51 protein-coding genes and 3 riboswitches (1 of these 54 only partly in view) are annotated in these 57,671 nt (G+C 42.4%); of the genes, 39 read left to right on the forward strand and 12 right to left on the reverse strand.

Annotation, left to right across the window (positions count from 1 at the left end):
• The 7 genes from HNR53_RS16610 to HNR53_RS23685 all read left to right on the forward strand — a co-directional run.
• On the forward strand, positions 1-587 hold the 3' portion of the coding sequence (locus tag HNR53_RS16610; protein WP_184528043.1) for a cyclodeaminase/cyclohydrolase family protein. Its footprint begins 4 nt before the window's first position; only the last 587 of its 591 coding nucleotides appear in the window; its start codon lies beyond the left edge, outside the window; it ends in the stop codon at positions 585-587.
• A 361-nt stretch (positions 588-948) separates the two neighbouring features.
• Positions 949-1,051: riboswitch (glycine riboswitch) on the forward strand.
• 3 nt (positions 1,052-1,054) lie between these two features.
• Positions 1,055-1,132, forward strand: a riboswitch (glycine riboswitch).
• A gap of 1,099 nt (positions 1,133-2,231) precedes the next feature.
• Complete coding sequence (locus HNR53_RS16615; RefSeq protein WP_184528045.1) at positions 2,232-3,620, forward strand: amino acid permease; 1,389 nt, start codon at positions 2,232-2,234, stop codon at positions 3,618-3,620.
• A gap of 169 nt (positions 3,621-3,789) precedes the next feature.
• Positions 3,790-3,892, forward strand: a riboswitch (glycine riboswitch).
• 204 nt (positions 3,893-4,096) lie between these two features.
• Positions 4,097-5,365 carry a serine hydroxymethyltransferase gene (gene glyA / locus HNR53_RS16620; RefSeq protein ID WP_184528047.1) on the forward strand — a complete coding sequence of 423 codons (1,269 nt, stop codon included), beginning with the start codon at positions 4,097-4,099 and terminating at the stop codon, positions 5,363-5,365.
• A 548-nt stretch (positions 5,366-5,913) separates the two neighbouring features.
• Positions 5,914-7,476: an L-serine ammonia-lyase, iron-sulfur-dependent, subunit alpha gene (gene sdaAA, locus HNR53_RS23485; protein WP_184528049.1), complete on the forward strand. Its 1,563-nt coding sequence runs from the start codon at positions 5,914-5,916 to the stop codon at positions 7,474-7,476.
• A gap of 151 nt (positions 7,477-7,627) precedes the next feature.
• Positions 7,628-8,437, forward strand: a complete 810-nt coding sequence (locus HNR53_RS16630; protein ID WP_184528051.1) for a YitT family protein — start codon at positions 7,628-7,630, stop codon at positions 8,435-8,437.
• 250 nt (positions 8,438-8,687) lie between these two features.
• Positions 8,688-9,335, forward strand: a complete 648-nt coding sequence (locus tag HNR53_RS16635; protein ID WP_184528053.1) for a YdcF family protein — start codon at positions 8,688-8,690, stop codon at positions 9,333-9,335.
• Positions 9,336-9,796: 461 nt separating this feature from the next.
• The gene (locus HNR53_RS23685) at positions 9,797-9,895 is read left to right on the forward strand and encodes an S-layer homology domain-containing protein (protein ID WP_377802199.1); all 99 of its coding nucleotides are present in this window, start codon (positions 9,797-9,799) and stop codon (positions 9,893-9,895) included.
• Between the two features lie 851 nt (positions 9,896-10,746).
• Here the strand turns inward: HNR53_RS23685 and HNR53_RS16640 are convergent.
• The 3 genes from HNR53_RS16640 to HNR53_RS16650 form a co-directional block, all read right to left on the reverse strand.
• Complete coding sequence (locus HNR53_RS16640) at positions 10,747-11,073, reverse strand: hypothetical protein (protein ID WP_184528055.1); 327 nt, start codon at positions 11,071-11,073, stop codon at positions 10,747-10,749.
• A gap of 144 nt (positions 11,074-11,217) precedes the next feature.
• A complete protein-coding gene (locus tag HNR53_RS16645) occupies positions 11,218-11,658 on the reverse strand; it encodes a YaiI/YqxD family protein (protein ID WP_184528057.1) in 441 nt (146 codons plus the stop codon).
• 135 nt (positions 11,659-11,793) lie between these two features.
• Positions 11,794-12,273: a coiled-coil domain-containing protein gene (locus tag HNR53_RS16650; protein ID WP_184528059.1), complete on the reverse strand. Its 480-nt coding sequence runs from the start codon at positions 12,271-12,273 to the stop codon at positions 11,794-11,796.
• A gap of 354 nt (positions 12,274-12,627) precedes the next feature.
• Between HNR53_RS16650 and HNR53_RS16655 the strand changes: the two genes are divergently transcribed.
• Positions 12,628-13,635, forward strand: coding sequence for a DUF3231 family protein (locus HNR53_RS16655; RefSeq protein ID WP_246439629.1), 1,008 nt, complete (start codon positions 12,628-12,630; stop codon positions 13,633-13,635).
• A gap of 74 nt (positions 13,636-13,709) precedes the next feature.
• Here the strand turns inward: HNR53_RS16655 and HNR53_RS16660 are convergent, their stop codons facing one another.
• Positions 13,710-14,024: a hypothetical protein gene (locus HNR53_RS16660; protein ID WP_221452365.1), complete on the reverse strand. Its 315-nt coding sequence runs from the start codon at positions 14,022-14,024 to the stop codon at positions 13,710-13,712.
• A gap of 287 nt (positions 14,025-14,311) precedes the next feature.
• Here HNR53_RS16660 and HNR53_RS16665 point away from each other — a divergent pair, with 287 nt between their 5' ends.
• The 3 genes from HNR53_RS16665 (at position 14,312) to HNR53_RS16675 (ending at position 18,075) form a co-directional block, all read left to right on the forward strand.
• Positions 14,312-16,645: a xanthine dehydrogenase family protein molybdopterin-binding subunit gene (locus HNR53_RS16665; protein ID WP_184528061.1), complete on the forward strand. Its 2,334-nt coding sequence runs from the start codon at positions 14,312-14,314 to the stop codon at positions 16,643-16,645.
• Positions 16,645-17,478 carry an FAD binding domain-containing protein gene (locus HNR53_RS16670; RefSeq protein ID WP_184528063.1) on the forward strand — a complete coding sequence of 278 codons (834 nt, stop codon included), beginning with the start codon at positions 16,645-16,647 and terminating at the stop codon, positions 17,476-17,478. Before HNR53_RS16665 ends, HNR53_RS16670 begins: the two co-directional genes overlap by 1 nt.
• Positions 17,479-17,634: 156 nt before the next feature.
• On the forward strand, positions 17,635-18,075 hold the full coding sequence (locus tag HNR53_RS16675; protein ID WP_184528065.1) for a (2Fe-2S)-binding protein: 441 nt from the start codon (positions 17,635-17,637) through the stop codon (positions 18,073-18,075).
• A gap of 260 nt (positions 18,076-18,335) precedes the next feature.
• On the opposite strand, the gene HNR53_RS16680 is transcribed toward HNR53_RS16675, so the two are convergent.
• Positions 18,336-18,785, reverse strand: a complete 450-nt coding sequence (locus tag HNR53_RS16680; RefSeq protein WP_184528067.1) for a hypothetical protein — start codon at positions 18,783-18,785, stop codon at positions 18,336-18,338.
• A 106-nt stretch (positions 18,786-18,891) separates the two neighbouring features.
• Here HNR53_RS16680 and HNR53_RS16685 point away from each other — a divergent pair, with 106 nt between their 5' ends.
• The 6 genes from HNR53_RS16685 (at position 18,892) to HNR53_RS16710 (ending at position 23,202) form a co-directional block, all read left to right on the forward strand.
• Positions 18,892-19,509 (forward strand): NTP transferase domain-containing protein, encoded by a 618-nt coding sequence (locus tag HNR53_RS16685; protein WP_184528069.1) that lies wholly within the window; start codon positions 18,892-18,894, stop codon positions 19,507-19,509.
• Entirely contained in the window at positions 19,502-20,575 is a 1,074-nt protein-coding gene (locus tag HNR53_RS16690; protein WP_184528071.1) for an XdhC family protein, read from the forward strand. The genes HNR53_RS16685 and HNR53_RS16690 overlap by 8 nt, the downstream gene beginning before the upstream one ends.
• A gap of 173 nt (positions 20,576-20,748) precedes the next feature.
• The gene (locus HNR53_RS16695) at positions 20,749-21,027 is read left to right on the forward strand and encodes a spore germination protein (RefSeq protein ID WP_184528073.1); all 279 of its coding nucleotides are present in this window, start codon (positions 20,749-20,751) and stop codon (positions 21,025-21,027) included.
• 14 nt (positions 21,028-21,041) lie between these two features.
• A complete protein-coding gene (locus HNR53_RS16700; RefSeq protein ID WP_184528075.1) occupies positions 21,042-21,284 on the forward strand; it encodes a spore germination protein in 243 nt (80 codons plus the stop codon).
• 12 nt (positions 21,285-21,296) lie between these two features.
• The gene (locus tag HNR53_RS16705) at positions 21,297-21,713 is read left to right on the forward strand and encodes an Hsp20/alpha crystallin family protein (RefSeq protein WP_184528077.1); all 417 of its coding nucleotides are present in this window, start codon (positions 21,297-21,299) and stop codon (positions 21,711-21,713) included.
• Between the two features lie 217 nt (positions 21,714-21,930).
• Positions 21,931-23,202, forward strand: coding sequence for a M20 family metallopeptidase (locus HNR53_RS16710; protein ID WP_184528079.1), 1,272 nt, complete (start codon positions 21,931-21,933; stop codon positions 23,200-23,202).
• 38 nt (positions 23,203-23,240) lie between these two features.
• Here HNR53_RS16710 and HNR53_RS16715 read toward each other — a convergent pair whose 3' ends face one another.
• Complete coding sequence (locus HNR53_RS16715; protein ID WP_184528081.1) at positions 23,241-24,050, reverse strand: IclR family transcriptional regulator; 810 nt, start codon at positions 24,048-24,050, stop codon at positions 23,241-23,243.
• A 337-nt stretch (positions 24,051-24,387) separates the two neighbouring features.
• Here HNR53_RS16715 and HNR53_RS16720 point away from each other — a divergent pair, with 337 nt between their 5' ends.
• The 9 genes from HNR53_RS16720 (at position 24,388) to HNR53_RS16760 (ending at position 35,452) form a co-directional block, all read left to right on the forward strand.
• Positions 24,388-25,581, forward strand: a complete 1,194-nt coding sequence (locus HNR53_RS16720; RefSeq protein ID WP_184528083.1) for an acetyl-CoA C-acyltransferase — start codon at positions 24,388-24,390, stop codon at positions 25,579-25,581.
• A 175-nt stretch (positions 25,582-25,756) separates the two neighbouring features.
• Positions 25,757-26,944, forward strand: a complete 1,188-nt coding sequence (locus tag HNR53_RS16725) for a CaiB/BaiF CoA transferase family protein (protein WP_184528085.1) — start codon at positions 25,757-25,759, stop codon at positions 26,942-26,944.
• The gene (locus HNR53_RS16730) at positions 26,945-27,808 is read left to right on the forward strand and encodes a 3-hydroxyacyl-CoA dehydrogenase (RefSeq protein WP_184528087.1); all 864 of its coding nucleotides are present in this window, start codon (positions 26,945-26,947) and stop codon (positions 27,806-27,808) included.
• Between the two features lie 17 nt (positions 27,809-27,825).
• On the forward strand, positions 27,826-28,974 hold the full coding sequence (locus HNR53_RS16735) for an acyl-CoA dehydrogenase family protein (RefSeq protein WP_184528089.1): 1,149 nt from the start codon (positions 27,826-27,828) through the stop codon (positions 28,972-28,974).
• A 94-nt stretch (positions 28,975-29,068) separates the two neighbouring features.
• Positions 29,069-29,833, forward strand: coding sequence for an electron transfer flavoprotein subunit beta/FixA family protein (locus tag HNR53_RS16740; protein WP_184528091.1), 765 nt, complete (start codon positions 29,069-29,071; stop codon positions 29,831-29,833).
• Positions 29,834-29,858: 25 nt separating this feature from the next.
• Positions 29,859-30,830 (forward strand): electron transfer flavoprotein subunit alpha/FixB family protein, encoded by a 972-nt coding sequence (locus HNR53_RS16745; RefSeq protein ID WP_184528093.1) that lies wholly within the window; start codon positions 29,859-29,861, stop codon positions 30,828-30,830.
• A 177-nt stretch (positions 30,831-31,007) separates the two neighbouring features.
• Positions 31,008-33,074 carry a (Fe-S)-binding protein gene (locus HNR53_RS16750; RefSeq protein ID WP_184528095.1) on the forward strand — a complete coding sequence of 689 codons (2,067 nt, stop codon included), beginning with the start codon at positions 31,008-31,010 and terminating at the stop codon, positions 33,072-33,074.
• A gap of 55 nt (positions 33,075-33,129) precedes the next feature.
• The gene (locus HNR53_RS16755; protein WP_184528096.1) at positions 33,130-33,906 is read left to right on the forward strand and encodes an enoyl-CoA hydratase/isomerase family protein; all 777 of its coding nucleotides are present in this window, start codon (positions 33,130-33,132) and stop codon (positions 33,904-33,906) included.
• Between the two features lie 280 nt (positions 33,907-34,186).
• Positions 34,187-35,452 carry an MFS transporter gene (locus tag HNR53_RS16760; RefSeq protein WP_184528098.1) on the forward strand — a complete coding sequence of 422 codons (1,266 nt, stop codon included), beginning with the start codon at positions 34,187-34,189 and terminating at the stop codon, positions 35,450-35,452.
• A gap of 204 nt (positions 35,453-35,656) precedes the next feature.
• Here the strand turns inward: HNR53_RS16760 and HNR53_RS16765 are convergent, their stop codons facing one another.
• Together HNR53_RS16765 and HNR53_RS16770 are read right to left on the reverse strand one after the other, a co-directional pair.
• Entirely contained in the window at positions 35,657-36,061 is a 405-nt protein-coding gene (locus HNR53_RS16765; protein ID WP_184528100.1) for a carboxymuconolactone decarboxylase family protein, read from the reverse strand.
• A gap of 122 nt (positions 36,062-36,183) precedes the next feature.
• Positions 36,184-37,053, reverse strand: coding sequence for a LysR family transcriptional regulator (locus HNR53_RS16770; RefSeq protein ID WP_184528103.1), 870 nt, complete (start codon positions 37,051-37,053; stop codon positions 36,184-36,186).
• A 343-nt stretch (positions 37,054-37,396) separates the two neighbouring features.
• Between HNR53_RS16770 and HNR53_RS16775 the strand changes: the two genes are divergently transcribed.
• The 7 genes from HNR53_RS16775 to HNR53_RS16805 all read left to right on the forward strand — a co-directional run bounded on the left by HNR53_RS16775 (position 37,397) and on the right by HNR53_RS16805 (position 42,693).
• The gene (locus HNR53_RS16775) at positions 37,397-38,716 is read left to right on the forward strand and encodes a GntP family permease (protein ID WP_184528105.1); all 1,320 of its coding nucleotides are present in this window, start codon (positions 37,397-37,399) and stop codon (positions 38,714-38,716) included.
• A gap of 134 nt (positions 38,717-38,850) precedes the next feature.
• Entirely contained in the window at positions 38,851-39,687 is an 837-nt protein-coding gene (locus HNR53_RS16780) for an NAD(P)-dependent oxidoreductase (RefSeq protein WP_184528107.1), read from the forward strand.
• A gap of 56 nt (positions 39,688-39,743) precedes the next feature.
• Entirely contained in the window at positions 39,744-39,836 is a 93-nt protein-coding gene (locus HNR53_RS23690; protein WP_425488707.1) for a sigma 54-interacting transcriptional regulator, read from the forward strand.
• Between the two features lie 6 nt (positions 39,837-39,842).
• Positions 39,843-40,055 (forward strand): helix-turn-helix domain-containing protein, encoded by a 213-nt coding sequence (locus HNR53_RS23490; RefSeq protein WP_184528110.1) that lies wholly within the window; start codon positions 39,843-39,845, stop codon positions 40,053-40,055.
• 357 nt (positions 40,056-40,412) lie between these two features.
• Positions 40,413-41,462: a zinc-binding dehydrogenase gene (locus HNR53_RS16795; RefSeq protein WP_184528112.1), complete on the forward strand. Its 1,050-nt coding sequence runs from the start codon at positions 40,413-40,415 to the stop codon at positions 41,460-41,462.
• Positions 41,463-41,469: 7 nt separating this feature from the next.
• Complete coding sequence (locus HNR53_RS16800) at positions 41,470-41,817, forward strand: aldehyde dehydrogenase family protein (protein ID WP_184528216.1); 348 nt, start codon at positions 41,470-41,472, stop codon at positions 41,815-41,817.
• Positions 41,818-41,913: 96 nt separating this feature from the next.
• Entirely contained in the window at positions 41,914-42,693 is a 780-nt protein-coding gene (locus tag HNR53_RS16805; protein WP_184528114.1) for an acetoin reductase, read from the forward strand.
• Between the two features lie 98 nt (positions 42,694-42,791).
• On the opposite strand, the gene HNR53_RS16810 is transcribed toward HNR53_RS16805, so the two are convergent.
• Positions 42,792-44,570: a sigma-54-dependent Fis family transcriptional regulator gene (locus tag HNR53_RS16810; protein ID WP_184528116.1), complete on the reverse strand. Its 1,779-nt coding sequence runs from the start codon at positions 44,568-44,570 to the stop codon at positions 42,792-42,794.
• Between the two features lie 596 nt (positions 44,571-45,166).
• Between HNR53_RS16810 and HNR53_RS16815 the strand changes: the two genes are divergently transcribed.
• From HNR53_RS16815 to HNR53_RS16840, 6 genes are all read left to right on the forward strand, one after another.
• Positions 45,167-46,102: an alpha/beta hydrolase gene (locus tag HNR53_RS16815; protein WP_221452368.1), complete on the forward strand. Its 936-nt coding sequence runs from the start codon at positions 45,167-45,169 to the stop codon at positions 46,100-46,102.
• 76 nt (positions 46,103-46,178) lie between these two features.
• Positions 46,179-47,804 (forward strand): flavin-containing monooxygenase, encoded by a 1,626-nt coding sequence (locus tag HNR53_RS16820; protein WP_184528118.1) that lies wholly within the window; start codon positions 46,179-46,181, stop codon positions 47,802-47,804.
• Positions 47,805-48,086: 282 nt separating this feature from the next.
• A complete protein-coding gene (locus tag HNR53_RS16825; RefSeq protein ID WP_184528120.1) occupies positions 48,087-49,298 on the forward strand; it encodes an iron-containing alcohol dehydrogenase family protein in 1,212 nt (403 codons plus the stop codon).
• Positions 49,298-50,722 (forward strand): NAD-dependent succinate-semialdehyde dehydrogenase, encoded by a 1,425-nt coding sequence (locus tag HNR53_RS16830; protein WP_184528122.1) that lies wholly within the window; start codon positions 49,298-49,300, stop codon positions 50,720-50,722. Before HNR53_RS16825 ends, HNR53_RS16830 begins: the two co-directional genes overlap by 1 nt.
• A 148-nt stretch (positions 50,723-50,870) precedes the next feature.
• Positions 50,871-51,641 carry an SDR family NAD(P)-dependent oxidoreductase gene (locus HNR53_RS16835; RefSeq protein ID WP_184528124.1) on the forward strand — a complete coding sequence of 257 codons (771 nt, stop codon included), beginning with the start codon at positions 50,871-50,873 and terminating at the stop codon, positions 51,639-51,641.
• Between the two features lie 153 nt (positions 51,642-51,794).
• Entirely contained in the window at positions 51,795-53,156 is a 1,362-nt protein-coding gene (locus HNR53_RS16840) for an MATE family efflux transporter (protein ID WP_184528126.1), read from the forward strand.
• Between the two features lie 1,154 nt (positions 53,157-54,310).
• On the opposite strand, the gene HNR53_RS16845 is transcribed toward HNR53_RS16840, so the two are convergent.
• The 3 genes from HNR53_RS16845 to HNR53_RS16855 all read right to left on the reverse strand — a co-directional run bounded on the left by HNR53_RS16845 (position 54,311) and on the right by HNR53_RS16855 (position 57,326).
• Complete coding sequence (locus tag HNR53_RS16845; RefSeq protein ID WP_184528128.1) at positions 54,311-54,868, reverse strand: hypothetical protein; 558 nt, start codon at positions 54,866-54,868, stop codon at positions 54,311-54,313.
• Between the two features lie 670 nt (positions 54,869-55,538).
• The gene (locus tag HNR53_RS16850) at positions 55,539-56,033 is read right to left on the reverse strand and encodes an aromatic-ring-hydroxylating dioxygenase subunit beta (RefSeq protein WP_184528130.1); all 495 of its coding nucleotides are present in this window, start codon (positions 56,031-56,033) and stop codon (positions 55,539-55,541) included.
• 18 nt (positions 56,034-56,051) lie between these two features.
• Positions 56,052-57,326, reverse strand: coding sequence for an aromatic ring-hydroxylating oxygenase subunit alpha (locus HNR53_RS16855; protein WP_184528132.1), 1,275 nt, complete (start codon positions 57,324-57,326; stop codon positions 56,052-56,054).
• Positions 57,327-57,671 lie beyond the last annotated feature (345 nt).

Genomic DNA, 57,671 nt, shown 5'->3' on the forward strand with positions numbered 1-57,671 from the left:
AAAGTGCCGGGCATATGGAATTGGATGAATTTCTTGAAAAATTGGCTTCACCGGACTTCCCGAGTCCCGCAAGCGGAAGCGCTATCGCCATGGTAGCGGCTATAGCGGCAGCTATTTTGGAGATGTCTTGTAAAGCGACAATAAAGAAGGGCGGGGAAGACCTGCCGATATCGTTACATACTATTGAAGAAACACGCCATCAATGTCTTTCGCTTGCAACGAAGGATATGGAGAAACTTGCTGAGGTGCTTCGTTTAACTAAATGCAAGGAGGATTCCCCTGGTAAGTATGAAGTTGCCATGAAAAATGCAACAGATACATTTGTTTCTTTAATAGCAAAATGTGAGATTATATTAACCCAGACCGAGCGATTCATTCATCGTTCCAGTAAGAAGGTTTATGGGGAGCTGGCGAACAGTGCCTATATGGCGGAAGCGGCTGCTGTTTCTGCAAAACTTGGAGTGGAATCCAATCTTTTGCTATTGCAGGATGAAATCTATAAAGAAAATACCCGCACCATTATTCGTGAAAGATGCAGAAATTGTGTTGAAACCAGAAAGCGTATTATTGAGATAATCGAGAGCTAACCGATTTGTGGGTCTGTTCCTTGTAGGGACACGGGTTCAGGTACTTTGTCCTGTTTAAGCAATATGGGGCAGGGAACCTGTCACCCTGTCCCTTTGTTGGAATAAATTAGGGAAACAGGAGGACCGTCCCCTTGTTTTGCAAAAAAATTTAAATAATTTTAAAAAAATGTATTTATCTTTCAGAATATTTACAATATAATGAATGTAAGCGGTTCACATTAGAGGAATTATATCAGGCGAGGTTATCAAACCATTAAACAATTTAGTGGATACAAAATATCATGTTAGATAATGTTACACGAATGGTTTGGAATTTATGACAATATGTTAATCTAAACAAACAAAACTACATAACTAGCGATTGATGATATTGGGAGAGAGCGATGCCTATCGCCGCCGAAGGAGAAAATTCCAAAAAGACCATTGGAAACAAACTCTCAGGTAAAAAGGACCAATATCGGACGCAGCTCTGGAGAGTGCAAATTTATTGCCACCAAAGGGGACCCGCTATTTTGCGGGAGAATCTTTCAGGTAAAAGGACAGAGAAGGGAATCTACCCTTCTTCTGTCCTTTTTTTGTTAACTTTCATTGTTGGATTTAGCCTTATGTCTATCGCGTGAAGGGGTTTTACTTGGGTATAAGAAACGGAGTGAATCCATTAATAGAAGGCCTTAAAAGGAAAGGATGGGCCAGGAAACGAGAAAAGCTTTCTAATAGAAGGTCCCAAAAGGACAGGGTGAGCCGGGAAACGAGAAAAGCTGTCTAATAGAAGGCCCCAAAAGGACAGGATGAGCCAGGAAATCAGAAAAGCTGTCTAATAGAAGGTCCCAAAAGGACAGGGAGAGCCCGGAAATCAGAAAAGCTGTCTAATAGGAGGCTCCAAAAGGACAGGATGAGCGAGGAAACGAGAAAAGCTGTCTAATAGAAGGCCCCAAAAGGACAGGCTGAACCGGGAAATCAGAAAAGCTGTCTAATAGAAGGCCCCAAAAGGACAGGATGAGTCAGGAAATCAGAAAAGCTGTCTAATAGAAGGCCCCAAAAGGACAGGATGAGTCAGGGAACGAGAAAAGCTGTCTAATAGAAGGCTCCAAAAGGACAGGATGAGCCGGGAAATCAGAAAAGCCGTCTAATAGAAGGTCCCAAAAGGACAGGGTGAGCCAGGGAATCAGAAAAGCTGTCTAATAGAAGGTCCCAAAAGGACAGGGTGAGCCGGGAAACGAGAAAAGCTGTCTAATAGGAGGCCTCAAAAGGACAGGGTGAGCCGGGAAATCAGAAAAGCTGTCTAATAGAAGGCCCCAAAAGGACAGGGTGAGCCAGGAAATCAGAAAAGCTGTCTAATAGGAGGCCTCAAAAGGACAGGGTGAGCCGGGAAATCAGAAAAGCTGTCTAATAGAAGGCCCCAAAAGGACAGGATGAGCCAGAAAACGGGAAAAGCTGTCTAATAGAAGGCTCCAAAAGGACAGGGTGAGCCAGGGAATCAGAAAAGCTGTCTAATAGAAGGTCCCAACAAACGGGACAAGGGACCTGTCCCCCTGTCCCACTTTAAGGAGGTGATGGTAGAGACGGCAATTTAATGAAAACTAGTTATCCAGATTCAAATCTATAAAAAATTCTTAAAACTCTAAAGTGGAAAGAGGGAAGTCGATGCAGGAACAGAAACTGGAAAGAGGCCTGAAAAACAGGCACGTACAACTCATTGCTATTGGCGGCGCAATTGGAACAGGGTTATTTCTTGGAGCCGGTAAATCGATTCATTTAGCTGGACCATCCATTTTATTTGCCTACCTGATTACAGGGATCATTTGCTTTTTAATCATGCGTGCCCTCGGGGAACTGTTATTAAGCAATTTGAATTATCACTCTTTTGTAGACTTTGTCAGAGATTATTTAGGTGATATGGCAGCATTTATAACAGGCTGGACTTACTGGTTCTGTTGGATTTCCATCGCCATGGCAGACTTAACAGCCGTTGGTCTCTATACTCAGTATTGGTTTCCTAGTGTACCGCAGTGGATGCCGGGATTAATCGCGCTTGTCATTTTATTATGTATGAACCTGGCCACTGTGAAACTTTTTGGAGAAATGGAATTCTGGTTCGCGTTAATTAAAGTTATCGCGATTGTCACATTAATTGTCGTCGGAGTTTTTATGATTATCAAAGGGTTTTCGACCAATTCAGGCCCGGCTAGTTTCACCAATCTATGGGGACATGGCGGCATGCTTCCAAATGGCATGAATGGCTTTATTCTCTCCTTCCAAATGGTTGTATTTGCCTTTGTTGGCATTGAACTGGTAGGACTTACTGCAGGTGAAACGAAAGATCCGGAAAAGGTTATCCCAAAAGCCATCAATAGTATTCCGATTCGGGTTTTAATTTTCTACATTGGCGCCCTTATTGTCATTATGAGTGTCTATCCATGGAACTCCATCATTCCAACGGAAAGCCCATTCGTTCAAGTCTTTGTTGCCGTCGGTATTGCGGCAGCCGCTGGTATTGTTAACTTTGTCGTTCTCACCTCTGCGGCTTCTGCATGTAACAGTGCTATCTTTAGTACAAGCCGGATGGTCTATTCACTGGCAAAAGATAAGAATGCATCTGTGAAGCTGGCAAAATTGAATCAACGGAAGGTCCCGTCCAATGCATTGTTCTTTTCAGCTGCTGTCATTTTAGCCGCTGTTATTTTGAACTATGTGATGCCAGAAGGAGTATTTACACTGATTACCAGTATTTCTACGGTTTGTTTCATCTTTATTTGGGGGATTACGGTCGTCAGCCATTTGAAATACCGTAAAACAAGACCCGAGCTGGCGAAGGTGAATAAATTTAAATTACCGCTTTATCCGTTTTCCAATTATTTAATCCTGACTTTCCTAGCGTTTGTCCTTGTCGTGCTCGCTCTTGCGGAAGATACCCGAGTAGCCCTATTTGTCACCCCTGTCTGGTTTATTATGCTGATTGCTGTTTATAAGACACGGAAAGCAAATGGGAAACAGGCCGAACAATCAGAAGAGGAAGAGGAAATGTTAGGGTGAAATATATCCGTCAATAAACGGGCAATAATGATGAAGATATTTTGCTATAACATATATGGGTGAACTTCATCCATATATGTGAAATGGAAATTTTTATTAAAAAAAGAAAAGAGATTGACATCCACTTACTTTCGTACTAATCTAAAAATTGAAAATACAATAAGAGCGGATGACGGTTGTGGGAGAGCGCAAAGCAAAAAGCCACCGAAGGAGCAAGTTCCAAAAAGACCCTTGGAACCAATCTCTCAGGTAGATAGAACCACAACTGGACGCACCTCTGGAGAGAGCGAACACTGTAATCGTACGCCACCAAAGGGGAAGACTCTAGGAACACTAGAGTTAAACTCTCAGGTAAAAGGACAGAGAAGGGTAGAGAACGCTGGCTGCCCTTTTCTGTCCTTTTTTGTGTACAAAAAAGGTAGTTGCATGGTATTCAGCAAAAAGCAGGTTCGTAACCAAGAGGGAGGAATTTTAACATGGGATTACAACAAAATGATGCAGCTATTTTTGAGGCTATTGAAAAAGAGAGAAATCGTCAACATCAAACACTGGAGTTGATTGCATCAGAAAACTTCGTCAGCGAAGATGTTCTAGAGGCAATGGGCAGTGTGATGACAAATAAATATGCGGAGGGCTATCCAGGTAAGCGCTACTATGGGGGCTGCGAGTTCGTCGATGTCGCAGAACAAGAAGCGATTGCCCGCTTAACCAAACTGTTTGGTGCCAAGTACGCCAATGTTCAGCCGCACTCAGGGGCAACAGCCAATTTCGCCGTATTCTTCGCCTTGCTTCAGCCTGGTGATAAAGTGATGGGGATGAACCTTTCACAAGGCGGGCACTTAACTCACGGAAGTCCTGTAAGCGTTTCAGGGAAATGGTTTGAGATTGTGTCCTATGGGGTAAGCGAAGATACGCAATTAATTGATTACGATGAGCTGGAGAAACTAGCGCAAAAAGAAAGACCTAAATTAATTATTGCCGGTGCAAGTGCCTATCCAAGGGTGATTGACTTCGCTCGTTTTCGCGCCATTGCCGATCAAGTTGGAGCAAAACTGATGGTCGATATGGCTCATATTGCCGGACTTGTTGCCGCGGGTCTTCATCCATCACCAATTCCATATGCAGATGTCGTGACAAGCACAACGCATAAGACACTGCGAGGACCGCGCGGCGGAATTATTTTAACAAACGATGAAGAGATTGCTAAAGCGATTAATAAGTCTGTATTCCCGGGAATTCAGGGCGGACCGTTAATGCACATCATTGCAGCGAAAGCGGTGGCATTTAATGAAGCCTTGCAGCCAAGTTTTAAGGAATATGCCCAGCAAGTCATCGATAACGCTTGGACGCTCGGCGAAACATTAAAGAAAGAAGGCGCAACCCTCGTCTCCGGCGGTACGGATAATCATATTGTCCTCTTAGATTTACGTCCATGGAACCTAACAGGAAAAGAAGCAGAAAAGCTATTAGAAGAAGCTGGAATTACGGTCAATAAAAACACGATCCCATTTGATCCGCAAAGCCCATTTGTAACAAGCGGTATCCGTATGGGAACAGCGGCTTTAACCACCCGCGGCATGAAGCAGGAGGAAATGGTAAAAATCGGTCAAATCATAGCTGCTGTGCTAAAAAGCAACGGAGACCAAGACGTTTTAGCTAGAGCAAAAGAAACAACGAAGACCATTTGCCAGGCATTTCCACTATTCCAAAAAGGAAACAAGGGGACGGTTCTCGCGTTTTCCTAAATCATGCCAGTCGGAAAACGAGGGGGCGGTTCCTGCGTTTCCCTCAAAAATTCCAATCATGATTGGTTTTCAATGCTTGCTGCTGGTCAAAATTTGTCCAATCGACCTTTCTTAGCATTTATTATTGTAGGAATGTTAAAACTAAAACAGGGGAGCAGTTCTGCCGCCCCCCTGATTTTTACCAGAGAGAAGGACTTGAGCAGATAATTGTTGTTGATCCTTCATCTGTTCTGTGTGTTTGGCTTCACTGTGTTACTTATATCCTAGTAAAAACCTCATACAAACAAGACTTATATCAATAATAAAAATTAACAGAGTAATTTTTCGAAAATTATAGCGCGATAATGAAATTAATTATAGAATGTGAATAAAGAATCATTAATACACCTTCCTCCAATTGGATAATGAAATAGTTGTTTAATGTGTTCTTTTTAACATCATTTTTAGCACAGGCAGTATATGCTTGGTTGTAACAGTCTTCTATTTATATTTGGAAAAAATTGGGGAAACAGGAGAACCGTCCCCTTGTTCTTAGGAGGGAAATGTGTATGTCTTTCACGAGTTTGAAGGAATTGATTGAAATGGCAGAGCAGAAAAACACAACCATTTCGGAAATAATGATCAGAACAGAAGAGGTACAGACAGGTCTATCAAGAGAGACGCTAATAGAACAAATGTCGCAGCAATTAACGGTTATGGAAGAAGCTGTTCGCAAAGGAACCGTGAGTTCTGTTATGTCTCGCACTGGTTTAACCGGAGGAGACGGACATCGTCTTTATGAGTATGGTAAAAATAAAACATCGTTTGTCAATCCAGTCACCTTAAATACCGCTGCGAATGCCCTGGCTGTATCTGAAGTCAATGCAGCAATGGGACGGATTGTGGCGACCCCAACGGCGGGTTCAGCGGGAATTTTGCCGGCAGTTCTCGTGCATGCTCTCGATAGCGGCAGATTCAGTCGTGAGCAGATTGTGCAATCGATATTCACGGCTTCGGCACTTGGTTTAGTCGTTGCGAATAAAGCTTCGATTTCAGGGGCTGCAGGCGGATGCCAGGCTGAAATTGGCTCAGCTACGGCTATGGCTGCAGGCACCTTAGTGGAACTGGGCGGCGGCACACCAACGCAGGTGGGACATGCCGTTGGGATTGCGATGAAAAATTCATTGGGTCTGGTTTGTGATCCGGTGGCAGGGCTGGTGGAAATTCCTTGCATCATCCGCAATGGTTTACATGCTATTACGGCGGAAGCGGCTGCCGATATGGCACTGGCCGGTATCGTAAGCATCATTCCTCCGGACGAAGTCATCCAAGTGATGCATGAAGTTGGACAGGCGATGCCTGAATCATTAAGAGAAACCGGAATCGGTGGCCTTGCCGGAACTCCGACAGGACAAAAGTTAAAAGTACAGATATTGGGGGAAGAATCCAGCAGTTCGGCTCCGGCTAAATATCAAAGTGCTTATGAAATCATTGGCCCGATCATGGTTGGCCCTTCAAGTTCGCATACAGCGGGAGCTGTCCGGATTGGGAATGTTGCCTACCAGCTGTTAAATGAAGAACCGCAATCTGTTCGCTTTACGTTGATGGGTTCTTTTGCCGAAACCTATCAGGGACACGGAACCGACTTAGCTTTATTAGCCGGGGTACTGGGATTGACCACCATGAGCGACGAGATTCCGAATGCGAAAAAATTTGCCGAAGAACATGGATTAACCTACGAATTTACGAAGCGGGTTCTTGGAAGCTATCATCCAAATACGGTTCTAGTTGAATTAAGCGGGGCTTCACGCAAAGTGAAGGTATTAGCTAGTTCAATCGGAGGCGGAAAAATAGAAGTTCAGGAGTTTGACGATTATCCGTTAAAATTCAGCGGAGAACGGCCAACACTTGTGATCCGTAATACCGACCAAAAAGGCGTGATTGCCGAGGTTTCAAGGGTCCTAAATGAAAACGGATTCAATATATCCCGGATGGCCTATGAGCGCGCCAAAATCAACGGTCCAGCCATCACAATATGTGAACTCGACACTCAGATTGAGCATAAGCACTTAGCCATCCTAAAAAGTGAAATTCCAATCATAGAAGAAATTCTCCAGCTCCAAGTGAAGTAAGAACCGTACCTCTGTTTCGAAGGAACTTGGTAAATTTTACTCACCACAAAACGTGGTGGGTATTTTTTTGTAAAAAATTAGGGAAACGGGAGAACGTCCCCTTGTTTCGGACATACTAGTGGGTAGTCACATTTCTTAAAGGAGCGGCAACATGCGTAATATCGTGATCATTGTTTTGGGTTCATTAATTATGGCCGCCGGGTTTAATCTTTTTATGATTCCCCATCATATTTTGAGCAGCGGATTAAGCGGGATTGCTATGATGTTAGGGATTTTAACTCCCCTAAATACAGGGATTTTAAATCTCCTCTTAAATTTACCCTTATTAATTATCGGATGGTTCAAGCTGGGAAAGCGATTTATTACCTATACCATTCTTTCTGTTGTGGTTACATCAGCTGGTTTGTTATTCTTACCCATTTTAAAAATCTCCAGTGATCCTTTATTATCTTGTGTATTTGGTGGAGTTTTAGTGGGAGTAGGAGCAGGGGTTACGTTCAGGGCTTCCGGCTCTACAGGCGGTTTGGATATCATCGCGATGTTATTAATGAGAAGGCGGAGCTTCCCGCTTGGAGCCTTGCTTGGGGCGATGAATGCCGTGGTGGTTCTGATTTCCGGATTTATTTTTGGCTGGGATCTGGCCATGTTAACATTAGTGGGCATTTACACTTCCAGCCGGGTGATTGACACCGTCCATACAAGCCAAATAAAGCTGACGTTAATGATTATTACGAAAAAAGGAAATGAATTAAAGGATGTTCTGCTGGCGAAACTTGAAAGGGGAATTACGGTCATTGAAGGAAAAGGCGCTTACTCCGGGAGCAGGCAAGAAATTTTAATGACGGTGATCACGCGCTATCAACTAGCGGATGTGCGGAACACGATAAATGAAATAGACCCGCATGCTTTTGTCAATATCACCCAAACAACAGATGTCATCGGGCTCTTCCGAAAAAGCTGAAACACTGGACAAGCCAAGTTCATACTTAACACAAAAGAACTGATTGCATTCACAAGTGGCAATCAGTTTTTATTTTTTTAATTCTGTTTATTCTAACTCGTATATATTAGAAAGTTAATGACCTCTTGGACCAGTTGCTTTTATTTTATATAATAATAGTGGTTAGGTAGATAATAATATCTTCAAAACTATGACTTTTGCCTGCAAGAGCGAGCAAAATCAGTAATTAAATAAAAGGACCACATGCAAAATGAAGCTGAATAACAATGAGAACGTAGTAAGGACCAGTAATAGAAAGAGGATCCAAAGTGCATTATTGCTTTGTATCCTTGTCTTAGTTTTGGGGGGGTTCTTTTTCCCAAGGACGCTTTTAATTGATTTTTTATTTTATGAAGAAAAGCCGGTGAAGGCGGATGTGATCATTCTGCTTAGCGGGGAAAAGGAAGAGCGAGGGCGAATGACGAAGGTTGCGGAATTGTATCATGCCGGGTATGCGGATAGAGTGCTATTAACGAATGCCACGTCACCAGGAAGTTCGATTGAATATGCCGAATCCTTTGGCATTCCCCGCGATGCTCTTTTAACAGAAAACAAAGCAACCAGTACATATGAAAATGCGCTCTATGCGAAAGAGATCGTATTGGAACGGGGGTTTGACTCTGCGCTTGTAGTGACGAGTAATTATCATATGCGAAGAGCAAAATTGGCCTTTGAACGCGTGTTTCATGACAGCGGTGTTTCGTTTACCTATGTGCCGTATCATCCTAAATCGATCACGAGGGACAGCTGGAAAGAGAATCACGAGTTGTTCAAGAAGGAATATAAGAAGCTCATTGGCGCGTATTTCTTATATTTTGACGGAGTGATTACGCCGTTAAGAAAGGCGTTGGAGGATTGAAATGTGGGACGAAGGGGCAGGTCCGTCGTCCCAGGTACATTTTTCTTAACGTAAAAACTGCTCCCTGCTTTTACTGGGGGAAATTAGGGAAACGGAAGAAGAACGAAATCGCTAACGCGATGGCTTTTTAACTAACTCCTGAAAATATGACTACAAACAAAAAAAAGTGTGCATACTTGTGATTGTTCAACCGTCAAACCAAACAATCCCAAGGAAGGCACACCTTTCTTATGAATATTATTATCCAAAACAACAGAAATTTATACACTCTTCGTTTATATATGCCCCGATCTCCGCCTTCCTTCTGGGGAAACAAGGGGACGGTCCGGCGTTTCCCTAATTGTTACCAGTCGGACTTCTGTCGTTTCTGGTGAATATTGGAGAGGAAGGAGAACTGTTCGCCTGTTTCATATAAATGAAATCGCTCATGCTCACAAAAAGGATGTAGAAACACTTATGATTTGGGCATTACAAGTGGGAAGGGCAATGGGGAATTTGCTCCGAAAGACAGCAGGACAAGAGAAGAATGTGCTGTATTTCTGGATTGGGCTTTGAATTAAATAAAACAAGGGAACGGCTCTGCCGTGTCCCTTGTTTTATTTAGCAGAACTCTTGATAGTGCCCGTTGGAAACCTTCATTGGTTCTGATGGGAACTATCAGCCTTTGATAGTGCCCGTCGCTTCCTCGCACCGGACCTGAAGGGAACTATCAGCCCTTGATAGTGCCCGCCGCTTCCTCGCACCGGGTCTGAAGGGGACTATCAGCCTTTGATAGTGCCCGTCGCTATCCTGCACCGGTTCTGAAGGGAACTATCAGCCCTTGATAGTGCCCGTTGGAAACCTTCATTGGGTCTGACGGAAACTATCAGCCCTTGATAGTGCCTGCCGCTTCCTCGCACCGGGTCTGAAGGGGACTATCAGCCTTTGATAGTGCCCGCCGCTTCCTCGCACCGGGTCTGAAGGGAACTATCAGCCCTTGATAGTGCCCGCCGCTTCCCTGCACCGGGCCTGAAGGGAACTATCAGCCCTTGATAGTGCCCGTCGCTTCCTCGCACCGGGTCTGAAGGGGACTATCAGCCTTTGATAGTGCCCGCCGCTATCCTGCACCGGACCTGAAGGGAACTATCAGCCCTTGATAGTGCCCGTTGGAAACCTTCATTGGTTCTGACGGAAACTATCAGCCTTTGATAGTGCCCGCCGCTTCCTCGCACCGGGTCTGAAGGGAACTATCAGCCCTTGATAGTGCCCGCCGCTATCCTGCACCGGTTCTGACGGGCGTTATTCATCCTTAATAGTGCCCGGTCGCTGCAGCACTTACTAAGCAAAACAACTGTCTTTTGTTACTATTGGAAAACATTAGGGAAACAGGAGAACCGGAACCGTCCCCATGTTTCCCCTTGTTTCCTCTGTTTTACAGAAAACTGCATTGTGAGAAGGTGTGAGAACCGCCAAAGATGTGGATGGTAGAGTTGCCAAAAGGGTGCTGACCAGGAAGGAGGATGACGCTGGATGGGTTATGAAATTGTTGTGAGAAGGTGTGAGAACCGCCGAAGATGTGGATGATAGAGTTGCCAAAAGGGTGCTGACCAGGAAGGAGGATGACGCTGGATGGGTTATGAAATTGCTGTGAGAAGGTGCGAGAACCGCCAAAGATGTGGATGGTAGAGTTGCCAAAAGGGTGCTGACCTGGTAGAAGGATAGCAGTGAAGGAGTTTCTGCACGTATGTGAAATATTCATTCTATTTCACCTCGCTTTCCTATTGAATACTATATATTATTCATTGGGGAAAAGGTCGGAAAGGCTGTTATATACTGGAAATTAAAATATACCTTTTTACTAGAATGGACCGGGGGAACCATCCAGTTTTCTCGATGGTTCCTTTCACCTATTAATCGTATTTTTAAAAAGCTCTCTAAATTTCTCTCTATCTTCTGCTGTGAAAGGTTTCGGGCCTTTTGTCCGTTTTCCGCCTTTTCGCGCCATGGCACTCAAATAACGTGTTTGTAGCAATTGGTCGATGTTTTCATTTGTATAGCGATATCCTTTATGGTGAAGAACGATACACCCTTTGGCCAAGCCAAGAGAGGCCAGACCATAATCTTGCGTGACAATTATATCTCCTCTTGCTGCTAGCTTCATAATCCGATAATCTGCCGCATCTGCTCCGGAATCGACATAAATGATTTCCACTCCCGCTGGTTGTTCCGCGTTGGAAAAGTGAGAAAAGCTCGTCACCAGGATCACCGGAATTTCGGCATTCGTCCCTTCAGAGATCACGATATCTTTTACTGGACAAGCATCTGCATCAACATAAATTTTCATATCAAACTCTCCCATAAATAAGCTCGAATTGATGATAGTGGAAGATAAGGTTTTTGTCAAAAGTAGAATCAAGGGACGGCAGATTGTTGCGGGGCTAAAATCTCAGGGGGCCATGAAGGCTGCCCCTGTTTTCCTTTAATTTGCAGCGGTTAAGGCAGAGATATTGGACAACTTTTCTTTCAAATCCTGCACTTGATTCTCCAGATTCGTATTGACCGTGGTTAGTTCGCTAACCTGCTGATCTAAACTATTTTTATTAGCGGCAATGTCACTTTTTTCATTATTTAATGTTTTGATTTGGGTTTCGTTGGCTGTAACCGCTGATTTTAATTGCGAAATTTCCTCTTTCAGCTTTGTTTGCTCTTCTTCTAACTTTTTATTCTCCGCGGTTAAAGCTGTATTGACCGCTTGGACTTTATCCCGCTGCTCCTTTATCCCGGTATCCAAATAAGGTCCGCTAATGGCTAAACAGAGCAAGCCGAAGATAAGTGTAAAATTAAACGTCATATTAAATAGAGCCTTTTTTGGATGCCTTTTTTTGCTTATGTACCGAAAAAATAGATACGTAATGGAAAAAGAAATAGAAAAGTAACCTATGATGGCGAGAATGAACATGAATGATACCTCCGAGAAATCTTTTTAGCAGCAAAAAATACAAGACAGTTTGTTTATGGTGAAAAAAGAGTTCCGTTGCACACCGTCTTGATTGTTAGGAACCTGTAAGACACGGGTCAACCGTTTACACCATCCCCTTCAAGTATTTTTTCTAACCAAATTATACCTTTAATTATCCGAACATACAAAAAATTGGGTAAATTAGGTCAATTATCATAAAGCCTAATTTAAGCGGTAAGTCTATAGGAGTGGTTCCTATTTTTCCTAATTAAAAGCCAGTTGGTTGGACAATTGCCGGTTTTCTCGCATGTATTTTCCGATAATGGGCATCTTATTCCTCGATAGGAGTTGTTTATGATGGAAAATAAATCAAACATTCGTTTAACGGCTGCAGAAATGTCCAGCTTATGGACCCAGTATATTAATGACTCGCTGGCAGTCTGTGTAAATACTTACTTCTTAGAAAAATCAGAAGATCCGGAAGTACGTCCTCTTATTGAATGGACAGTAGATACCGCAAAAGAAAATATTTCAATAATGAATGATATTTTCACAAAGGAAAAGTTCCCTATCCCTATTGGATTTACGGATCAAGATGTAAATTCACAGGCGCCGAGACTTTTTTCCGATACATTTGTCTTAGTGTATTTACGGCAAATGTCTAGTATTGCAATGGAATCGAATGCTGCAACATTGGGATTGGTCACTCGGCCTGATGTGGTTGCTTTTCATAAAAGGGTGCTGCAGGTAGGAGTGGAATTGCAGGACAAAACACGGGACTTAATGTTAAAGCAAGGCACGTATGTAAAACCACCTACTATCTCGACTCCGGATAAAGTGGATTTTGTGGAAAAACAGCAATTTTTGAGCGGCTTTTTTGGAAAAAAAAGAACGCTTACCTCCATTGAGATTACGCACTTATTTTTAAATATTCAAACCAATGCTATTGGAAAAGCACTGATGGGAGGATTTGCTCAGATTGCTAAAAGTGATGAAGTGAAGCAATTTTTATTAAAAGGGAAGAAAATTGCCCAAGACCATATTCATTTATTTAGCAATTTCTTAATAAAAGAGGATTTACCTGTTCCCATGAGCTGGGATACGGCAGTTTCTGATTGTACCACAACTATTTTTTCTGACAAACTCATCATGTATCACGTAGCGGCAATGATTGCAGCCGGAATTGGAAATTACGGGGTGTCATTGGCTGCAAGTCCAAGAAGGGATTTAGGCTATCGATACGCTTCCTTAATTCCGGAGATTTCCCTTTATGCCGAAGATGCGGCTAATATTATGATTAACCATGGCTGGATGGAGGAGCCTCCACAGGCAGATGACCGTGAAGCGTTGGCCAACAAATAAAAAATATAAAATAATGGTCTAACTAGGACAAGGGCTCTGTTTCAAAAGGAAATAGAGCCCTCTTATTTTATATTTTAATACCAATAAGGATATCCAAATCCATAACCATAAGGATAGCCGTAACCGTACCCTCCATATGCCCATGGGGAAAGCAGCGCGCCCGCCGCCAATCCGCCTAGGAAAGGTAGACCGAAACCGAAGCCAAACGGTCTGCCAAAGCCAAAGCCAAACGGTCTCCCGAAACCGAAACCAAATGGCCGGCCGAAACCAAAGCCAGGTCTCCCGAAGCCGCCGAAACCAAAGCCAGGTCTCCCAAAACCAAAACCAAACGGTCGAATTCTTTCATCTGATCCGTACACTTCACCTTGAGAATATAATTCTGGATGCATATAGAACAACCTCCTATTTTCCTCTTTTTTATTTAGGACAAAAGCGAACAGTATCCCTGCCTGATTTTTTTTGACAATATCGCCATCCCAATAAAAGAGTATGCTATCACCTAGCTTTATTCTTGGGCAAACATCATGATGAATCGATTTGTTTGGCAAATTTGGGCATGGGACAAGGGTTCAGTTCCATGCCCCCGTTCTCTGGCGGCGGGGCAACGGACAACTCGAGTCCCGGTTCTAAATATGGAATGGGCGTGAATATATTGTATAAGTCATCCAATATATGAATGGGGGCGATTGGGATAGAGGTAATCGGGAAGAGTGTGATTCGCCAGGAAGCAGAGGATAAGGTGACGGGGCGGGCAAAGTATACGAACGACTATCAAGCGGTTCCGATGCTTTTTGCAAAAATAGTTACGAGTCCATATGCCCATGCAAAAATTGTACATATCGACACAACAGAGGCGGGGAAATCTCCTGGAGTTCGCGCCATTGTCACGGGAGAGGGGCTGCCCCTGACAGGGGAGGCGATTCGTGACAGACCGCCGTTAGCCTTTGAAAAAGTCCGCTATCATGGCGAAGCGGTTGTCCTTGTTGTTGCCGATACACGCAGACAAGCCGAGGTGGCTGCTGATAAAATAAAAATCCAATATCAACCACTCCCCGTTGTCCATTCACCAACAGAAGCCTTTCAAAAAGATGCGCCCTTGGTCCATGAGCAATTAGGACAATATAAAAAGGAAGAAGATTCCTACCCTGTACCCGGAACCAATATTGCGACCCATATTAAAATTCGTAAAGGGCAGATGGAAAAAGGCTGGAGGGAAAGTGATGTAACGGTGGAAGCCGCCTATTCCTTTTCACCGTCAGACCATGCCGCAATGGAAACAAGATGTTCGACAGCAGAGATTTTACCGGATGGTACGATCAAAATCATGACATCGTCGCAGGCACCTTTCATGGCCAAGCGTTTATTAGCGGATTATTTTGGCGAAGACATGGGGAAAATCGTCGTTGAAACGCCGCTCGTTGGCGGGGCATATGGCGGAAAGGCTTCTGTACAGCTGGAAATCCTCGCCTATTTAGGTTCGAAAGCGGCAGGCGGGCGGGCTGTTAAAGTAGTGAACACGCGCGAAGAAGATATGATTATGTCTCCGGGCCATATCGGTTTAGATGCGAAAATCAAAATCGGGGCCGCTCAAAATGGCATGATAAAGGTGATGGAGATTACCTATTTGTGGGATGGCGGCGCTTATTCCGATAAAGCAATTGATTTAACGAGGTCAGGGGCGGTTGACTGTACGGGTCCATACCATGTGGAAAATGTTTGGTGTGATTCCTATTGCATGTATACCAATCATCCCTATCCGGCTCCATTTCGCGGTTTCAGCCACTCCGAACTCTCCTTTGCGATCGAAAGAACAATGGACTTATTGGCACAAAAGCTGCAGCTCGACCCGCTGGAGCTGCGTTATCTGAATGCCATCAAGCCGGGAAATACAACCCCGACAAGGGTGCTGTTGAATCATAGCAATGTGGGAAACTTACAAAAATGTTTGGCAAGATTAAGAGAATTAATCAGCTGGGATGAGGGGCAGATCCAAGAGGTCGACAATCGATTCATCAGGGTAAAAGGAATTTGCTGCAGCTGGAAAACATCGACCATCGACCCAAACGCTCCATCCGGTGTGATTTTAACGTTTAATCGCGATGGCAGCCTTAATTTAATGTCCGGCGTCGTGGAAATTGGCACAGGGACGAAAACCGTACTCGCCCAGATTTTGGCGGAAAAGTTGAAGATGGATGTGGGGAAGATTCATACCAGGATGACAGTCGATACGCAAACGACACCGGAACATTGGAAGACGGTCGCGAGCAGGGGTATTTACATGGCGGGTAATGCGGTCCTTGAGGCCGCGGATGATGTGATCCGGCAATTGAAGGAGATTGCATCTGCTGTGTTAAGAGCCCCGGTTGAAGATTTGGAAGTGGCACACAGCCGTGTGTTTCTTAGGGACGATCCAGCGGTAGGTTTGCCCTTTAAAGACATTGTCTATGGTTATTCGTATCCAAACGGCAACTCCATTGGCGGGCAAATTATCGGCAGAGGGAATTTTATTTTACGTCATCTGACCCGGATTGATCCGGAGACAGGAGCAGGGAAACCCGGTCCGGAATGGACTGTTGCGGCATATGGGGTGGAGGTGGAATTTGATCGCCGTGACTATACCTATCGCTTACGAAAGGCGGCCACCGTTGTTGATATCGGAATCGTGTTAAATCGCAAAGCGGCAATAGGTCAGGTAATGGGAGCCATGAGTATGGGCTTGGCCTTTGCCGGCAGGGAAACTTTTTATTTCGATACACTCGGGCGCGTGTTGAATCCACAGCTGCGCACGTATCGCCCGCTGCGCTATGGGGAGAATCCTGAATACCTGGTTGATTTTGTCTATACTCCTGATCTGCAGGCGCCATATGGAGCGCGCGGGGTAGGGGAACACGGACTCCTTGGAATGCCCGGCGCCCTGGGGAATGCCCTGTCGGCCGCAGCTGGTGTTTCGCTTCATCATCTTCCATTAACTCCGGAGTTAATTTGGCGGACAAAGGAAGGGGAGAGGTAATGCCGCATTTTGATTTTGATTATTATCAGCCGAAAACATTACAAGAAGCGGTTGAACTTTTTCGATTAGAGCAGCAAAAGGGGAAACAGCCGATGTTTATCTCAGGAGGAACGGAGCTGCTTACCTTGGGAAGACTTAATCTGGTTTATACCGAAGCGGCGATTGATTTAAAAAATATCGCCGAAACGAGGGAGATGGCTTTTGAACAGGATTACCTGCTTTTAGGAGGTTCTTTAACCTTAACGGCGATTGAAGAAGCGAATCTTTTTCCTTTGCTGACGGCAACAGCCAGTGAAGTGGCCGATCACACGGCGAGAGGGAAAATTACCGTTGGCGGCAATATTTGTGGGCAAATTTTTTACCGCGAGGCGGTCCTGCCGTTTCTATTAAGCGACAGCGAAGTGATTATTGCCGGGCCAGAGGGAATGAAAGTGGCGGAAATCAATCAAATTTTTCAGCAAACATTACAACTGAAAAAAGGGGAATTTCTCGTTGCCTTGGCGACCCATAAGAAGTTTATTGAGGCTCCGTTTGTCAGCATTAAGCGGCGCCAGCAATGGGATACCGGGTATCCGCTCATAACGATCGCCGCTTTGAAAATAGATGGCGGGCTTCGTGTGGCCATTAGCGGTCTATGTCCATTTCCATTTCGCTCGAAAAATATGGAGGCGGTATTAAATAATCGGGAATGGCCGCGGGAGGAGCAGATTAAACGTGCGTTGGAGGTGCTGCCGCAGCCGATTCAGAGTGATGTGGAAGGCTCTTCACAGTATCGCCTGTTTGTGCTGCAGAACCTGCTTCAGGATGTGCTGCAGTCTTTCGAGGATGTGTAGAATTGATTGATGTTTTTTTTAAAAAAAGGCTCTGCTAATGTTCATTGTTGATTTTAGCCCTATGTGAACCGATGCACATAATGCGGTATAGGGGATCAACAACAAGATTTAACAGCGCCAAAAAGAAAGGAAGGCTTAGCGATTAAACTCCATCAAATGGTATTACATGTGAATGATGAACTCCATACCGTCACGGTTCGCTCAGGTGATACCCTGTTAATGACCTTGAGAACGAGGCTGGGGTTGACCGGTGCCAAACCGGGGTGTTTAAACGGGGACTGCGGGGCTTGTACCGTGAATGTCGATGGCTGGCCGATGAAATCGTGTTTGATGATGACAGTAGAAGCAGCCGGGAAAAAAATTACGACGATTGAAGGGTTGAAAGATACACCGATTCAACGGGCCTTTGTGAAGCATTTCGCCTTCCAATGCGGCTATTGTACACCGGGTTTTATCATGAATGGTTATGCCTTGGCGCTCCGTCATCCTGATGCCGATGAAAAGACGATTAAAGAGTGGCTTGAATCCAATATTTGCCGCTGTACCGGCTATGCTGAAATTGAAAAGGCGATCAAAGAAGTCCTAAAAGAAGATTAAAAGGATATAAAAGTGCCGTTTTATAGAGAGCAAATGGAGAGGATCGCCATGACTTTCGGCATTTTCATTTGTCATTGAAGTCCAAGCCGCCTATGAAACTGGTGTTTCTTGACGGGTAAAGAAAAAGATGAAGACCAGGATGGCGAGTGCCAGCAGAAAAACGCCATTCTCTGACAATCGTATAGGCGGCATCTGGTTTAATGTATGACCTTCGTTTATGGCAGGTTTCTGGGTGACTGCAGGCTGATACGTCATGGAGATCATTCCTTTGTAAAATTTTTAAATATGGTTGGATCAATGTGGAAGTGCTTTGTCACAACCTGATGAAAAAAGCGATAATGTTCCTCTAATAATGAAAGGTTAGGCTGGGGCAGCGTTTCACCAAAGATTGGTCCGGTGACCGTCAGCGCAAATCTGCCGGGACCGACCAAGACACCAACGATTCTAATTTGATCCATTATTAATAAAACGGCGATCAACACGTCAATGATATCGATCACCGTATTGGTGATGTGCTGCGGCTCCTTTCCCACAGTTCTCACGGAGCCAAAAATGGGGCCGCTCAGTGAAAGACTAAATCTCCCGGAATATACGAATACGCCTCTGACTGTTATTTGACCTGTTAATAATAAAAAAGCGGTGGCAAGATTTAAATCCCGTTGGAGGGAAGCGATAATATTTGCGTCTTCTACGAAACTTTTACTAAACACAGGAAGCTCACCTCTGCAACATCATATTCAAAACGCATAAGAATGTGTGATGATTGCCTAGATTTTTAAAAAAATTGCCCAATACCACTACCGGAGGGATTTCAAGGTGAATATTTATGGGATTGTTTTAGCCAGTGGCCGCTCGATTAGAATGGGGCAGCCAAAACTGCTCTTGCCCTGGAAGGGGCGTCCGATGCTGGAACATGTCCTGAGCAAGATGAAGGGAATCCCTTTTTCAGATGTAAAGGTGGTCGTTTCCAGTCAGAACCCAGAATTAGAGAAAGCTGCTGCTAAATTCGCCTATTCTATTGTAAAAAATAACACCCCGGAGCAGGGGATGGGCCACAGTTTATCGTTAGCGATCCAAACTCTCCCTATGCCTTCAGAAGCAGCTGTCATTGTACTCGGGGATCAGCCAACCATCGCAGCAGAAGATATCGGCAGGATTTGCCTGGCTTTTAAGCAGCTGAGGGCGGGACAGGCTGCTCCTCCGAAAGTGATCATGCAAATGCAATATCGTGATGGGAGAGTCGGTCATCCGGTCTTGTTTTCGCATCATTTTTTTTCCGAATTAAGACATTTGAGCGGTGATAAGGGCGGAAAGGAAATAATCCAGAGAAACGCTTGTTCACGCTCCCTTTGCTTTAGTGACAATCCTTACCCGAATGATATTGACACGCCGGATGACTATCATCAGTTATGGAAAGGTGAAGAGAATGAATGATTTGACGAGAGTGTTAGAAATTTTAAAAAGCAGAAAGATGGAAAGCTTCGCTATGGCAACGGTGGTGAAAATTGAAGGGTCCTCCTATCGGCATGAAGGGGCAAAAATGTTGATTGATGAAAAAGGCCGGCGCTATGGCGTGATCAGCGCCGGGTGTTTGGAAGAAGATATTCTTCATCATGCGGATGAGGTTTTGCAGACTGGAAAAGCCAAATTGCTTCGCTATGATAATCAAGAAGAAAACGACTTAAGCTGGGGTGAGTGGTCCGGATGTATCGGGGTCATCTATGTCTATCTTGAAAAGACAGGCTGGAATTTTTTAAAAGACAGAAATGGAAACTCATTATGGGAAATGATCGCGGGAAAATTATCAAGGGGACAGCGTGTCATTTCGCTGAAATACATAGGGGAAGAGAACAGCGAGACATGTGTGTTTGATGGTGATAACGGGAATGTACTGGCTGGTACGGATAACTTTATTCAGCCGTCATCGAAGGAGCTAAAAACCTTCGGTACCGGGCATAAACAGACAAAGATGATTTTGTTAGAGAATCAGCGGACCCTGCTCATGGAGCAATTCCAGCCGAAGGAATCCGTTTATATTTTTGGCGCCGGTCCTGATACTGAATTACTGGTCGAACTGCTGGTGAAACTGGATTTTTCGGTCACGGTGATTGACCCGAGGAGCGAAAGATTTGAACAAGGGAATTTTGCCGCTGCGGCACAGTTTGTGATTGAGTTTCCCCATCTATATCTCCGTCATCATCCGATCGCGAACAATAGCTATTGTTTAATCATGACCCATAACTTTCAATGGGATCAAGCGATTTTACCCCATCTTTTAGAGCATCCGCCCAAATACCTTGGCCTATTAGGGTCAAAAAAACGGACAGAGCAATTATTCTCCCCCGGACCAATCCCGGAGTGGGTCCACGCCCCGGTCGGCTTAAACATCATGGCTGAAGGAACCGAAGAAATCGCCATCAGCATCGCAGCTGAATTAATAGAAACCCGGGCAAAGGAAACGAGGGGGCGGTTCTCGCGCTTCCCTAATTTATTCCAGTAGGCGGCGAGGGGGCCGGTCCATTGTCCCCGCTGGAAAACAAGGGGGCGGTTCTCACGTTTCCCTAACTTACTCCAGTGGGACGGACCTGTCTCATTTCATCCAGAAAAGGAACCCATAGGCGTTATCCCGCATATATTACCTCTAAGACACAGGTTAGAAAAGGTGAATGAAGAATGCCCTCGATTGTTATTAATTTACATTACTTAAAGATCAATAGTATTTCCGGGAATGGATGCATTACGATTGGGGAAGCAGCCCACAATAGCCCAACTGCCTATAACAAATCACAGGGGATGAATTCATCCTATGGGGACACTTCACCGACCGAAGCCATCATGGAAAATATCTTAATCGATCCGGATGTAAATGATCAAACGGCCATTGGAACTACGGATAATTCATACGTCAATACCCCTAGGATACCCATACCGCCTGTGCCTGTCATCGACTAAAGGAGACAACTGATATGCCATATCAAATCAATATTTTAAATTTAAAGGTTAATGGGGCCAACCAGAATGGAAATATTGATGTCGGTCCTACTGTACACAACAGTCATACCGCCAATAGTAAATTTACCGGTGCCAATATTTCATTAGGTGACTTTTCCCCAGCCACTGCTTTTCTGAACTCCGGAAATATCGATCCAGATATTAGTGATCAGGACCAAATCGCGAATCCATCCATGCCGATTGCCAATCAATTATAATGAGGTGTGAAGATGGATATCGAAAAAATGCGAAAATGGCTCGAAATTACGAATGAATATAAGAAAACTGATTTTTGGTCCAGTGTCTTAAAAGAAAAACATCCCGATGAATTTTTACGAGAAGAAAAAGGCTATCCAAAAGTTGATATCTATCAAGATGAGCAAAATAACTTTGTGATTATCGAAATACCGGGGATGGAGAGAGAGCATATCCTTCTGCACTTAATCTCCAATACCCGGTTAAAAATCAGCGGCAAAATGAATCCAATTTTTCCCCAAGAAATGGAGATTCAGAGAGAGAGAACCTGCGGAGAATTTGAACGGGTCATTGAACTCCCAGAAGCAGCCCGTGCGCAAGAATTACGTTTACAAAATTATAATGGACTACTATATATCTCATATCCACGAAATGTGGAACGCATTATTTGAAACACGAGAGCCAAAACGCGGGCAAAACGCGGGGACGGTTTTCGTGTTTTTTATTTTGTTCCGGTAAGGTAAGAAAAAGGGGTGGGTAATGGTAAATATTAGGTCAACAGCAGAACCGTCCCCCTGTTTCTTCCCCCAGAATATAATCTAGGCATTGCACGTAGAATAGTATAGGAATACCGTGTCAAATGCTGGGCATGGAGGGGATGTTTTCTTTATGGGTACCAGAATGATCCGGCGGTTGATAAGGTCAAGGCAACAGGAATTAGTCGAACTTGCTGCTTCATTTATTCGAATTCCGACTGAAAATCCATCGCCAAATTTTTTAAAATGGTCAGCAGAAATAGGGAGACATATAAGCCGATACTTAGCCACAAAAGGGTTCTTGATTACTAAACACCAACGTAGTAAAAATTCGCTGCTTTCGGTTATTTGTGATGCTCCTTTAACAGGGGTACCTGGTCCGCGGCTCTTATTTTGCGGACATACAGATGTCGTACCCGCGGGCGAACGTTCACATTGGACCTTCAATCCTTTTTCAGGAGAAGTCAGAGCGGGTATGCTTTTGGGGCGTGGAGCTTCCGATATGAAAGGCGGCTTGGCGGCACTGGTCTTTGTCGCTGGACTGCTTCAGGAGTTCGCGCCTGCTCTTCATTTAAAAGGCAGCTTAGGAGTGATTGCCTCTCCAGATGAAGAGACTGGCGGAATTGAGGTGGAATGGCTCTTGGAACAAGGATTGATTAAGGGGGATGCCTGTCTGATTGGTGAACCAACGGACCAGCACTATCCGAATGCCGGTGAAAAGGGCTGGGCATTGATGCGGGTGACCATACCAGGACAGCCTGGGCATGGCAGCCAACAGCCGATTTCTGGAATTTCAGCCGTACGCAGAGGTGCCGCCGCGGTTGAAGAACTAGCGAAGCTATGGGAGCTTAAGACATCACCCCCGACAGTGCTTGGTCAACTGTTGTATCAAACGGAGTGGCTCCTATCTCAGCAAGGGGATCCCTTACTAGCACAGTTGCTTTATCGTCCCTCTTACAATCCCGGTATCATCCAGGGTGGAACAAAAGTCAACATCATCGCCGACAAGTGTACCATCGAGGTGGATAGCCGGGTTCCATTTGGGATGAAGCCAAAGTTTGTACTGGATGTCGCCAGGGATCTTGTTCGATCTGTGGCTCCCGGTGCGGTTGTAGAGCCAATGATCTCCTTTTCTAATCCGAACTGGACGTTAGAGAATCGTCCCATTGTGCAGGTCTTAGAGCAGGGAATACGGCGTGTTCTTGGGAGTAAGGAACCTGTCTTCAGTGTGCTCTTGCTTGGTTCGAGTGATGCCCGTCATTTCCGGCGCCATGGTATGGATACCGTCCTTTACGGTCCCGGGCTGCAACACACTGTCCATGCGTACGATGAGCGGGTTTCAGTGGAGAGTTTGATAGAATCTGCCGAGATTTATGCTGAGACGGCAATTAAATATCTTAGTTAAAAACGCGGGGGCAGTTCTCTCGGAACCGTCCCCTTGTTTTAAAATGGCTTTCTTCCTCCGGTCACTTTCATAATATTGCCTGCGGCTTCCATTAGCTGCTCTCCGCAGAACGTAACGAATTCCTCGCTTATCCCGGAAGAAAAGCCGATACAGGCAATAACCATACTTATCTCGCCTGCAGAGTTAAAAATAGGTGCTGCGATGCCGAAAACACCAGATGTATGTTCCTCATAGCTTACCGCATACCCCTTTTGCTGAACCTCTTTTAGACTATCCTTGAATGTTTCATAATCTATGATGGATTTATCGGTAAATTGTTTAAAATTCACCGTTTGAATAATTTCATTCATTTTTTCTTCCTCAATAAAAGCTAAATAACACTTACCAAAGGAAGCGCTGGTTAAAGGAAAATGCTGTCCTAATTTTACCGTCACTTGAACAGGGCTGTCCGGTAATTCGGGTTCCTCTTTCGCTACATACATTAAGCGATCGTGGGAAACAGGTTCAAGTAAAACACTGGTTAATCCCGTTTGATCGGATACCCACTTAAGATGAGGTTTTGCCAGCTTTAAATAATCAATCAGCTCTGCTGCTCTCGCACCTAAAATAATAAGATATGAACCGAGGTTGTACTGCTTAGAATCATCATCGTACGAGACATAGCGGTAATGAGTTAATAATTTTAAAATTCTATGACATGTACTTTTATTAATGGATAATTTCTTAGAAATTTGTGATAGTGAGCGTTCCTTACTTGTATAACGGCTCAAATATTCCATAATTTTAATGGACGATTCAAGTGCAGGAACTTCCGACTTTTCCTTTCCCTTCCCATTGTTTTTTTCCATTTTTAAGCTCCTATTCGATATCTTTCCGTACCCTTTCTTCACGGTGTAAGTAGGATAAATTATAAATCAGTATTTGTCAAACTGCCAAAAAATACAGAATCTTATATTCATAGTTAAAGTTATTGCTAAATATTCTAAAAATTCAATTGACTAACAAATGTGAGGATGATATTATATGTTCCATAGAGGGTACATTGTTCCGTAAGTGAAACAACATAACAAATAACTTAAATGTAAAATGATGTTTTTTAAAACCCTGATGATTATTTGAAATGGAGAACGATTTTATTTTAGTAGTTGGTGAATGTAGGAATATATAAGACATGGAGGGTTAAAAGTGAAAAATGCTGTAATTGTTGGCTCTGTTAGAACAGCTATCGGGAGATTGGGCGGAAGTCTAAAGGATGTAGAAGTAGATTATCTTGCTGCGAAAGTAATAGAAGAAATTATTTCACGTACAGGAATTGAAAAGGGTGAAATCGATGAAGTCATCTTCGGACAGGCAAAACAGAGTGCTGACTCATCGAACCTTGCGAGATTAGCACTATTACGTGCCGGTCTTCCATTTGAAGTACCTGGTTATACCGTACATAGACAATGCGGGTCAGGTGTTCAGTCCATCAATAATGCGGCGATGCAAATCATGACTGGTCAATCTGAAGTGATTATTGCCGGCGGTGCTGAATCGATGAGCACAGCTCCTTACTATATTCGTAAGGCACGATACGGATTTGGTGCAGGAAATGGGCAAATTCTCGATCCAAATACAGAAAGCCAGCCGCGTTCACAGCCATTTGAAGTCTATGGCAACCTTACAATGGGCTATACAGCGGAAAACTTAGCTGAAAAGTATCATATTTCAAGAGAGGAACAGGATGAATTTGCTTTACGAAGTCAAACGCTTGCTAGTGAAGCGATTCAATCAGGCCGTTTCCGTGAAGAAATCGTTCCTTTTGCAGTAAAACATAAAAAAGAGGTAAAGGTCTTTGAGGTGGATGAACACCCAAGACTAACAAGTTTAGAGAAATTAGCTCAGTTAAAACCAGTTTTTAAAGAAAATGGCACTGTCACAGCCGGTAACAGCAGCGGCCGTAATGATGGAGCATCCGCGCTGTTAATGATGTCAGAGGATGCAGCATTGAAACGGGGTTTCAAACCAAAGGCAAGAATTATTGCCCATGCAGCAGCAGGTGTTTCACCGGAGTATATGGGAATTGGACCAGTAGAAGCGACAAGAAAAGCGCTTGCAAACGCGAACCTGTCAATCGATGACATTGGCTTAATTGAATTAAACGAAGCCTTTTCCGCTCAGGCCATTGCCGTAATGAGAGAATTGAACATGGATTTGGATCGCGTGAATGTTAATGGCGGTGCGATTGCGATGGGTCACCCTATCGGTGCAACAGGTTCGATTCTAATGACAAAATTGCTTCATGAAATGGAAAGAAGAGGCGTTAAATACGGATTAGTCACACTATGTATTGCCGGTGGACTAGGAATTACAACCATTGTTGAGAATTTACAAGTGTAATTCACACAAGCAGTTGCTGCTATAATTAACCTCTTGCTTTTCTTTATAGCCAAAATGCAGATTCTTATTTTGGAAAAATTATAGAAAATTTTGAATCATGTGATTTTTTACCTTTCGTAATGATACTAACCTAATGTATGATATATGAAACAACGTTTCGCAGGGGGTTTTTTAAATGGTCGGACCATTAAAAGGAATTAAAGTATTAGAACTTTCAAGAACACTTGCAGGACCTTTTGCTAGTATGCAGCTTGCAGATATGGGAGCAGAAGTGTTAAAGGTTGAAAATCCGGAGCTTGGGGATGAAACACGCAGTTATATTCCACCCGAATTAAATGGTGAATCTACCTATTTTATGAGTCTAAATAAAAACAAAAAAGCCATTACATTGAACCTTAAAACAGAAGAAGGCCAAGCAATCGTCAAAAAACTAGTTGCTGAAGCGGATGTATTAATTGAAAACTTCCGCAACGGCACGATGGAGAAGTTTGGCTTAGGCTATGATGTTCTGAAAGAAATCAATCCCCGGCTTGTCTATTGTGCAGTCAGCGGATTTGGCCGTACGGGTCCAATGAAGAATGAGCCAGCCTATGATTTATTGATGCAAGGATTTGGCGGCTTAATGAGCGTAACGGGAGAATCGGGTCAAGCACCTGTAAAAGTTGGTTTTTCCATTATTGATTTAGCGACAGGACTTTATGCCTCACTTGGAGTTATGCTGGCTTTATTTTCCAGAGAAAAGACAGGGAAAGGACAATATGTAGAATCCTCCCTATTAGATACAGTTGTATCATTATCGAACTATTTAGGACAGGGCGTATTAGCCACTGGCAAAGCACCGGGACGCTACGGATCGGCGCATCCGACACTTGTTCCGTACCAGGCTTTTGAAACAAAGGATGGCTACGCTATTATTGCCGTTCCAAATGATGGATTATGGAGAAAAATGTGTGATGCCCTGGAGCTTACAGAATTAAAGGATCATCCAAAATATGCAGTGAATGTGAATCGCGTAGCCAACCGTGAAGAATTGGTCGGAATCCTAACCGATTATACAAAGCAAAGGGAATCATCTGAAATCATCGACAGGCTGAAACAAGCAGGTGTCCCAAGCGGTCCGATTAATAATATTGCCGAACTGCTCGAGCATCCTCAAGTTCAGGCCCGGGAAATGATCCAAGAGGTAGAGCATCCTACCATTGGTGCGTTGAAAATGTTAGGGATTCCTCTTAAGTTATCTGATACACCTGGATCAGTAAGAAAAGCACCTCCGCTGTTAGGCGAAAATACGGAAGAGGTACTAACGTTACTTGGTTATAGTAGTGAAGAAATTGCCAATTTCAAAGATAAGGGAGTTATTTAAATGGTTAAAACGATTGCGGTTATTGGTGGAGGAACGATGGGCCGTGGCATTGCTTACACGGCAGCGCTATCAGGGTTTGCAGTCACGCTGCAAGATATTTCAGAGGATGCCGCGAACCGTGCAAAAGACTATATTGAAAATCTATTCAATAAAAATGTGGAAAAAGGGTATGTGCAATCCGAACAGAGAGAGCTTGCGCTGAACAACCTGATCTTTACAACCGAATTACAGGATGCCGTGCAGAATGCTGATTTAGTGATTGAAGCGGCACTCGAGGTCATGGAGATCAAGATTGATATTTTTAAAAAGTTAGATGAATTTGCACCAGCACATGCCATTCTGGCCACTAATACTTCTACCATGAGTCCAACTGAAATTGCGGCTGCAACAAAGAGACCGGGGCAATGTGTCGCGATGCATTTCTTTAATCCGGTTCATCGGATGAAATTAATTGAAGTCATTAGAGGTTTGGATACATCGGATGCTACTGTTGCAGCAGTGAAGCAGGTTTCAGAAAAAATGGGAAAAGAAACAGTAGAAGTAAACGAGTTCCCAGGCTTTGTCACAAGCAGAATGAATTGTTTAATTGGAAATGAAGCGATGAATATGCTGATGGAAGGCGTTGCATCGGCTGAAGATATTGATAAAGCACTGAAATTGGGATTAAATCACCCAATGGGTCCGTTGGAATTGGCTGATTTAGTCGGATTAGACAGCCGTTTAAGAAATATGGAATATTTGTATCAAAATTTAGGAGAAAAATATCGTCCATCACCATTGTTAGTGAAGTATGTAAAAGCTGGCAGACTAGGGAAAAAATCAGGTCAAGGATTTTATCATTATAACGAAAATAACGAAAAATAGAAGGGAAAGTGATTGAAATGAACTTTGAATTATCGGAAGATATTAAATTTTTGAAAAGTAGTATTAAGGATTTTATTGATAATGAAGTCGATCCATTGGCAAATGAAATTGAAGAAACCGATGCAATTCCTGAAAAAATTATGAAAATGTCGAAGGAAATGGGATTATTTGGTCTAAGTATTCCAGAAGAGTACGGCGGTACAGGAATTGGCATGGTCGGCAAGTGTGCGATTTATGAGGAATTAGGCCGGACACATAATGGATATACAACGGTCATCGGTGCCCATACGGGAATCGGTTCTGTTGGAATTGTTGAAATGGGTAATGAAGAGCAAAAGAAAAAATACCTTCCAAAAATGGCGAGCGGACAACTGATTGGTGCCTTCGCATTAACTGAGCCAAGTGCCGGTTCACATGCGACGAATCTAAAAACAACGGCAGTGAAAAAGGGAGATAAATATATCTTAAATGGAAGCAAGCATTATATTACCAATGCTCCTATTGCAGATGTCTTCACCGTTATGGCTGTAACAGACCCATCAAAAGGAGCGAAAGGGATTACTTCTTTCATCGTGGAAAAAGATTTCCCAGGCTTTGTCGTTGGGGCACATGAAAAGAAAATGGGTCTTCACGGCTCACAATCTGCGGAAATTTTCTTTGAAGATTGTGAAGTACCGGTTGAAAATGTATTAGGTGAAGAAGGCCAAGGATATGTGAATGCATTAAAAATTCTTGCAAACGGACGTGCAGGATTAGCGGCGCGTAATCTAGGTTCTTGTGAGAAATTATTGGAAATGTCTGTGCAGCACGCCACTACACGTGTACAGTTTGGCAAACCAATTTTTGAACAACAAATCATTCAGCATTATTTAGCAGAAATGGCGCTTGAAATCGAAGCGTTAAGAAGTATGACGTATCGCGTAGCTTGGATGGTAGACCAAGGGATGAAGGTTATTAAGGAAGCAGCCATGGTGAAATTACTAGGTTCAGAGGTTTATAACCGTGTAGCGGATAGAGCGGTTCAAATCCATGGTGGAATTGGCTATATTGCCGAATTCCCAGTTGAAAGATTTTATCGCGATGCCCGCATTACGAAAATTTACGAAGGAACGTCTGAAATCCAAAAGAATATTATTGCAGCACAATTAAAAAATCAATATGCCTAATTAGATTAAGTGAAATGTCCATCAGTGGGAGGCTCCCTGCTGATGGAGGCTTAAGGCTCGCTGGAAATTTTGCAAGAATAGGAGGAACATAGCAATGAATATTTTAGTGCTGGTAAAACAGACTTTTGATACGGAAGAAAGAATTGCCATTCATAATGGAGCGATTAACGAAGATGGTGTAGAGTTTATCCTTAATCCTTATGATGAGTATGCGGTAGAAGAGGCGATCAAAATTAAGGAGGAATCCGGTGCTGAGGTTACCGTTTTAACAGTGGGACCAGGCCGTTCGGAGAATGTTTTGCGCACAGCTTTAGCAATGGGAGCAGATAAAGCGATTATTTTAGAATTAGAAGAAGCAGCAGACGAGTATACGTTGAGTAAATATATTGCCGCAGTGATTAAAGATGGGCAATATGATTTAATTTTAGGCGGCAACATGGCAGTGGATTCCGGAGCAGGTCAAGTAGCTATCCGCGTGGCTGAAGAAGTGGGAATCCCTCACGTATCGACGATAACTGGTCTGACACTTGAAGGAAACAAAGCGACAGTTGAACGGGATGTTGAAGGGGATGTGGAAATTGTTGAAGTGAATCTTCCATTCCTAGCGACGACTCAACAAGGGTTAAACGAGCCGCGTTATCCTTCTTTACCAGGGATTATGAAAGCGAAGAAAAAACCGCTTGAGCGTTTATCCGTAGAGGACCTGGAGCTATCTGATGTCGATGTAACCGTTCGAACTTCTGTTCAGGAGCAATATTTACCTCCTAAAAAGGAAGCGGGAAAAGTTTTGCAGGGAGAAATCAATCAACAGGTTCAGGAGCTGTTCCAGCTGCTTCGCAATGAAGCAAAAGTAATCTAATAAAACGATGAAGGAGGAAACGGCGATGAGTAAAAAAGTACTTGTTTTTGCAGAAACAAAAGATGGAAAGCTGCGTAATATTTCTTTCGAAGTAATAACAGTAGCGCAAAAGTTATCTGAAGGTGGAGAAGTGATTGTTTCCCTCTTCGGAGCAGGAGCTTCTCAATATGTGCAAGAAGTCAGTGAATACGGAGCAAATAGAATATATCTTTTAGAAGATGAGGCATTGTCTGCGTATACAACAGATGCCTATACGCAAGCTTTATGTCAATTGGTCGAGGAAGTTGCCGCAGATGTCATTTTGCTGGGACATACAGCGATTGGAAAAGATGTTGCCCCAAGAGCGGCTGCAAGATTAGGGCTAGGCCTCGTATCAGATTGTACAGGTGTAGATGTAGAGGATGGCAAAGCAGTCTTTACTCGCCCGATTTATGCAGGGAAAGCTTTCCAAAAGAAAGTATTTAATGAAGGAAAAATCTTTGCCACCCTTCGTCCCAATAACTTTGACGTTGAGAAAAAACCTGCCCAAGCAGAAGTTGTTTCATTCCAGCCGGTTATTAAAGATATTAGAACGGTTGTAAAAGAGATTGTTCGCAAAACTGCAGGCGGCGTCGACTTAAGTGAAGCGAAAGTAATCGTTTCCGGCGGGCGTGGTGTCAAGAGCGAGGACGGATTCAAGCCGCTGCAGGAATTAGCTGATGTATTAGGCGGAGCGGTTGGAGCATCTCGCGGAGCTTGTGATGCAGAATATTGCGATTACTCATTACAAATTGGACAAACAGGAAAAGTAGTTACACCTGATTTGTATATTGCTTGCGGGATTTCCGGTGCGATTCAGCATTTAGCTGGAATGTCCAATTCCAAAGTAATTGTCGCGATTAATAAGGACCCTGAAGCGCCCATTTTCCAAGCAGCAGATTACGGGATTGTCGGAGATCTTTTTGAAGTCGTGCCGCTTTTAACAGAAGAATTTAAAAAGGCACTTGTTACCGTTTAAATTTGAGTAATCGTATTGATTAAATAGATATTACATTTACATGATTAAAGGAGCTGCCCCAAAAGCAAAGCTGGGACAGCCCCTTGTTTCTTCAATATTATATACCTTTGCTGCTGTATATCTCATACATGCACTCTCCCAATAAAATATTTAAATGAACAATGGAGGATGAGCAACATGTTACAACTGCTGAATTTACTTGCGTTCCTTGCTGTAACAGGATATGCAGTATATTTGTTTATCAATCTTGTATACACCCGAGTTTTATTTATAAAGCTTGGAAAACAATCAGAATTTGAACCAAACTTGAAAGAACGAATAGGCACTGTATTAAGCAATGCCTTAGGCCATAAAAAATTATTCAAAGATAAGAAAAGCGGTCTGATGCATCTCGTCTTATTTTATACCTTTTTTATCATTCAAATCGGACTCATCGAACTCATTATCAAAGGCTTTATTAAAGGGTATGAATTCCCCTTCGACGAGGCGCATAAATATTTTAGCCTGCTGCAGGAATGGGCCACGTTCCTCATGCTGCTGGCAGTTGCCTATGGGTTTTATCGCCGCTATGGTGAAAAGCTGAAGCGATTGCAATGGAAGCGTGACGGGAAAGCGGCATTTGTCTATATCGCCTTATGTACGTTAACCTTATCGATTCTCATTGCATTAGGATTCGAAGCGATTATGTTAAATCATGAACCGAATCTTGTCTATGCACCATTCTCTGGCACCATTGCATTGTTGTTTTCCGGGATCGGCACAACAGCGGGAACGGTATTGTTTTACGTATTTTGGTGGACCCACATGCTGACGGTATTCAGCTTCCTAGTGTTTGTACCACAATCAAAGCAATTTCATGAACTATTTGCGATGGTCAATATCTTTTTCAAAAAGCAAGGCCCTGTTGGAAAATTAAAGAAGATTGATTTTGAAGATGAAGAAGCGGAAGAGTTTGGTGTTGGGAAAATTGAAGATTTTACCCGCCATCAATTAATTGATTTATACGCTTGTGCAGAATGCGGGCGCTGCACCAATATGTGTCCTGCTTCAGGTACAGGAAAAACACTATCGCCAATGGATCTGATGGTGAAAATGAGAAATCATTTAACAGATAAAGGACAGGCTGTGACTTCCCGTAATCCATGGATGCCGGGGAATATTTTCGGATCCTCGGCACTTTTTCCGGCGCTGAGTCCAGCAGAGCGCGAATCAGCGGCAGCCTTAGAAATGCCAAGACTAATTGGCGATGTCATTACAGAAGAGGAATTATGGGCTTGTACCACATGCCGAAACTGTGAGGATCAATGTCCGGTCGGGAATGAACATGTCGATAAGATTATTGATTTAAGAAGATATTTAGTGATGACAGAGGGGAATGTGCCGCAAGAGGCAACCCGCTATTTCCAAAATATTGAAAGACAAAGCAACCCATGGGGAATGAACCGCAAAGAACGGGTGAAGTGGCGCGAAGAGCGTGAGGATATTACGGTTAAGACGGTAAAGGAAACAGCAGAATTTGAGTATTTATTATGGGTCGGCTCGATGGGTTCTTTTGATAAGCGCAGTCAGAAGATCGTTCAATCCTTCGCGAAAATTATGAATGCAGCAGGGATTGAATTTGCGATTCTTGGTAATGACGAGCGCAATTCCGGTGATACTGCACGCAGAATGGGGAATGAGTTCCTATTCCAGCAATTATGCGAAGAGAATATTGCTAATTTTCAAAAATACGATGTAAAGAAAATTGTTACGATCGACCCGCATGCTTACAATACGTTTAAAAATGAATATCCTGAGTTTGGCTTGGAGGCAGAGGTTTACCATCATACTGAATTAATTTGGCAATGGATTCAGGAAGGGCGAATCAAGCCGGAAAAGGAAGTAACCGAGGCTATTGCTTACCATGATTCTTGTTATATCGGGCGTTATAACGACATCTATGATATCCCGCGGCAAATTTTGAAGTCCATTCCGGGTGTGAAGGTTTTAGAAATGGAACGCAACAAGTCAGACTCCATGTGCTGTGGTGCCGGTGGCGGCAGGATGTGGATCGAGGAAACCGAAGGGAAACGCATCAATGTGGAACGGACAGAACAAGCGCTGCGTCTCAATCCAACCACAATAGGCAGTAACTGTCCTTATTGCTTAACCATGTTAAGTGATGGCACAAAAGCGAAGGAAGTAGAAGAGCAAGTAAAGACATTGGATATCGTCGAAATTGTAGAACGATCACTCGCAATATAATATGTAGAAACTTGGATAATATTGGAGCTATTTCAAAAAAGAGAGGGAAAAGTTTATGGATTATCAAAATATTTTAGTAGAATTCGAGGACCGTATTGGCGTTATTAAGCTGAATCGGCCAGAAGTACGAAATGCTTTAGATGCCCAAACTCTGGCTGAAATGAGCCATGCTTTAGAGGCGCTGGAAAATAATGATGATATTGGTGTGATTGTGTTTACAGGGGCAGGGGAAAAGTCGTTTGCTGCCGGAGCCGATATTGGCCAATTAAGACAAAAACAACCGAAGGATGCCCTTGTACCGGGAATGTCCGGTCTTTACCAAAAGATTGAAAACTGTCAAAAGGCTACCATTGCGGCGATTAATGGCTATGCATTGGGAGGCGGCTGCGAGCTGGCGATGGCATGTGATATTCGCATTGCCGCAGACCATGCGAAATTCGGTCTTCCAGAGCTTAACTTATCGATTATTCCAGGTGCAGGCGGGACACAGCGATTGGCACGAATTATTGGCAAGGGAAGAGCCCTCGACATGATTTTGACGGGTGAACTACTGACTGCAGCAAAAGCAGAAGACATCGGGTTAGTCTCAAAGGCAGTTCCAATGGAGGAATTATGGCCAACCGCAAAGGAAAAAGCGGACAAGATTTTAGCAAAAGGTCCATTGGCTGTAAGATTAGCGAAGGTTGTCATTAATCGCGGCTTTAACTCCGATATGGAAACAGCACTCATGATTGAAAAACTGGCACAGGCTGTCTTGTTTGGCTCCGAAGATAAGAATGAGGGCACACAAGCCTTTCTTGAGAAAAGAAAAGCCGAGTTCACCGGAATATAAATCGTTCTAAGTTATTTATTTTATTAAGTGGTTTTGTTAACTATAACAGGCTTTTTTATTCCCAGATGAAGTAGGGTTAGTCCCCACCTCATCCGGGAATAGATAATAAATTTATATCACTATTATAGAAGAAGGTGGGAAATGGCAAAATGAGGCATTTTAACGAATAAGAAATGAAAGCGTTTCCCACTTTTGTTGAAAGGCTTATTTTTAACTTTATTCAGAAAAATTCTCCAGCTTCTATAAGCAGTGGGATTAAAAAAGAAAGAGGTGTGAATGAATGGCAAATTCTTCAGCTAGACCGCGTTTATGGATTATCGTATTTATTTCATCATTTCTGGGACTTATGGTAGATGCCATGGATATTCAAATGCTTGCTTTAAGTCTTCCTCTATTAAAGGAAGAATTCAACATGAACAATATTCAAGTGGGTTCACTTGGAACATGGACACTAGTTGGAATGGCTGCTGGAGGTCTGATGGGGGGCTGGTTGTCTGACCGACTTGGCCGAGTTCGAACGATTACTTGGTCGATGATTATTTTCTCAGTTGGTACTGCGCTGCTCGTGTTTACTCAAAGCTATGAACAGTTCCTCGCAATTCGTTTCATATCCTCGTTTGGCTTAGGGGCCGAATATGCTGTTGTCAATATGCTTATGGCAGAATATGTACCGACGAAACGCCGTACGACGATATTAGGTACATTGCAAGCCGGGTGGTCCGTTGGTTATTTGGTAGCTACATTATTGGCTGGCTCCATCCTACCGGAGTATGGTTGGCGTCCATTATTTTTAGTCGCTTTAGCACCTGTCGCCCTAGCTATTTATATGAGATTTACGATTCCAGAGCCGGAAGGTTGGAAGCAAAGCGCAAGAGAGAAGGCTATGTTGAAACAGAATGAATGGACAAGCATCTTTAAGGAATCTAAGGTAAGAAAAATGTTTATTTTGTGGTCAATAACATCTGTCCTTCTTCAGTTTGGCTATTATGGAGTGAATAATTGGCTTCCAAGTTATATTGTCAGTGATTTGGGCTATAACTTTAAGCAAATGACAAGTTATTTAGTCGGAACCTATATTGCGATGATTTTAGGGAAAATATTAGCGGGGTGGCTTGCAGATAAATTTGGACGTAAAGCTCTATTTGTCGCTGGAACCATCGGTACAGCTGCAGCAATACCGATTATCGTTTATTTCCACAGTCCGGCCAATATCGTCATCTTATTTACGCTATTTGGCTTCCTTATCGGGGTACCATATGCTGTGAATGCAACATATATGAGTGAAAGCTTTTCCACGAAAGTCCGCGGTACTGCGGTTGGGGGAGCCTATAATATTGGAAGATCGGGAGCTGCACTGGCACCGGTGTTGATCGGTGTAATCGCTACAAATTATTCGATTGGATTTGGTTTGTCTCTTATGGCAATCTCTTATGTATTATGCGGTATTGTCCCTGCGTTGTTTATTCGGGAGAAAATATATGAGCCGTATGTGGAGCAAGCCTCGAACAATACGGCTGATTCCAGTAATAATAGTGTGAATTATTAGAACTTTACAGGGCAAGGGGAAAGGTACCTTGTCCCTGTTTGTGTTCATAGGGGGACAAGGGGACAGGCACCTTGTCCCTGTTGGGGATTATTCAACTTCTATCAATAAAATTGCATAAAAAAAAGAGATTCTCATGTAAAATAGTTGCCGTCTCAAACAACATTTTACATAAGAATCTCTCTTGAACAAGCATGACGCAATTAATTAATTGTTTACTTTTACATCTCTTTGAGCAAAAACTTTTTTTGCGATCTTTAGTGCATTCAAGACACGCGGGAAGCCTGTATAAGGAATCAAGTGCACGATTGTTCCAATAATTTCCTTTGGAGTTAATCCAATGGTAAGTCCGACGTTGATATGCAGCTCCAATTGCGGCTCTGTTCCTAGAGTGACAAGCGAAGCGATGGTGCTCATCGTTTGTTGTTGTTTCGTTAAGCCCTCGCGTGAATAAATATCTCCAAAAGCAAATTCAACAATAAAACTTTCTAGATCAGGTGCAAGGTCTTTAAATGCGGCTACAATATCCGCGTGTGTTCCAATTTCCTTGTTATCTGTTACAGTAATCTCATTCATAATATCTAAACCACGTTGGTAACGTGTTTTTTCCATGTTATTTCCCCCTAAACATCATTTGTACTGTATTTAACAGAAATAACTATAACGCAGTTTTTGTTATTCGAAAAATACATATAGTTCATGCGATGCATTCCTTTTTTTCATAATTAACAAGGTCATTCCGCTGAAATGTACTTGATAAATTCACGAACTGCAGGGGAAGCGTGTTTCTTTTTTTTTGAAATAATTCCTAAATTCCAAGGAAAGCTCGGATGAAAAGGAATTGCCTTGATTAAATCTTGATCGACTTTATTTACAACTGGTTTTGGGAAAATCGAAATCCCTAAGTTTTCACCAACCATGCCGCTAATAAAACCCCACTCAGAAATCTCATAACCAATTTCCGGGTGAAAACCAGCTCGTTGGCATTCTTGGATAATAAGGTTATGAATATACGGATGCTTAAATAGAATGAAGGTTTCCTTCTGTAACTCTTTCATTTCAATTTTTTCCTTCTGCGCTAATGGATGGGAATGATGGACAAACAGCGATAGTTCGTCAAATACAAATGGAACAACATCAAATTCCTTTTCATCCACCGGCAGCATGACCACACCCAGATCTAATAGTCCGTCTCTGACTTCCTGTATAACCTTTTGTGAATCATCTTCAGAGATTTTTATTTTGATATCAGGGAATAGCTGATTAAATCCCTTAATGATTTTTGGGAAAAATAAAAAACCGATAATTGGCGGTATTCCAACTTTTATTTTCCCTTTTTTTAAGTTCATTAGATCATAAAGGTGGCTGGATAAATCATTCAGCGATTCCATAATCACCTCCCCTTCCGCCAAAACAATTTCCCCTGCATCCGTTAATTCAATTTTCTTTACGGAACGATCAATTAGTTCCATATTTAATTCTTCTTCCAAGCTTTTGACCACCTTACTGAGTGTAGACTGTGACAGGTGGAGGGATTTGGATGCTTTCGTAAAACTTTTGTATTTGGCTACTTCTATAAAGTAAGTAAGGTGACGTATGTCCATGAATGGTATCTCCAATCTATGAAAAATATGCATGTTTTTCATTCCAATAGTTCATTTTACTCATATTTAAATGGGATGTATACTAAAAGTGTGAACAATTTATGAACAAAAATATAAATGATAGGAGTGAAATGAAGAATCAATCATTTAAAAACAAAGAGCCTGAAATTACTGGGTACAACTAATGAAAGCGGTTTTAAAACGGATTTAAATATACAAAGTCAGGTCTTCAGGTATTGATAAATGGAAAGCCGAAATGTCCTAGTAAGATTATTTTGGCCGACCGTAAAATAAAACATTGCCTGCATTCCTAACAACTTGAGCATAAGGAGGTAGAAACTGCATGGATACATTGGGAATATTGGGGATACTCTTAGGTATAGTAACAATTATTCTCTTTATTATTAAAAAGTTCAGTATCATCATTGCTGCACCGATAGCGACCATTGTCGTATTGCTGTTTAACGATGTACCCATACTAGAGACCGTATTTGGCAAAGAAAATTCTTATATGACGGCACTAGCTGGGTTTGTTGCATCCAATTTCGCTATATTCTTATTAGGTTCCATACTCGCGAAATATATGGATAAAAGCGGGGCAACGGTTTCCATTGCCAATAAAGTATTGTCGTTGGTAGGAACCAAGAACCCGTACAACGCATTAGTGGCATTATTTATTATTTCTGCCATTCTTACTTACGGTGGTATTAATGTATTCGTCATCATATTTGCCTTAATTCCAATGGCTAAACCGATCTTCAGACAACTTAATCTTTCTTGGAAATTAGTCACTATTCCTGTGTTTGGCGGGACTTCAACGTTCACGATGACGATGCTGCCCGGGGCACCTTCATTACACAATGTTGTACCTTCAACTGCTTTGGGCACCACATTAACTGCTGCGCCGGTTATCGGAATCGTCACTTCCATTGCAGCCATTGTTTTCATACTTGTATTTATGAAATTCTCGTTGTCCAAAAGCTTGCGAAAGAACGAGACATTTCATGCGGATGAGAAGGTTGAAAGCAGTGATGAGACAACTAAACGTGAGATCCCATTATTTATTATCAGTTTACTGCCTATCATCGTGTTATTGGGCATAATACTAGTATTCAGTTCTGTGAAAAACATTATTATTGTCGCTCTGATTGTTGCGATATTAATGAGTGCTATATTATTCCGTAAACAAATACTTTCGCAAAAAGAGTTATTAAGCGAAGGTGCTAATGAATCGTTAGGATCAACGATTACAACTGGCAGTACCATTGCATTCGGCAGCATGGCTACAAGTGTTCCTGCGTTTAAGGGTGTATTTCAATTGATTCAATCCATTCCTGGGCCTCCCGTACTTTCATTAATGATTGGTACTGGTCTTATAGGTGGTATTACTGCTTCAGCTGTGGGAGCAATCGGCATTTCTGTTGCGAATTTTGCCCCTGTCTATTTAGAAATGGGATTAGATCCGGAAACGGTTCACCGGGCAATCGCCATCGGATCTGGAGCTCTATCCATTGTTCCATACTCTGGATTCTTGATAATATTTAACAATATAACGGGATTAACGATGAAAGACACCTACAAAAATGGATTTATCAGTATAAGTGTTACCCACTGGATCGCAATGGCCGTTATCGTTATCATGGCCCTCTTAGGCTTAGCTTAACGATCTAACTGCAGGGTATTCTTGTTGCGAAATATTCAACGCTAACGAGGCATTAAGAACTTTATCCTAAAGTTTTTATGTGAAAGATGTCATTACTATAAAAAAGATAGATAACAAAATAGGAGGAATTACACATGAGTAAAAAAATTGGATTTATCGGATTAGGAACAATGGGCTTCCCAATGGCAGTTAACTTAAAAAAAGCTGGTTTTGAAGTAATCGGTTATGATGCTTGGAAAGGTGTTTACGAAAAAGCAGAAGCAGCTGGTTTTACAATGGTAGATACAGTTAAAGAAGTTGCGGAATTAGCTGACGAAGCAGTCATCTCAATGGTTCGTGACTATGCCCAAAACGTAGATGTTATTTTCGGTGATAACGGTATCCTAACTGCACAAAACACTGCTGGTAAAACAGTAATCGTGATGAGTACACTTTCTCCAGATGCAATGAATGAATTAGGTGCTAAAGTAGAAGCTGAAAGTGGATTAAAATTAATCAGTGCTGCAGTTTCTGGTGGTGCATCAGGCGCACAAGCTGGTACTTTATCTATCATGACTTCAGGTGCTGAAGAAATCGTGAAATCATTTGCTCCATACTTTGATGCTATGGGTTCTAACACATTCTACTATGGCGCTGAAGCAGGTAACAGCCAGGTAGCAAAATTAGTAAACAATATGATTCTAGGTGTTAACATGAATGCTTTAGCTGAAGGACTTAAATTAGGTAAACACTATGGCTTACCCGAAGAAGAAATCTTAAGCTTATTAAAAGTAAGTACTGGCGACAGCTGGGTCGTTCGAAACTGGAGCGATGTTTCTGAATGGACAGCAGATACTGCTTTAGCCGTTTTACTAAAAGATTTAATCGCGACTTACAACGAAGGGATTAAACATAATATTTCAATGCCATTCAATGCCTTATCATCCACACAATTGTTTAACTCTATGGGAAAAGAAAAACCAAAAGCCTAACCTATACAATGCCGGTTCTCTGCAAAGGAACTCTTTTTCTTGATGAATTTGGTGATATGCCTTTGGATTTACAAGTTCAACTATTAAGGGTCATACAAGAAGAAGAAATTATTAGACTAGGTGAAACAAACGTATTCCATTGGATGTAAGAATTATTGCTGCCTCCAATAAAAATTAGTGATGGACAAAGACAAATTACCCAGCCAGAATCTAGTCCAGTAGAACAGGCAGAACTGGATTGGATTTTATCTGTGCTTGATCAAACAAACATGAATATTTCAAAAGCATGTAAGAAATTAAATATGAGCCGCAGTACAGTTTACAGGAAATTGAAGAAATATAATTATGAAATAAAAAGCATAAAGTAATTTGATTTAAAGTTGTTATTAGCCCTAATCATTTGATTAGGGTTTTTATTTTTGAACGAGAATAGTGTATCAAAAGTGGGAAAAGTGTATCGATTTTAAGACACCTTTCATTATCAGGTTTAATAGACTTAATAAGTTTGGTTAGTAAAAACTGTGTCAAAATTGGTACATATTAAATCATTAATTTTTACAGAAAATACTGAAAAATCAGTTTTTAATACTTGGCACGATTCTTGCAATATAAATAATCAGAAATACAAAAAAATAATGAATGATTCAAAGGAGGAACAGTTACTGGAATTCGAATGGTAAGTGTGAATTAAGCCTGAAGAACAATAAAATATGGAGGTTATGCATGTGAAAGCAGCTGTTTGGTATGGAAAAAAGGATATTAGAGTTGAAGAAAGAGCTCTGAAAGAAATGAAAGCTGATGAATTAAAGGTAAAAGTAGCATGGACAGGAATTTGTGGGACAGATTTACACGAGTATGAACACGGTCCCATTTTTATTCCTGCAGACGGTCCGGATCCTATAACTGGAGGCCAAGCGCCAGTCACTTTAGGACATGAATTTACGGGTGTTGTAGAAGAGGTGGGTTTCAATGTCAAGGATTTAAAAGCTGGTGATCGTATTGCTGTTTATCCAATCATAACAAAAGGTTTGCACAATCCAAAAGAGGATATCTTTGATGGGTTTAGTACGATTGGCTTAAACATAGACGGTGGATTTGCCGACTATGCCATAATACCAGAAAAAAATGCATTTAAATTGCCAGAAACATTATCGCTGGCGGAGGGAGCTTTAGTGGAGCCCGCTGCTGTAGCCGTTCAGGCCGTAAAGGAAGCTAATTTGGTTATTGGAGACTCTGTAGCTGTTTTTGGATCAGGACCAATTGGTTTACTTACGATTATGGCTGCTAAGACAGCAGGTGCCAGGAATATCATTGCTTTAGATGTTTCTGAAACTAGGCTCGAAAAGGCAATCCAATTGGGAGCAACTCATATCATTAACTCCATGAAAACAAATCCAGTCGAAGAAATAAGAAAAATTTGCCCGAATGGCGTTGATGTTTCTTTTGAAGTAGCAGGTATTGAAGCTACATTTAAACAAGCCATTCAATCAACGAAAATTAGAGGGTTGGTCACGATTGTATCCATCTTTTCAGGGAGTATTGAATGGAACCCGTTTGATCTCACAAATGGCGGCGTAAAGGTTATGGCAACGCTGGCATACGAACCGGTTACGTTCCAACAAACGATAGACTTAATTTCTACTGGACAATTGGATGTAAAGAAGGTAATTACATCCCAAATTGAATTAGATGACATTGTTGAGAAAGGAATTAAAGCTCTAATAAATGATAAATCACAGGTAAAAATTCTTGTTAAACTAAGCGGGGAAATGTGATAGATAAATATGTTCTGAAGAAACGTTCGGTCCTGTAGCACCATTGATTCGTTTCACTTCGGAAGAAGAAGCAATCGAAAAGGCCAATCATCCTGAATTTGGACTTGTAGCCTACTTCTTTACAAATGACCTTTCTCACACGTATCGGGTTTCCGAAAAGCTGAAATATGGCATGGTAGGCGTGAACGACCCCGCTCCATTTGCAGTACAGGCCCCATTTGGCGGCGTGAAGGAAAGTGGTATGGGGCGTGAGGGAGGCCGTTATGGTCTTGACGACTATCTTGATACCAAAATGGTTTTGTTGCAATTCGTTAAGGGACAAGGAGACAGGTCCCGTGTCCCAAAGAAAAGATAAAAATTTAATTAAGTTCGTCTCAAAAAAGTAAGATTTGTACTTTTAAATATAAAGGATTACTAATATTAAGTTTGTTAAATTAGGAGGAGAAATAGTATGACGAAACAAAAAGTAGCTGTCATCACCGGATCAGGTCAAGGAATTGGGAAAGGTTTAGCAGAACGTCTGGCGAAAGATGGATTTGCCATTGTGCTTAGTGATATTAATGAAACAACGTTAAGTGAAACAGAGAGAGAATTTCGAGATAAAGGGGTAAATGTCACTTCCTTGGTCGGCAATGTTGCTAAATTAGAAGATCAAGTTGCGTTAGTACAAAAAGCCGTTGACACATTTGGCAGTGTGGATGTATTTATTAATAATGCCGGAATTGAAGGACCATTAGGCCCGATTACTGACGTAGAGCCTGAAGGTGTCGATCGTGTTTTAGATATAAACGTTAAAGGGGTTATCTACGGAATTAAAGCTGCTGCGAACCAAATGAAAGGACAGGAAACTGGCGGAAAAATCATTAATGCCTGCAGCATCGCGGGTCACGAAGGATTTGAAATGTTAGCACCATATTCTGCATCAAAATTTGCAGTAAAAGGCTTAACACATGTTGCGGCGAAAGAACTGGCAAAATTTAAAATCACAGTGAACTCTTACTGCCCGGGTATTGTAGGAACATCGATGTGGGAACGTCTCGATGAGGAAATGATGAAATTTTTGGGAACGAAAAAAGGAGAGGCCTTCCAAAAATATGCAGAAGGAATTGCCCTTGGCCGCACGCAAACGCCTGAAGATGTGGCCAATCTTGTTTCCTTCTTAGCCTCCCCTGGCTCTGATTATATTACAGGGCAAAACATTCTAACTGATGGTGGTATGGTATTTAATTAAGGGGGACGGTTCCCGATCTCTTGTTTTAATCCAAATAATGGCTATTTGCAAAAGAAGAACGAAGGGACAAGGTGCAAGGCACCTTGTCCTACTTTCTGTTACTTTAGACTTTTGATATCATAGCCCATTTTTTTTAATTTTCGATAAAGGGTGCTGCGGCTCATGTTTAATTCTTTTACCGCCTTTGATACATTCATTTGCGACCGTTTCAACGTCGTGAGGATCCAATCCAACTCTGCCTGATTGACGGGGTTCAAGCTTGACTGTTTCGGTAAGCGCTTTTGTTTATGAATGTGTTTTGGGAGACTCTCAGGTGTAATGAGCCCGTCCGTTGAAAAACTGATTGCAAATTCGATTACGTTCTCCAGCTCGCGAATATTTCCCGGCCAAGAATGCTCTTGTAATATCTCCATGGCTTCGGACGAAATTTGATAGGGGCCATGGTATTTCTTCATTGTCAGTTTTTGAATAAAACGTTCGACTAGTAAAGGTAGATCATCGATCCGGCGGCGTAAAGCAGGCAGCTCAATCTGCATGACATTGAGCCGGTAATAAAGATCCTCACGAAAATTCCCCTGTTCAATTTCCTCTGGCAGGTTTTTATTCGTTGCTGCAATTACACGAACATCGATAGGGATACGTGTTTTGCCGCCGATTCGAATGATTTCCTGCTCCTGAATGACCCGAAGCAGCTGTACTTGTAACTCCAGAGGCATGTCACCTAACTCATCGAGAAACAGCGTTCCCTTATCCGCCATTTCAAACTTCCCAAGACTGCCCTTTGGATTAGCCCCTGTAAAGGCACCCGCCACATAGCCAAAAAGCTCACTCGGCATTAAATCCTTCGGTATCGCAGCACAATTCAGAGCGATAAAAGGATGATCCGAACGATGGCTGGCTTGATGAATCGCGCTCGCTACTAACTCTTTCCCGGTGCCGCTTTCCCCCGTAATCAGAACGTTTGAATCATTTGAAGCAGCAACTTGAGCTAAATGAATCGTGCTCTTAAATGCTTTTGATTGACCAACCAAGCTTTGAAAAGAGTACTTGGCATAGTGAGTATGGCTGGCAGCTGCAGGGCTCGTGCTAGTCTTTTTCTCTAAAACAGCAATAAAACCGATAAATCGGCCGTACCATAAAATTTTTTTATACTTGGCCTCATATGGACTGTTATGAAGCGTGACGTTATCCTCCCACTCGTTTTTCGGAGCTAATGCATTATTTTCTGCTGTCAACGACATTAAAGATGTGATTTCATCGATTTGCGCATCGCTGTTTCTCTTTATAATTTTTCCCTTTGTGTCACATAAGACAACGATTTGGTTTTTCCATTTATTAACCGCTTCAAGGTAAAGGTTATACATCATTTCATGTGCATGGTAGTAATGATGAAAAAGAATCCGCTCGATTTGATTCACGATATCGAGGGTTTTTACCATGCTGAGCGTATGGTAACTATCACTAGTTGTTGAAAGATTGATGACTCCGATTAATTCACTCGTAAGCGGATCCAAGATAGGCGCTGATGAGCATACCCAATCATGGCAGTTATGAGAAAAATGTTCGGAAGAAAAAATTTGCACAGGCTGTTTCAAAATGATGGAGGTACCAATGGCATTTGTTCCGGCCCACCGCTCCGACCACTTAGCCCCGTTGTTGGCATTCACTGATTTTCCTATATGACGGGCTACAGGCGGAGCTCCAAAACTATCTATAATAATGCCATCACTGTCACAAAACAGGAGTACATGTTTATCATGATAAAGCTCTTGCTCCGCCTGTTTAAGTACTGGCTGTGCTAGATGAAAGAGTTCATTATTCCCCCTTATATCTTTGAGTTCATCTTCAGAGATGTTTTTAACTGATCCTTGAATCATCGGATTTAGCTCCTTATATTGCCTGCACCGATTCCAGGATTGCCAAATGACATCCCTTACTTCAGTTAATCCCGTAGGCTGATCCCTAAGTTGAGATGGATTAAAGAAAAAACTTTCCCAGTTTTCACGATATTTTATTTTGAGGAGATCGATATCATTTTTTGATACCGGGTCTGAAAAAGGAACAAGGGGCATATAGCACTCACCTCCAAATTATTCTGAATATTACCAATTTACATATTAATAAAGAGAAAATCAACTATTGTAAATGAGGGCGAATGATAGAAAATTTTTTGAATGAAATGGTTTTTATTATATCTACCATAGCTAGTGTAGCAAAAATGAGACAAATTGTCACAAAATTGGGAATAGTTTAATAAATAGAGGTTTAGTGATGTAATTTTCAAAAATAAGTGTTTCAAAGTTGCAACACTTAAAAGTGTATATTTTTAAAAAAGGGTTGAAAATACAGCCAAATTCAAGTTGGCACGGTACTTGCATATTAAATAAGTGAAACATCAAAGAATTGAAACCGCATTCTGGGTGCGAAAAAAATTCAATCAAGATGCTAAACGAATTAAGGGGAGGAATTAATCATGAACTCAATGGAACAAACATCTAACACTGTATCAAAGGAAGCTGATTTCTTGCGTGCCCTATATCAAGATTGGAGCGACCGTATGGTGGCCAATCCGAATATGACAATCGCAGATTTCCGCAGTCTTTTTGATGAATGGGAAAAACCTACACTAGAGCCTGAAGGTGTGACCTATAAAAGTGACACTGTCGGCGGTATTGATGTGGTCTGGGCATATCCAATCGGATGCGATAAATCGAAAGTATTAATTTACACACACGGAGGCGGGTTTGCTGTTGGTTCTTCATCAAGCCACCGCAAACTGGCTGGTCATATGGCTAAGGCATTGGGCGTCTCTTCTATCGTATTGGATTACCGCCGCAGCCCGGAAAATCCTTTCCCGGCACAATTAGAGGATGCAGCTGCTGTTTACCAAGCGTTGCTTGCATCAGGCATTCATGCCAAGGATATCGGTACAATCGGCGATTCTGCCGGTGGAAACCTTGCTGTAGCATCCGTGTTGAAATTCCGTGAATTGGGTCTTGAACTTCCAGGATTCGTGATTGCCTTCTCGCCGTGGCTTGATATGGAACTGACGGGCGCAACACTTGAAAGTAACGATGCGACTGATGCGCTAATCACTGTCCCCTTGCTTCAAGGAATGATTGCTATGTTCACTGGAGGTGACAGCACGAAGGTTCGTGACCCATTAGCTAATCCATTGCACGCTGATTTCAACGGTTATCCGCCGCTTTACATTAACGCGGGTGGAGCAGAATGCCTGCTTGACGATGCACGCCGCCTGCATGACCGTGCCCTTGCTGCTGGTGTACAAGCTACACTATCCGTTGTCGATGGCATGCAGCATGTATTCCCATTCCTAGCTGGACGCGCTCCTGAAGCGGATAAGGAAATCGAAAGAATTGCTGCTTGGTATAAGACATTACAAAAATAAGGAATGTTCTTGCAAAATAGGTGAATGGTGATCAAATGAGAACTGAAAACAAAACGAGTAATAGGAGGAGAAACATATGAGTCAAAACAATAATAAGTTAAAAGGGGTAGACTTTGATGCGGTTGTTGTTGGAGCCGGTTTTGGAGGTCTGTACTCTGTTCATAAACTTCGCGATGAACTAGGTTTAAGTGTACAAGCCTATGATAATGGATCTGATGTCGGAGGCACTTGGTATTGGAACCGCTATCCAGGCGCACTTTCAGATACAGAAAGCTATCTTTACCGCCTTTCTTTTGACAAGGAATTACTTGATGAAGGAGATTGGAAGCACAACTATTTAACACAACCGGAGATCCTCTCCTATTTAAACAGGGTTGCGGATAAATTTGATTTACGCCGCAGCTACCAGTTCAATACAAAGGTTACAGCTACTCACTTCAATGAAGAGGGGAACTATTGGGAGGTTACGACTGACAAGGGGGAAACGGTTACCGCGAAGTTTCTTATTACCGGTCTTGGTCTTCTTTCAGCAACGAATACACCGAACTTTAAAGGCATCGAAACATTCGAGGGTGTACAATATCACACGGCTAGATGGCCAGAAGAAGGCGTGGATCTGAAGGGCAAACGGGTCGGAATCATTGGAACAGGTTCTACAGGGGTTCAGGTTATTATTGCCATTGCTCCTGAGGTTGAACATCTGACCGTTTTCCAACGGACTCCGCAATACACTGTTCCGATTGGATTAAGAGAACAAACGGATGCTGAGAAAGCAGAAATTAAGGCGAATTACGATAAAATTTGGGAAGAGGTAAGGGCCTCTGCAGTAGCCTTCGGTCTTAAAGAAAGCACCATTCCGGCCGTTTCAGTTTCAGAAGCGGAACGGGAGCGCGTGTTTGAAGAGGCGTGGAATACAGGCGGCGGATTCCGTTTTATGTTCGAGACATTCAGCGATATCGCTACAAACCTTGAGTCAAATGATGCTGCGGCTAATTTTATTCGCAAGAAAATCCAAGAGATTGTTAAGGACCCTGAAACAGCACGCAAGCTGACTCCGACTGGTTTATATGCGAAACGTCCGCTTTGTGACAATGGGTACTATAATACGTACAACAGAGACAACGTCACACTTGTATCGGTAAAAGATACTCCGATTGAGGAAATTACAGCAAAAGGAATTCGCACGACAGATGGCGAGTACGAATTGGATGTCATCATTTATGCAACTGGATTTGATGCAGTCGACGGAAACTATACGAAAATCGATATGCGCGGCCGCAATGGTATCACAATGAATGAAAAATGGGCAGATGGGCCAACTGGCTATTTGGGCATGATGAATCCTGATTTCCCAAATCATTTCATGATCCTAGGTCCAAACGGTCCTTTCACAAACCTCCCGCCTAGCATTGAAGCGCAGGTTGAATGGATTTCGGATACTGTGAATTATATGGTTGAAAATGAGATTTCTACCATCGAACCAACACAAGAGGCATTGGATGAATGGCTTGCGACATGCCAAGAAATTTCGGATCAAACGCTATTTTCGAAGGGTGATTCGTGGATTTTCGGAGCGAATATTCCAGGCAAAAAGCATACGGTCTTGTTCTATTTAGGAGGTTTAGGAAACTTCAGAAAGGCATTGGAAGAAACAGGATTTGAAGGGGTTATTTTCGACCGTACAATGGCGAACGTGGAATAATATCGGGACTGCTAATGGAGCCGGGGACATTTCAGTCTAATCCGGCTCTCATCCACTGCACGATCTATTACAATCTATTACACAGCTGATTGTTATGAATGAATGGTTATACCACCCAATACAATTCCATGTTGAACCCAATCTACCCAAAAACCTGCATGGGCGTTATAACTGATATCTGTCTAAAGGGCGTCGTAATCGTGAGAATAAAAACAATCCCACCGATTCCTGATCCCTACTTAACTATCAAACAAGAAACAAGTGGATAGGAGGAACATCACGATGTATTTAAGTCAGCAAACCTTTCAATCTGTTCTACCGACAAATGTGATTTTTGGCGTAAACAGTGTAGAAGAAAGCTTAGCCGCAAAAATAAAAGAATTGAATAATACGAAGGTTTTTATCGCCACTGATCCAGGGCTTGTTCAAGCAGGAATTCCAGGTAAAATACAATCCCTTTTAAAGGAAAATGGGATTGATGCCGTCATCTTTTCGGAAATTGAGCCAAATCCTCATGCCGTAACGGTCATGAAGGGGGCTGAAATATATCAAGAAGAATCATGCGATATGATTCTCGCTGTTGGCGGGGGAAGTGCGATGGACTTTTCAAAGGCTGTTGGCGTCATGGCGAGCCATCCTGGTCATATCCTTGATTATCGCCGCGGCGAAAAACCAGTTGTCAACGAAATCCCAACATTGTTTGCAATTCCGACAACGGTCGGTACCGGTTCTGAAGTAACCAATGTGGCAGTGGTTACGGATCATGAGGCCGGCAGGAAATATGTTGTCGCTTCACCGGTGTTATACCCTAAGATTGCCTTTGTTGATCCAGTATTAACCACTTCTTTGCCGCGTCATGTTGTCGCAGCTACAGGGATGGATGCTTTAGTGCATGCAATTGAGGCTTTTACTTCAGTACGGGCAACGCCAATAACAGATGGCTTAGCACTACAAGCAATTAAGATGCTGAAAAATCACTTGCCAGCAAGCTATGCACATCCTGAAAATATTGAAGCCAGATCACAAGTGCATCTTGCAAGTACCGTTGCCGGGATGGCCTTTAGTCTTGGAGGTCTTGGGCTTGTACATTCTTGTTCCCACCCGATGTCGGCTATTTACAATGTTCCGCACGGGCTGGCGAATGCGATTCTATTGCCTTATGTGATGAAACACAATTTAATTTCAAACTATGAAAAATTTGCAGAGATTGCGAGAATTTTTGATCCTTCTTTAGCGTTCACAAATGATAAAGTTGCCGCGGAAAAACTAGTAGACCTGCTAAATGATTTTAATCAATCACTGAATATACCAAAGGATTTTAGCGTTTTAGGCATCCAATTTACACAGGAAATGGTCGATCGTTTAGCCCATGATGCCATGGAGGATAAAGGGACCATTCCAAATAATCCGCGAAAAGTATTCAAAGAGGACGTTATGAAAATCTATCACCAAGTGTTACCCCTATATCAAGAAGAAGGAGAATTGGCGCACTAATGTATATTAATGGGAAATGGCTGGAAACAGAACAAACATTAGAAATCAAAAACCCTGCCAATGGTCAAGTAGTTGACCGAGTCTTTTTAGTTGGAAAAGAAGAAACGAAACAAGCGATAGAGGCTGCTAAAAATGCATTTCCGGCGTGGTCTGGATTGACTGGAGAACAGCGTGCTGCTTACCTGCATAAAGTGGTTGATTTATTAACTGAAAAGAAAGAGCACCTTGCCCAAACGATTACGAAAGAAATGGGGAAGACGATTCATAATGCTCGTTATGAAGTAGGAAGTACGATTGCTTTCTTTAAATGGTATGCGGAAGAAGCACGCCGTGTATATGGTGATCTAATTCCTGCATCTGCTCCAAATAAAAGGATTTCTGTTTTAAAGCAGCCAATTGGAGTAGTCGGAGCGATCACGCCATGGAATTTTCCGTTATCCATGAGTGCAAGAAAATTAGGTCCTGCACTAGCGGTTGGTTGTACGGTTGTATTGCGCCCTTCCCGTGAGACGCCATTATCATCCGTGGAGCTTTTCAAAATTTTTGCAGAAGCGGGTCTGCCTGCGGGGGTTGTGAATCTTGTCATTGGGAATTCTTCTGAAATTGTCGGAGAATTAATGGCAAGTGACACGGTTCGAAAGATTACCTTCACGGGCTCTACTGAAGTGGGCAAGAAATTGATTCGCCAATCAGCTGACACGGTCAAACGTGTATCGATGGAGCTTGGCGGGCATGCTCCGTTTATCGTATTTGAGGATGCCGATATCGACCTTGCGATTGAAGGTGCGATTAGCAGTAAGTTTTCATCAACGGGGCAGCAATGTGTTTGTACAAATCGTATTTATGTCCATGATTCGATTTATGACACATTTGCCCGCCGCTTTGCGGATAAAGTTGCATCGATGAGAATTGGGGATGGCTTAGATGAGAGTACCCAGTTAGGTCCATTAGTGAACCAAGAGGGTGTTGATAAGGCACATGATCATGTCATGGATGCTGCGGGGAAAGGGGCAGCTATTCTTTGCGGTGGTCAAGCGTTAACTGAAGATCAATATCAAGCTGGCTATTTTTATTCCCCAACTGTATTAGCAGAGGTAACCGAAGAGATGAAAATTACCTATGAAGAAACATTTGGTCCTGTCGCGCCATTAATTCGTTTTCATGATGAGGCTGAGGTGATCGCAAAGGCGAATAACATCGAGTATGGGCTGGCTTCCTATTTTTATACAAATGATCTGTCAAGAGTGCATCGCGTTTCCGAAAAACTGGAGTATGGCATGGTAGGGGTGAATGACCCGGCCCCATTTGCGGTACAAGCTCCATTTGGCGGAGTGAAACAAAGCGGACTGGGAAGAGAAGGCGGTAAATACGGTTTAGAAGACTATCTGGAAACAAAATTAGTTTCGGTAGCGATCCGCAGTTAACCGGGACGCAGGGACAGGTAAAAAATTTTATGGTTAATTATCTGAAACTTAACATTATTAATAATTATCCGCAAATTTTGAACTGGACACAGGGGTCTTGTCCCACAAAGTGTATCGGATGATCGAAAAATTGAAAGGGTGATTGTTTATGGCTAAATTAGATGGAAAAGTTGCCATCGTTACTGGCGGTGCAGGCGGGCTCGGGAAGGAAACGGCTAAAGTTTTCCTGCAAGAGGGTGCTAAGGTCTTAATAGTAGACTTAAGTGAAGAAGCACTCTTGAAAACGAAAGAAGAGCTTCATCAGTATGGAGAAATCATTACCGTTAAAGCGGATGTTTCGCAAGAATCTGACACGATCAATTATGTTAAAACAGCAGTAGAGTACTGGGGTAAAATAGATGTCTTCTTTAATAATGCCGGTATTGAAGGGAAATTTTCTTCTTTTGTAGAAACAACTGTTGAGAATTTTGATCAGGTTATGAGTGTCAATGTCCGTGGTGTATTCTTAGGAATAAAGCATGTGCTGCCAGTCATGATGGCTCAAAAATCCGGCAGCATTATCAATACTTCATCGGTTGCCGGCCTTATGGGCTGGTACGGTATCACACCATATGTTGCTTCAAAACATGCTGTCATCGGGTTAACGAAAAATGCCGCATTGGAAGCAGCAAGTTCAAATGTACGTGTGAATTCGATTCATCCAGCGCCTGTTAACACGCGAATGCTGCGTTCCGTTGAATCCGGATTAATGCCGGGCCAAGCAGAAGCAGCGAAGGAAGCCATCACGAATGAAATTCCAATCGGCCGTTATGGAGAACCCATTGATGTAGCTAAATTGGTGTTATTCCTGGCATCAGATGATAGTACTTTTATTACTGGAAGCCAGTATAGAGTAGATGGTGGAATAGGAGCGAAATAATCTATTGGAAAACGCAGGGACGGACTGGTTCCTGCGTTTTCCTGTTTTCTTCCAAAGTAGTATACCCCGGTGGAATATATTAGGGAAACAGCAGAAACGTCCCCTTGTTTCGTGGTATAATAGTTCAGTTCGATTTCATTGTAGAAAGACGTGATGATTATACTAAAGAGCAGTTTTTGGAATTTATTTGGTACGCTGATTGTCGTCATAAGCGGGGCTGTGATTACAGTAGTAGCACCAAAAGTTCTTTCGGAAGAGGATTTTAATTTATTTAGAACCTTTATGCTTTATTCTACATACGCTGGAATTTTACATTTGGGGATTGCCGATGGATTTTTATTGAATAATGTCTCTTTAGGAAAAAAAGAGGCTTTTAAAAATTTAAGAATCAGCTTGCCATTTATCATCCTGCAGCAAATTGTGTTTTCCTTGTTGATTTTTCTTGTCCTGCTCTACTTTGTTGAGAAGCAAACAACCATTTATATTGCGGCAGGCGTATTGCTGTTTTCCATTGTTTTAAATGTCCGGACGCTGATGGATAACTATCTGATCATTATCAAGGAATTTAAAACATCGAATGTCATCAAGATAGTGGATAAAATCGTCTATTTAATTTTATTCTTTATCATGATCGCCTTTTTACAGCCAAGCTATGAACAGATTATGCTTTACAGTATTATTGCCTCTGCGCTGGCATTATTGATTTTAATCGGAAAAGTAAGAGCGCGCCCTGAAATACCGAAGCAATTTTTGCAAAAAAATGTCTCCGATATTAAAGTAGGGAGCCAGTTATTATATAGCAATTTATTAATTATCGTCTTATTTAACATTGATAGTGTCGTGGTGAATTTATTTTTAAATAAAGACTTTGGTAAATTTGCCTTTGCCATCAGCATCGTGATGTTAATCAACTCGTTCGCCGAGTCGACTTCGCAGGTGTTTTTCCCGTACCTGGCTACGGATTTAAAAGAAAATATGTTTAAGGTGAATAAGGTGATTGTGTTCGCGATCTTCGGCATTTGGCTGTTGATTTTGCAGTTTACCTATTTGGCCATTCCGGTCATCGAGTGGGTGTATCCAAATTACGCAGCCAGTATCCCGGTGCTGCTCGTTTATATGTTAATGTCATTGTTTACGTTGATCATCCGCGTATCGCAAAACAATCTCTATAAGGTAAAACTAATGCAGGTTCGCTTTATTAAAATTGAATTGGGCGTCCTGCTGTTTACTATTGTTTGCTTAGGTTTCATGTACAAGCATCTGTCCATGATGGGCATTGCCCTAGTTATCATGGCAGCAAGAGCCATTTGGTATTTGTTCAATGAATTTGGGATTGGCAATAAAGACCGCTCCATCCTTTATTTGCTGGCGGGCTTTATCGTCTACAGCGGACTGTTCGTTCTGCTTTATGCTAAAGTGGATAGCCTCTGGCTGCAGCTTCTTGCTTTCTTGGTTGTGTCGTTGCCGGTTTATCTTGGCTTGGCTCGGAAGATGAAGCAGGCTGTGGCAAAGTGATGACGTGAGCGGGGAAGCTGGTATAGTGGTGTTCCGTGAAATATATGTGCAAGAGCCGATTGGTTTGCGAAAAATCAGTCGGCTTTTTTTGTGCTGGAAAATAGAAAGGGCTACCTCAAAAGGACAGGATGAGGGAGGAACTAGGAAAAGCTGTCTAATAGAAGGCCTCAAAAGGACAGGATGAGGGAGGAACCCGGAAAAGCTGTCTAATAGAAGACCTCAAAAGGACAAGATGAGGGAGGAACCCGGAAAAGCTGTCTAATAGAAGACCTCAAAAGGACAAGATGAGGGAGGAACCCGGAAAAGCTGTCTAATAGAAGGTCCCAAAAGGACAGGATGAGGGAGGAACTCGGAAAAGCTGTCTAATAGAAGACCTCAAAAGGACAGGATGAGGCAGGACCCCGGAAAAGCTGTCTAATAGAAGACCTCAAAAGGACAGGATGAGGGAGGTATTCGGAAAAGCTGTCTAATAGAAGACCTCAAAAGGACAAGATGAGGGAGGAATTCGGAAAAGCTGTCTAATAGAAGGTCTCAAAAGGACAGGATGAGGGAGGAACCCGGAAAAGCTGTCTAATAGAAGGCCTCAAAAGGACAAGATGAGGGAGGAACCCGGAAAAGCTGTCTAATAGAAGACCTCAAAAGGACAGGATGAGGGAGGACCCCGGAAAAGCTGTCTAATAGAAGACCTCAAAAGGACAGGATGAGGCAGGAACCCGGAAAAGCTGTCTAATAGAAGACCTCAAAAGGACAGGATGAGGGAGGACCCCGGAAAAGCTGTCTAATAGAAGACCTCAAAAGGAAAGGATGAGGGAGGACCCCGGAAAAGCTGTCTAATAGAAGACCTCAAAAGGACAAGATGAGGGAGGACCCCGGAAAAGCTGTCTAATAGAAGACCTCAAAAGGACAAGATGAGGGAGGACCCCGGAAAAGCTGTCTAATAGAAGGTCCCAAAAGGACAAGATGAGGGAGGAATTCGGAAAAGCTGTCTAATAGAAGGTCTCAAAAGGACAGGATGAGGGAGGACCCCGGAAAAGCTGTCTAATAGAAGACCTCAAAAGGACAGGATGAGGGAGGAATTCGGAAAAGCTGTCCGAACCGAATGGTACCTACATTGCCAAAATAAAAGAGACAGGGAGCTGCCCCCCCCTGTCCCATCAAGCTGGACTTTTTGTCCTTTTTTTCAAGTTTTCCTCTAAATGCGTCAGCGGATAAGTAATCACTGGCAATGCGAACAAAGCCCAAGGGATGAGATATCCGAGCAAATAATAGTCTACCCCATTGATAAACATGTATTTAAACGCGAGAATAATTCCACTGATGACAGCCGCGAAGATCCCGCCCCAAAAGGCTGGAATGATGCCAATGATATACCAAAGAATTTTTAAAAGAATATGCGGCATAAAAGGAGAGCCACTTTGCAGGATTTTCCAGCTAATATCCAGGAATGTGATCGGGATGCTCCCCATGACGACTAATGCGCTTTTCACCCCATCCATTATCGTTGGTTCCTCTGAAGTCGAAACGTTTATACCTTTATCTAATGTATATTCGAAAATAGTAAACTTTTGATAAGTTTGTTCACTTTGAATGACTGTTTCAGCAGAAAAGTAGAAAAAAATAGAGGCGATAAAAACAAAGATCCATGTCACCCGGGTCGAAAGAGTGATTAATCCATTTATCGCATGCAAGACACTCGTAGTTTTATGTAACACTGCTATCCTTCCTTATCTATTATTTCAATCCATACTTTTCAATCATACTATTCAGATAATTTGTTGACAATTGTTTCCTTGGGAAAATCCGAAGAATTACCAAGTTCGCGACTAAAGTTTGTGGAGCTTTTTTGTGATTTATAGGGCTAATTCCCCGTTTGCATTGAAGCAGGGGGACGGTTCTCCTGTTTCCCTAACTAATTCCATTTTACTGGTACTAAATAAAAAGAAGGCTGTCCCAAAAGTCATTTTCCATCGGCTTTTGGGGCAGATCTTTTTGTTTCTGGATAAAGGACATTTTTTGGAGAGGAAAGGGAATGATTGCCCTTCATAGCCCGGATGAAGGCCTTTTTTATAGAGAGGAAAGGGAATAATGTCCTTCATAGCCCGGATGAAGGACATATATGTGGAGAAGACAAAGCAAAATGTCCTTCACGACCGACCCGGATAACCAAACCAATATAAAAAAGGGACGGCCGAGTGCCGTCCCTTTGTCCTAGTATATCTTCCAGACAATTATTCACATTTATTTATCCGCCTTAACGGGCAGTTAGAACTTCTGCTTCCAGATACTGCGTATACGAAGAGAATGGAAGACTCACTGTCCGTTAAGGTCAGAAAGAGGAACTAACCATCAGCAGGATGGGGACCCTGCTGATGGGGTTACACATTACAGGATGATACTAACGCGAGAATGTGGTCTTAATGCTTCAAGATCTAGTAATGATTTGCGATCTTTGATTTTTAATTCGCCGTTTTGTACTACTAAAGTGTGTTGGTATTGACCAACATAAGCATCAGTGAAGCCGTAACGCATACGGTATACGATGAAGTTAGCTGTAATTTTTAGCTCAGCACCAGTTTGTTCTTTAATTTGAACATTTGTGATGAATCTTCTTGTACGTGAACGTGGGTTTTCAGCATGTGCCCATTTATCAGAAAGACGTTTTACACGTGCTGTTAATCTGTGATGATCGTCAGCAACTAAGTATAAGCTGTTTCTGTGGTCGCCTTCGTTGTTGTCAGTAGTAGGTATTGCATAAGTTGCATCGTCTGTTAATAATTGCATCCATTCTTCTAATTTCCAAGAATCAAGTAAATCTGCTTCTTTAAATAATAATTGTTCTACGTCTTTTACAGTAATTTGTTCATTAGCAATAGTCATGGTTTTCCCTCCCTAAAATTATGCGTTTGTTTCTTGAACTGCTTTTTCTTCTGCATTCATTAATGAATCGTATTTTCTCCAGAACGCTCTCATTTGTTTTTCATCAGTAGTTGGAGAAACTTCTCTATGCATACCTCTTGAAATATCAGACCATTTAACTTGCTTAACAGTGTTTTTGAATCCAAGTTGTGCAGTTTCTAATGATTCGATATCATCTGGAGTTGCGAAACCGCCAGGTCCTAAGAATGTTAAGAAGTTATCTAATCTCAATTCTCTTTCTTTGGCATCTTCATCAACTGGTCCTAATGCCCATGCATTAATTTCCATGTAGTCAGGGGCTACAGGATCCCAAGTACGAATCGTTACAGATACGATGTCATTGATGATTAGGTTAGGGAAAATCCATACGTTTCTGCTGATATCTGCGATCATACGAGCTTTTTCTTCACCATAAAGCTCTACTAATTCAGCGCGTTTTGCAGCAATACGAGCTTTCTTTTCATCAGACCAGTTTTCTTGTGCTTTTGCAATTGGACGTCCCCAAGGAGCTTCATATTGCATTACAGCGTGACCGCCTTCAAGTGCTTTTCCTTCGCCGTAAAGTCCTTTAGAGATATCTTGACCTTCATCAGAAATGTAATCAAGGTATGTTTTATGGTTGTAACCAACATGGTAACCATCGATACTGTTTTCACCTAATAGTTTCCAGTTAGCTCTAATTGCGTATTTTTGTGTTCCAGGAAGAACTTCCATGCCTGCAGCTGATTGATCAGCAACATAATCTAAATATACTTTTGCTCCGCCAAGGTATTCTTCAAGGCTGATTGCGTTATCGTCAAAGTTACAGAATACAAAGCCTTTGTAGCTTTCGTTTCTTACACGGTGTAAATCTAAAGCTTTTCTGTCAAAAGTTTCAGCATAACCGTCTTTTTCCATAGGAACACCAACTAGTTCCCCAGAGTTTTTGAATGACCATGCATGGTAAGTACATAAGAAAGTTTTGCAGTTTCCTTGTTCGCCGCGGCAAACAAGTGAACCACGGTGAGTACATGTATTTAATAATACGCGAATTTCACCTTCTGCATCTCTTGTGAAAATAACTGGTTTTCCAGCAATTGTTCTTGTGTGGAAGTCACCGTTGTTTTTAATTTCAGATTCGTGACCAACATAGATCCAGCACTTTTCAAAAATGTTCGCGCGTTCTTGTTCAAAAATTGCTTGGTCTACGAATGCTTCGCGGTTAACCAAAAATTGGTTTTCAGCCTTATTGTCGATGATAAAAGTTTTTCCCATTACCCATTCCCCTTTTTGTTATTTTTTTTTGCAACAATTTGTTACCTGTCCCCTTTTTTCATCTATATAGATGAAAGTGATGCCCTTTACATTTTACTCACCCCTAAGGCAAATGAAATATTAAATATTCAGGCTATAAGATTTGATTTATAGCAGAATATAGATTGGCATAATGGGGATAAAATCTTGGGCCTTGTCAGCTTCATGATTTTTTACGAATAGATCCCCTCAGAACTATTGAAAAAATAATTAACACTATGAAGCGCTTACAAACCTAGTGAAAAAAATAAGTTTTCTACTATTTGTTATATCCAAATAATGTTTTTTACTTTTTAGAAAATTTAC

Origin of the sequence: Bacillus benzoevorans, assembly GCF_014207535.1 — a bacterium.
Classification (GTDB): domain Bacteria; phylum Bacillota; class Bacilli; order Bacillales; family Cytobacillaceae; genus Bacillus_BD; species Bacillus_BD benzoevorans.

Bases quoted from the DNA above. Each gene is read 5' to 3' on its own strand.
- HNR53_RS16755 (WP_184528096.1), top strand. From the start codon at position 33,130: ATGGATTATCAAAATATTTTAGTAGAATTCGAGGACCGTATTGGCGTT.
- HNR53_RS16760 (WP_184528098.1), top strand. From the start codon at position 34,187: ATGGCAAATTCTTCAGCTAGACCGCGTTTATGGATTATCGTATTTATT.
- HNR53_RS16780 (WP_184528107.1), top strand. From the start codon at position 38,851: ATGAGTAAAAAAATTGGATTTATCGGATTAGGAACAATGGGCTTCCCA.
- HNR53_RS16740 (WP_184528091.1), top strand. From the start codon at position 29,069: ATGAATATTTTAGTGCTGGTAAAACAGACTTTTGATACGGAAGAAAGA.
- HNR53_RS16660 (WP_221452365.1), bottom strand. From the start codon at position 14,024: ATGCATCCAGAATTATATTCTCAAGGTGAAGTGTACGGATCAGATGAA.
- HNR53_RS16670 (WP_184528063.1), top strand. From the start codon at position 16,645: ATGCCGCATTTTGATTTTGATTATTATCAGCCGAAAACATTACAAGAA.
- HNR53_RS23690 (WP_425488707.1), top strand. From the start codon at position 39,744: ATGCCTTTGGATTTACAAGTTCAACTATTAAGGGTCATACAAGAAGAA.
- HNR53_RS16635 (WP_184528053.1), top strand. From the start codon at position 8,688: ATGAAGCTGAATAACAATGAGAACGTAGTAAGGACCAGTAATAGAAAG.
- HNR53_RS16850 (WP_184528130.1), bottom strand. From the start codon at position 56,033: ATGACTATTGCTAATGAACAAATTACTGTAAAAGACGTAGAACAATTA.
- HNR53_RS16855 (WP_184528132.1), bottom strand. From the start codon at position 57,326: ATGGGAAAAACTTTTATCATCGACAATAAGGCTGAAAACCAATTTTTG.
- glyA (WP_184528047.1), top strand. From the start codon at position 4,097: ATGGGATTACAACAAAATGATGCAGCTATTTTTGAGGCTATTGAAAAA.
- HNR53_RS16655 (WP_246439629.1), top strand. From the start codon at position 12,628: ATGATGGAAAATAAATCAAACATTCGTTTAACGGCTGCAGAAATGTCC.
- HNR53_RS16615 (WP_184528045.1), top strand. From the start codon at position 2,232: ATGCAGGAACAGAAACTGGAAAGAGGCCTGAAAAACAGGCACGTACAA.
- HNR53_RS16835 (WP_184528124.1), top strand. From the start codon at position 50,871: ATGGCTAAATTAGATGGAAAAGTTGCCATCGTTACTGGCGGTGCAGGC.
- HNR53_RS16730 (WP_184528087.1), top strand. From the start codon at position 26,945: ATGGTTAAAACGATTGCGGTTATTGGTGGAGGAACGATGGGCCGTGGC.
- HNR53_RS16815 (WP_221452368.1), top strand. From the start codon at position 45,167: ATGAACTCAATGGAACAAACATCTAACACTGTATCAAAGGAAGCTGAT.
- HNR53_RS16775 (WP_184528105.1), top strand. From the start codon at position 37,397: ATGGATACATTGGGAATATTGGGGATACTCTTAGGTATAGTAACAATT.
- HNR53_RS16765 (WP_184528100.1), bottom strand. From the start codon at position 36,061: ATGGAAAAAACACGTTACCAACGTGGTTTAGATATTATGAATGAGATT.
- HNR53_RS16830 (WP_184528122.1), top strand. From the start codon at position 49,298: ATGTATATTAATGGGAAATGGCTGGAAACAGAACAAACATTAGAAATC.
- HNR53_RS16650 (WP_184528059.1), bottom strand. From the start codon at position 12,273: ATGTTCATTCTCGCCATCATAGGTTACTTTTCTATTTCTTTTTCCATT.
- HNR53_RS16675 (WP_184528065.1), top strand. From the start codon at position 17,635: ATGGTATTACATGTGAATGATGAACTCCATACCGTCACGGTTCGCTCA.
- HNR53_RS16745 (WP_184528093.1), top strand. From the start codon at position 29,859: ATGAGTAAAAAAGTACTTGTTTTTGCAGAAACAAAAGATGGAAAGCTG.
- HNR53_RS16820 (WP_184528118.1), top strand. From the start codon at position 46,179: ATGAGTCAAAACAATAATAAGTTAAAAGGGGTAGACTTTGATGCGGTT.
- HNR53_RS16725 (WP_184528085.1), top strand. From the start codon at position 25,757: ATGGTCGGACCATTAAAAGGAATTAAAGTATTAGAACTTTCAAGAACA.
- HNR53_RS16640 (WP_184528055.1), bottom strand. From the start codon at position 11,073: ATGAATATTTCACATACGTGCAGAAACTCCTTCACTGCTATCCTTCTA.
- HNR53_RS16700 (WP_184528075.1), top strand. From the start codon at position 21,042: ATGCCATATCAAATCAATATTTTAAATTTAAAGGTTAATGGGGCCAAC.
- HNR53_RS16665 (WP_184528061.1), top strand. From the start codon at position 14,312: ATGGGGGCGATTGGGATAGAGGTAATCGGGAAGAGTGTGATTCGCCAG.
- HNR53_RS16645 (WP_184528057.1), bottom strand. From the start codon at position 11,658: ATGAAAATTTATGTTGATGCAGATGCTTGTCCAGTAAAAGATATCGTG.
- HNR53_RS16750 (WP_184528095.1), top strand. From the start codon at position 31,008: ATGTTACAACTGCTGAATTTACTTGCGTTCCTTGCTGTAACAGGATAT.
- HNR53_RS16695 (WP_184528073.1), top strand. From the start codon at position 20,749: ATGCCCTCGATTGTTATTAATTTACATTACTTAAAGATCAATAGTATT.
- HNR53_RS16705 (WP_184528077.1), top strand. From the start codon at position 21,297: ATGGATATCGAAAAAATGCGAAAATGGCTCGAAATTACGAATGAATAT.
- HNR53_RS16810 (WP_184528116.1), bottom strand. From the start codon at position 44,570: ATGATTCAAGGATCAGTTAAAAACATCTCTGAAGATGAACTCAAAGAT.
- HNR53_RS16630 (WP_184528051.1), top strand. From the start codon at position 7,628: ATGCGTAATATCGTGATCATTGTTTTGGGTTCATTAATTATGGCCGCC.
- HNR53_RS16770 (WP_184528103.1), bottom strand. From the start codon at position 37,053: ATGGACATACGTCACCTTACTTACTTTATAGAAGTAGCCAAATACAAA.
- HNR53_RS16825 (WP_184528120.1), top strand. From the start codon at position 48,087: ATGTATTTAAGTCAGCAAACCTTTCAATCTGTTCTACCGACAAATGTG.
- HNR53_RS16690 (WP_184528071.1), top strand. From the start codon at position 19,502: ATGAATGATTTGACGAGAGTGTTAGAAATTTTAAAAAGCAGAAAGATG.
- HNR53_RS16840 (WP_184528126.1), top strand. From the start codon at position 51,795: ATGATTATACTAAAGAGCAGTTTTTGGAATTTATTTGGTACGCTGATT.
- HNR53_RS16805 (WP_184528114.1), top strand. From the start codon at position 41,914: ATGACGAAACAAAAAGTAGCTGTCATCACCGGATCAGGTCAAGGAATT.
- HNR53_RS16710 (WP_184528079.1), top strand. From the start codon at position 21,931: ATGGGTACCAGAATGATCCGGCGGTTGATAAGGTCAAGGCAACAGGAA.
- HNR53_RS16735 (WP_184528089.1), top strand. From the start codon at position 27,826: ATGAACTTTGAATTATCGGAAGATATTAAATTTTTGAAAAGTAGTATT.
- sdaAA (WP_184528049.1), top strand. From the start codon at position 5,914: ATGTCTTTCACGAGTTTGAAGGAATTGATTGAAATGGCAGAGCAGAAA.
- HNR53_RS16715 (WP_184528081.1), bottom strand. From the start codon at position 24,050: ATGGAAAAAAACAATGGGAAGGGAAAGGAAAAGTCGGAAGTTCCTGCA.